We start from the raw sequence: 56,039 nt of genomic DNA, 5'->3' as shown, positions 1-56,039 counted from the left end.
TTCCCGAACCCCGCCGGCGTGGCGGTGCGCGGCCCGTGGCCGAATTGCTGCCCGACATCGGCGGCGCGGCGTTCCGCAAATTCGGTTTCGTGCAGTCGGCGGTGGTCAGCCGCTGGGGCGAGATCGTCGGCGAACGCTTTGCCCGCGTATCCGCCCCCGAATCGATCCGCTTTCCGCCGGGCAAGCGCGCCGACGGGACGCTGACGCTGATCGTGTCGGGCGCGCATGGCACGATGATGCAGCATATCGCGCCGGAAATCGTCGAGCGGGTGAACCGTTTCTTCGGTTATGCCGCGGTCGCCCGGCTGCAGTTCCGGCATGGCGAGGTGCGGCCCCGGCGCGCGGTGCCGCCGCGCCGCGAACCGCCGCCGATCCCGGTCGAGATGCACGAAAGCCTGCGCGATATCGCCGACCCGGAACTGCGCGAGGTTCTCGCCGCGCTCGCCGGGGCGGTCGCCGCGCCGCCGCCCCCCGCCATTCCGATCCTTGGCAAGGTCCGCTGATGCGTATCCTGATTCTCCTCTGCTCGTTCCTGTTCGCGCTGTTCGGGATGCCCCCGGCCAAGGCGCAGGCCCCCGCCGGTGCCGCGACGGCGCGCAACTGGACCAACAGCGTCACGATGCTGCCGACCGGCGGCGTCGCGGTCGGCAATCCGATGGCGCGGGTGCAGCTGGTCGAATGGGCCAGCTATACCTGTTCGCACTGCGCCGCCTTTGCCCGCGATGCGAAGCCCGAACTGACCGCCCTGATCCGGTCGGGTCGGGTGCGGGTCGAATATCGCACGCTGCCGCGCGATGCGCTGGACCTCGCCGCCGCCGTCCTGGCACGCTGCGGCGGGGCGAACCGGTTCGTGGCGGCGCATGATGCGATCTTTGCACAGCAGGCGGCGATGCTGGACAAGGCCGAAGCCTTTGCCGCGACGCCGGCGGCGCAGCAGCCGACGGCGACGATCGGCAAGCGGCTGGAACAGCTCGCCGGCGTCACCGGCCTGCGCACCCTGCTGCGCGGCCACGGGCTGGACGATGCGAGGATCACCGCCTGCCTGAACGACGAAGCCGCCCAGAAGCGGGTGATCGCCATCGCCGAGGCGGCCCAGGCGGCCAATATCGAGGGCACGCCCAGTTTCGAGGTCAACGGCAAGAAGGTCAAGGCCCATGACTGGGCCACGCTCAAGCCGTTCCTGACCGCCTCCTGATCCCTATAAAGAGAGTTGATGCCATGCGTTTCGTACTCCCCCTGATCGCGCTCGGCCTGTTGTCGGCCTGTGGCGGCGGCGATTCGGCCACCGGCGCCAACGGCACCGCCGCCGCGCCCGTCGCCAATGTCGCCGCCCCTGCGGGCAAGAAGTGGACCGACATGGTCGCGGTCACGCCCGAGGGCGGCTATCGCATCGGCAATCCCGATGCGGCGGTGAAGCTGGTCGAATATGGTTCGCGCACCTGTCCGACCTGCGGCGCGTTCGGGCGGGAGGCCAACGAACCGCTGATCAACAACTATGTCTCGACCGGCAAGGTGAGCTTCGAGTTCCGCGACTTCGCGGTCCATGGCGCGCCCGATCTGGCCGCCGCCGTGCTGGGCCGCTGCAACGGCACCGCCACCTTCTTCCCGCTGCTCGAGGCGATGTATCAGGATCAGGCGGCGACGCTCGACCGGATGCAGGCGATCCCGCAGGCCGAACAGGCTCGGTTGCAGTCGATCCCGCCGCTGCAGGCGGTCACCGGCTGGGCCGATGCCGCCGGCTTCGTCGATTTCGTCAAGCAGCGCGGCGTGCCCGAGGCGAAGGCCCGCCAGTGCCTCGCCGACCAGACATTGTTGCAGCAGGTCGTCAAGATCACCGAGGATGGCGGCGCGGTCGTCACCGGCACCCCGACCTTCATGATCAACGGCGAAAAGGTCGAGAATGCCGTGACCTGGCAGCAGATCGAGCAGGCGCTGAAGGGCGCTGGCGCCTGACCCCATGGCCGCGGGGAATGACGCGGCCACACCGCCCACGCCGGGGCTGACGCTCCGGCGGCTGCGGCTGAGCGGGTTCAAGAGCTTCGTCGACCCCGCCGATCTGGTGATCGAGGCCGGGCTGACCGGGGTGGTCGGCCCCAATGGCTGCGGCAAGTCGAACCTGCTCGAAGCGCTGCGCTGGACCATGGGCGAGAACAGCGCGAAGTCGCTGCGCGGCGCGGGCATGGACGACGTGATCTTCGCCGGCACCGAAACCCGCCCGCAGCGCGACTTTGCCGAGGTCGCGATCCTTGCCGAAGATGCGGCGGGCGACGAGGTGGAGATCGTCCGCCGGATCGAACGCGGTGCCGGTTCCGCCTATCGCATCAATGGCCGCGACGTGCGGGCGAAGGACGTGTCGCTGCTGTTCGCCGATGCCGCGACCGGCGCGCATTCGCCGGCACTGGTCAGCCAGAACCGGATCGGGGCGGTCATCGCCGCCCGCCCCGCCGAACGCCGCACCATGCTGGAGGATGCGGCGGGTATTTCCGGCCTGCACGTCCGCCGCCGCGACGCCGAATCGAAACTGCGCGCGACCGAGGCCAATCTCGACCGGCTGGGTGAGATGGCGCAGGAACAGGACGCGCGCGCCGCCATATTGCGGCGGCAGGCCAGGGTCGCCGCGCGCTACCGGGAACTGACCGACGCGATCCGCATTGCGGAGGCGCGCGCCATCTATGCTCGCTGGCGCGATGCCGCCACCGCTGCCGATACGGCGAAGGCCGAGGCGACGGCCGCCGAGGCGCTGGTCGCCGACCACGGGAGCGCGCAGGCGGCAACCATCGCCGAACAGGCCGCAGCGACCGAAGCGCTGGCCACCGCCCGCGCCGCGGCGCAGGATCTGCGTCAGCGCGCTACCGACGCCGCCCATGCCCGCGAACGGTTGCAGGCGCAGGCCCATGCCGCGACCCGGCGGCTGGCCGATCTGGCGGCGCAGGCTGCGCGCCTGACCGAGGATCGGGCGAGGGAAGGCGCGCTGGCGGGGGATGCGGCGAATGCGGCCGCCCGCCTGACCGACGAAGTTGTCGCGCTCGACCACGCGATCGCCGACGCCACGGCGCTGCTGCCCCAGCTCGACGCCGCGCTGACGCAAGCGGCGGCAGCGGCCGCGCTCGCTGACGCCGTGCATGGCGAGGCATTGGCAGCACAGGCGACCGAACTGGCCGAGGCACGGGTCGCCGCCGCCGCACAGGAGGCCGCGCGTACCCGGCTGGACCGCGCCCGCCGCGACGAGGCGCGTGCGCTGACCGAACAGGTCGCGCTGCCCGCGCTGGCGCCGCTGACCGCCGAACGCGCGGCGGCGGGAGAGCAACGGGCAAGTGCGCTGGCGACCGCCGACACCGCCCGCGCCGCGATCGTCCACGCCGATGCCGCCGAACGATCGGCGCAGGAGGCGCGCGGACGGGCGCAGGCCGACCGGGCGACCGCCGCCGCCGAACTGGCCGCGCTGGACGGTGAAATCACCGCGCTGGAACGGGCGCTCCGGCGTAGCGGCCGCGCGCGGATCATCGATTCGGTGGTCGTCGAACCGGGGTTCGAGACGGCGCTGGCGGCGGCACTGGGCGACGATCTCGACGCCGGGACCGATCCCGGCGACGACCGCTATTGGGACGCCGACGCCGCGCCCATCGAAGGTCCGGCGGTTCCGCACGGCATCGGACGGCTGGCGACACAGGTCACTGCGCCCGCCCTCGCCCGGCGGCTGGCGCAGGTGCTGGTGGTCGAGCGTGACGAGGGCACCGAACTGGCGGTGGGGCAGCGGCTGGTGACGCTCGACGGGGCGATGCGCCGGTGGGACGGCCTTTGCAGTCGGGCCGGATCGGGCGCGGCGGCGGCCGAGCGCCTTGCCCGCACCAACCGGTTGCGGTCGCTGGGGCAGGAACGCCCGGCGCTGGTCGCGCGGCGCGATGCCGCCGATGGGGCGCTGGCCGCCGCCGATACCGCGATCGGCGATGCCCGCGGCGCGCTGGCCACCGCCCGCCGCACGCTCGAACAGGCCGAGGCACAGGCACGCGAGGCGCTGCGGACCGAGGACCGCGCCGCCGCCGCGATCGAACGGGCGCAGGCGCGCGCCGATGACGTTGCCGCCCGGCTGGAGCGGATTCACCGCGACCTGATCGAGGCGCAGGACGATGCCGACCGCGCCGAGGCCGCGATCCGGCACCTGCCCGATCGCAGCGCCACCGCAGGGCGGGTCACCACGCTGGCGATGGCGGCGGGGATGGCACGGACGCAGGTCGCCGATGCCCGCTCGGCCCGATCCGCGCGGGACGCGGCGCTGACCCGCGATCGCGATCGCTTGGCCATGGCGACGGCAGAGATCGCCGCATGGCAATCGCGCGCCGCCGATGCCGACCGCCGCATGGCCGAGGTCGATGCGCGGATCGCCACCGTCGCCGCCGACCGCGCCGGCCTACGCGATCGACCGGCGGCACTGGCGGCGGAACTGGCCGGGGTGGACGACGCGCTAGGCACCCTCCGCCATGCAGTGACCGACGCGGCCGCGCTGGAGACGGCTGCCGAAACACGGTTGCGCGCCGCCGAGCGCGCCGCCGCCGGCATCGCCGAATCGCTTGCCGCCGCGCGTGAACGCCGTGCCGGGGCGGGTGCGCGGGCAGAGGCGCAGGAGCAACGACGGCTGGAGATGGGGCGGCTGTCGGGCGAGCGCTTCCAATGCCCCCCGCCGCTGTTGCCGCGCATCGGTTTTATCGGCGCGGAGGTGGGCGATGCGCCGGGCGAGAGCGCGGCGTACGACCGGCTGCTGGCCGACCGCGACCGGATCGGCCCGGTCAACCTGATCGCCGATACCGAACTGGCCGAGCTGGAGGCGGCGCAGGGCGAGACGGCGGCGGAACGCGCCGAACTGGCCGAGGCCGTGCAGCGGCTGCGCGGATCGATCGGCACGCTCAACCGCGAGGGACGCGCGCGGCTGCTGGCCGCATTCGCAGCGGTCGACGGCCATTTCCGCCGGCTGTTCGGTGCGCTGTTCGACGGCGGGCAGGCGCAGCTAGAACTGGTGGATTCGGACGATCCGCTGGAGGCGGGCCTCGAAATCCTGGCGCAACCGCCGGGCAAAAGGCTGCAATCGCTGACCCTGTTGTCGGGCGGCGAACAGGCGCTGACCGCCATCGCGCTGATCTTCGCGCTGTTCCTGACCAACCCGTCGCCGATCTGCGTGCTGGACGAGGTCGACGCGCCGCTGGACGACGCCAATATCGACCGGTTCTGCGACTTGCTCGACCGGATGGCCGCCGATACCGATACCCGCTACCTGATCGTCACCCACAATGCCGCGACAATGAGCCGGATGCACCGGCTGTTCGGCGTGACGATGGTCGAACGCGGCGTCAGCCGGCTGGTATCGGTCGATCTGGGCGGCGCGACAGGGTTGCTGGCGGCGGAGTAGAGGACGACATCCTGCCAGAAACGCCATCCCAGCGCAGGCGGGGATCTCCCGTCAATAGAGCGCGCTCCTCGCCGCTGGATACCCCGGCCTGCGCCGGGGTGACGTAGAGGCCCCCTACTGCCCCGCTTTCACGATCGCGCGAAACTCTTCCCGCGTGATCTTGCCGTCCTTGTTCTGGTCCATCAGCGCGAACGCGGTGGCGAGGCCGGCGGCTGCCTGCCCCTTTTGCGACGGGTCCTGCTTCGCGGCCTCGGCATCGATCTTCGCGCTCATCGCGTCGAATTCGGCCTTGCTGATCGTGCCGTCCTTGTCGGTGTCGAACAGCGCGAAGAATTCGGTTTCGTCCTCGGCCGCGGGTTCGACCACCGGCGCGGGCGGAGTCGTCGCCGGGGGTGCCGTGGGAGTGGTCTGCAGCGCGAGGGCGAGGACGGCGAACAGCATCGGGTCGGTTTCTTTCCGAAAAGAGAAAAGCCACGTCACGATCGCACCGCCCGGCCCCGCGTGCAAGCACGTGTCCTTGCGTCGCGGGCGTGGGTCGCCTAACCGCGCGCCCAACCTTTCCATGCTTAGGAGCCTGCCCATGGCCGAGTCCATCAACCGCGTCGTGCTTGCCTATTCGGGCGGTCTCGACACCAGCGTCATCCTGAAATGGCTGCAGCAGGAATATAATTGCGAGGTGGTGACCTTCACCGCCGACCTGGGCCAGGGCGAAGAACTGGAGCCGGCGCGCAAGAAGGCCGAGCTGATGGGCATCAAGCCCGAGCATATCTTCATCGACGACCTGCGCGAGGAATTCGTCCGCGACTTCGTCTTCCCGATGATGCGCTCGAACGCACTGTACGAGGGGCTGTACCTGCTCGGCACCTCGATCGCGCGGCCACTGATCGCCAAGCGGCAGATCGAGATCGCGAAGGCAGTGAATGCCGATGCGGTCAGCCATGGTGCGACCGGCAAGGGCAACGACCAGGTCCGCTTCGAACTCGGCTATTACGCGCTGCAGCCCGATATCAAGGTCATCGCGCCGTGGCGCGAATGGGACCTGACCAGCCGCACCGCGCTGATCGCGTTCGCCGAACAGCACCAGATCCCGGTGCCCAAGGACAAGCGCGGCGAATCGCCGTTTTCGACCGACGCGAACCTGCTGCACACCTCGTCCGAGGGGAAGGTGCTGGAGGACCCGTGGGAGGAAGTGCCCGATTACGTGTTCTCGCGGACCGTCAATCCGGAGGATGCGCCCGACGCGCCGCAGATCGTCACCGTCGCGTTCGAACGCGGCGATGCCGTGGCGGTCGATGGCGAAGGAATGTCGCCGGCCACGCTGCTCGCCAAGCTGAACGAGCTGGGCCGCGCACACGGCATCGGCCGGCTCGACCTGGTGGAAAACCGCTTCGTCGGCATGAAGTCGCGGGGCATGTACGAGACGCCGGGCGGCACGATCCTGCACGCCGCGCATCGCGCGATCGAACAGATCACGCTGGACCGCGGTGCCGCGCATCTGAAGGACGAACTGGCCCCGCGCTATGCCGAGCTGGTCTATAACGGCTTCTGGTTCAGCCCCGAACGCGAGATGCTGCAGGCCGCGATCGACCACAGCCAGCACAAGGTGTCGGGCGAAGTGCGGCTGAAGCTGTACAAGGGTGGCGTCCATGTCATCGGCCGCCGCTCGCCCAATTCGCTCTACAGCGAAAAGGTCGTGACGTTCGAGGACGATCAGGGCGCGTACGACCAGCGCGACGCGGCGGGCTTTATCAAGCTGAACGCGCTGCGCCTGCGCCTGCTCGGCCGGCGCGACCGGTAACGCCGATCCGATACCGCTCGATCAGACCGCGTGGCGCAGGCCCTGCGGCTGGTCGAGCAGCGCGGCGAAGAACGACGTCGCGCCGATCTGTACGCCGAGGCAGCCGAGCAGCATCGACGGGATCGTCAGCCGCATCAGCTCGCCCGGCAGCAGCGCGCCGAACCCGGCCTGTGCCCAGAGCCAGGTCGAGGCGACGCCACCGGCCAGCCCGGCCAAGAGCGCCAGACCGCCGGCGATGCAGCCGCGCTCCACAGTGAACCAGCCGTGCAACCGGCGCATGGCCGCGCTTTCGGGCCACATCCCGCTGCGGATACCGAACAGCCGCGCCAGCACCGCCAGGCAGACCATCTGCGCGCCGATCAGTGCCGCCATCGTCGCAAAGATCATGGTATGGGGGCCGAACTCGACCGCGCCGATGCTGACATCGCCGGTCGCCAGCACCCCGGTCACCCCCGCACCCGCCAGCAGCAGCGCCATGCCGGGATAGAAGAACAGGAAGCGCGGCGCATAGAGCAGCAGGAAGCGCAGGTGCCGCCACCCGTCGCGCCACGTACGCAGGTGCGGCGGGCGCGAGCGGCCATCGGGCGCCAGCGTCGTCGGCACCTCGGCGATCGACAGCCGGGCGATCGACGCCTTCACCACCATCTCGCTGGCGAACTCCATGCCCGGCGAGGTCAGCCCCAGCGCCAGTGCCCGGTCGCGACGAAAGGCGCGCAGCCCGCAATGGAAATCGCCGACCGGCACATCGAAAAAGGCGCGGCCGAGCAGGCTGAGCACCGGATTGCCGAGGAACCGGTGCAGCACCGGCATGGCGCCGGGCGCGATGCCGCCCTGGAAACGATTGCCCATCACCAGGTCGGCACCATCCCGCAACCGTTCGACGAACGGCATCAGGCCACCGAAATCATAGCTGTCATCGGCATCGCCCATCGCGACGAATCGCCCGCGTGCCGCCGCGATGCCGCCGGCCAGCGCCGCGCCATAGCCCCGCACCGGAATCGCCACGATCCGGGCACCCATCGCATTGGCGATCTGTTGCGACCCGTCGGTCGACCCGTTGTCGGCGATCACGACCTCGCCCGCGATGCCATGCGTGTCGAGGAACGCCATCGCCTTCTTGATACACACCGCCAGCGTTTCCGCCTCGTTCAGGCAGGGCATGACGATCGACAGCTCGATCTCGGCGGGGGGAGCGACGGCTTCGCTGGAAATCGGCAGGCGGACGGCGGACATCGGTTGCTCCAGCGGCGGGATCGTCCGGCGATGGTGCGGGCAAAACGACGAAGACTCGGTTAACGCTATACCCGAAATTAAGCATGTTGCGGCGACATGCCGTCCCATGACCGCTGATCCTGCCCCGGCACCTGCCACCCCGACGCACCGCCGCTTCTGGCCTGTCGCGCTGCTTGCGCTGGGTCTCGTGCTGCTGCTGACCGCCGCGTGGACGATCAAGGAATGGGCGGCGCTGCGCCATCTGCGCCTGCCCGACAATGACGACATGATGCGCCTGGCGGAGATTCGCGACTGGATCGGGGGGCAGGCGTTCAACGACCTGATGCAGCATCGGCTGGGGCCGCCGGGCGGCGCGTCGATGCACTGGTCGCGACTGGCCGATGCGGTGCCCGCCGCGATGATCCTGGCGCTGACGCCGCTGATCGGCACGCACGGTGCCGAGGTCGCGATGGTGATCGCGTGGCCGGCGCTGCTGTTCTTCTGCTATCTGCTGATCGCCGCGCGCATCGCCGGCCAGCTGCATGGCCCCGCCGCCCGACCGGTCGCGGTGATCCTTGCCGCGCTCGCCTTTCCGACGATCAGCCTGTTCATCCCCGGTCGGATCGACCACCATGCGCTGCAGATCGTGCTGATGCTAGCGCTGGTCGACGGCCTGTTGCGCGCACCGTCGCGTGCGGCCGGCGCGGCGATGGGGCTGATCGTTGCCGCCAGCCTTGCCATCGGCCTCGAAGCGGCACCCGAACTGGTCGCGGTGATGGCGGCGCTCGGCTGGCTGTGGCTGACCGGCGACGGGCGCGAGGATGGCCGCGCGCTCAGCTTCGGTATCGCGCTGGCGGGGACGACCGGCCTGATGCTGGCGTTCATGCATCCCTATGTCTGGCCGCGCGAATGGTGCGACGGCTTCACCCCCGCCTCGACCAGCGCGACGCTGGCGCTGGCCGCCGGGTGGGGGGTGCTGGGGCTGGCCGGGCCGCGCCTGCGCGGCGTGGTGCCGCGCCTTGCCGTCGCAGCCGGGGTCGGATGCGTCGTCGCATGGTCGGTATCGCGGACGTCGATGGTGTGCTTGGCCGGCCCCTATGACGCGCTCACCCCGTTCCTGAAGCAGGTGTGGATGAGCAATGTCAGCGAGGCACGCGGGCTGTTCGTCGGGCAGGATACGCTGGGCACCGTCGTCGCCTATGGCAGCCTGTCGCTGATCGGCAGCGCGCTGGCCGTGGTGCAGGCGATCCGCGGCGGATGGCGGGCGCGCGCGGCCATCGCCTTTGCGATCGTGCTGGCGATCAGCGCGGTCGCCGCGATCCTGCAGATCCGCGTGACCTATATCCTGGCGGGACTCGCCGCGATCCCGTTCGCTATCGCGATCGCCGCGACGCGCGGCGCGGCGGACAAGATGCCGCGCCGTCTGCTGTTGTGGCTGCTGGGCGCGGGCGTCACCTATCTCGCCGTGTCGAAACAGATGGATGCGGTGCTGGCGCAGCCGGTGATGGTCGTGCGGGCGAATGTCGGGCGCTGCACCACCGCCGACCAGTTCGTCGCGATCGCCCGGCAGCCGCGCGGGCTGGTGGTCGCGCCGATCGATCTCGGCTCCTACCTGATCGGCATGACGCCGCACCGCGTATGGGCGGCGGGCTATCACCGCAACAATCGCGGCAACATGGCCGCCTATCGCTTCTTCCTCGCCCCGCCCGAGCGCGCCGCCGCGTTCGCCCGCCGGTCGGGCGTCGACTATGTCGCGCTATGCCCCGATATCATGCACGAAACCGAACTCGCGCCCTATCGCCCCGGCAGCCTAGTGGAGGCGTTGCAAGCCGGCCGCGTGCCGGCATGGCTGGAACCGATTCCGCTGCCCGGATCGATGCTGTTCTTCAAAGTGCGCGGACGCTTGCCGGAACCCCCTTCGCGCCTCTAAAAGCGCCCGATGCAGGGGGACAGGCTCAATTGGTGGCAGACGCGATGGTTCGTCGCGCTGATGGCGGTGCTGGCGGCGGTGCCGCTGCTATGGCCCGACATTCCGCCGATGGTCGACCTGCCGGGGCATATGGGCCGATACCGGGTCCAGCAATTGTGGGACACCGGACAGGCGCCATGGTTCCATGACTGGTATAATTTCGACTGGAGCCTGATCGGCAACCTCGGCGTCGACCTGCTCGTATGGCTGCTCGAACCGCTGATCGGCCTCGAACCGGCGGTCAAGCTCATCATCCTGGCGATCCCGCCGCTGACCGCCATCGGATTGCTGTGGATCGCGCGCGAGGTGCATGGCCGCATTCCCGCGACCGCGCTGTTCGCGCTGCCGATCGTCTACAGCTTTCCGTTCCATTTCGGTTTCGCCAATTTCGCGCTGTCGATGGCGCTGGCGCTCAACGCCTTTGCGTTGTGGCTGCGGCTGGGGCGGCAGGGGCGGCTGGTGCTGCGCGGCGTCGTGTTCGTGCCGATCGGCGGGCTGATCTGGCTGACGCATACCTTTGGCTGGGGGACGCTGGGCGTGCTTGCCGCCTCGGCCGAACTGATTCGCGAACATGACAAGCGCCGCAACTGGTTCGCCGCCGCCTTCCATGCCGGCCTCCATTGCCTCGTCCTCGCGCCGCCTGCCCTGCTGATGCTGTTGTGGCGATCGGGCGGCCATGTCGGCGGACAGACCGCCGACTGGTTCAACTGGCGCGCGAAGATGCAGTGGATGACGATGACGCTGCGCGACCGCTGGCAGCTTTACGACCTCGCCTCGGTCGCGGTCTTCTACCTCGTGCTGTTCAAGGGGTTGCGCGATCCCAACATCGGCTATTCGCGCAACCTGGGCCTGTCGGCGCTGTTCCTGATCGCGGTCTATGTCCTGCTGCCGCGTATCGTGTTCGGGTCGGCCTATGCCGATATGCGGCTGGTGCCGTATCTGTTCGGGATCTGTCTGATCGCGCTTCGGCCCAAGCCCGGCCTGTCGATCCGCCATGCCGGCGTGCTGGCGGCGATCGGGCTGGCGATCTTCGTCGGGCGGATGGGCGCGACGACGGCCAGCTTCTGGTTGTACGACCGCGATTACGACCGCGAGCTGGCGGCGCTGGACCATGTGCCGGTCGGCGCGCGGCTGGTCACCTTCGTCGGGGAAACCTGCTACAACGAATGGCGCATGACCCGGCTGCAGCATCTGCCCGGCATGGCGCTGGCCCGGCGGCTGGCCTATGCCAACGATCAATGGTCGATGGCCGGCGGACAGATGCTGACGGTCAGGTACCAGCAAGCGCGCGGGTTTTCGCACGATCCGTCCGAACTGGTCACCGACGTCAAATGCCCGCGCGAATATTGGCGGCCGATCGCCGGTGCGCTGTACAAATTCCCGCGCGATGCGTTCGATTACGTATGGCTGATCCGGCCGCCCAACTATGACCGGCGGCTGGAACAGGGGCTGGTGCCGGTGTGGCGGAACGGGCGCAGCGCGCTGTTCCGGATCGACCATAATGTGCCGCCGCCCGTGCTGACATGGAGCGATCTGGGCAATCGTCCGTTCGCCAAACCCCGCCGCCGCCCGTCGCGACAGATGGCGGCCAACGAACCGTTGAGGAAAAACTGATGGACCTGCTGAACAACGCCCTGAAGCTGGCCGGCCAATTTGACCTGCCCGCCATTGCCGACAAGGCGGGAATTTCGCAGGAGCAGGTGCAGACTGTCCTTGGCCTGCTGGCAAAATTTGCCGGCCATGCCGATCCGGCACAGGAGGCCGCCGACCATAGCGGCGTATCGCGCCACCAGATCGAGGCGATCCTGTCCGAAGTCGGCGGCCCCGACGCGCTCGGCCAGTTCGCGCAGATGCTGGGCCTCGATGTCAATCCGGGTGCGCTGGGCGGGATCGGCGACATGCTGCCCGGCGGCCTCGGCGGACTGATGGGCAAGAAGTAGGGCGGGTCGCACCGGGCGTCGTATCCGCCGGGGGCGCCCCCGCTGTCTGGGTCGATCGGACCCTATGCCCGCTTGAACGGCGTCAGGTCGTTCAGGAACGCCTGTTCCTGCCCCACCGCCGCGCGCTCCCGTTCCAGAAACTCGGCGACCGCCGCGCGGAACCCCGGATCGGGCAGGAAATGCGCCGACCAGGTGGTAACCGGCACATAGCCCCGCGCCAGCTTGTGTTCGCCCTGTGCCCCCGCCTCGACCCGCTGCAGCCGCCGCGCGATGGCGGCGTCGATCGCCTGGTAATAGCATAGTTCGAAATGGAGGAACGGCACCTCCTCCACCGCGCCCCAATAGCGCCCGTAGAGCGCATCGCTTCCGATCAGATTGAGCGCCCCCGCGATCGGCCGCCCATCGCGTTCGGCGAGGATCAGCAACACGTCGTCGCCCATCCGTTCAGACAACAACGAGAAGAAGCGGCGGGTGAGGTAGGGGCGGCCCCATTTGCGGCTGCCGGTGTCCTGATAGAATGCCCAGAAGGCGTCCCAATGCGCCTCGGTAAGGTCGCAACCGCTCAGGTGCCGGACGGTCAGCCCCTCGATCGCGGCGGCGCGTTCCTTGCGGATCGCCTTGCGCTTGCGGCTGGCAAGGTCGGCGAGGAAGTCGTCGAAGCTGCCATAGCCGCGATTGGCCCAGTGGAACTGCGTGCCTGCCCGCATCAGCCAGCCCGCCGCCTCGAACGCGGGCAACTGCGCCTCATCGACAAAGGTCGCATGGGCCGACGACAGGCCATTCTGCCGCACCACCGCCTCCACAGCGCCGATCAGCGCGCTGGGGTCGGCACCTTCGCGCAGCAACAGTCGCGGGCCGGGCACGGGGGTGAAGGGCACCGCGATCTGCAGCTTGGGATAATAGTCGCCCCCGGCCCGCTCCCATGCGTCGGCCCAGGCATGGTCGAACACATATTCACCCTGGCTGTGCCCCTTGGCATAGGCCGGCGCGATCGCCTGCGGCACGCCATCGGCATCGCCGACGATGATCGGCAGCGGCTGCCACCCCGATCCGGGGCCGACGCTGCCCGATTCTTCCAGCGCCGACAGGAAGGCGTGCGACAGGAACGGATTGCCCTTGCCCGCGCAGGCGTCCCACTGGTCGGCGGGTACGGCGCGGACGCCCTCGGCGATACGGGCGGTGATGGCTGTCACGGGTGGCAAGATAGGAGGTGAAGCCCCGGTCGGGTAGTCCCCGACCTCATCCCGGCACAGGCCGGAAGGACGAGCGGTTCAGTCCTTCCTCACCGTCAACCCGTCGCGGAACATCACCTCCCGCCGGGGCACCGGAATCTTGATGTCATGCTCGGCGAACAGGTCCCATAACCGGTTGAGGACGTCCGACCGGACATTCCCCACCCCCTGTTCGGGATCGCTGATCCACGCCAGGATTTCATGTTCGACGGCATATTCGCCGTAGGAGAGCAGCCAGACATTGGGCGCCGGGCTGCGCAGCACCCGCGCGCTTTCGGTCGCGGCCTGCAGCATCAGCTTCTGCGCCAGCCTGAGGTCGGTTTCATAGCCGACCCCGACGGGAATGCGCACCCGGACGTTACGATCGGAAAAGGACCAGTTCTCCACCTCCTGCGTCATCAGGTTTTCGTTGGGGATCAGGTGTTCCTTGCCGTCGCGGGTGATGACTGACACCGCGCGCACCCCGATCTTGTTCACCCAGCCGAAGCTGTCGCCGACGACGATCACGTCGCCCGGCTTGATCGACCGGTCCATCAACAGGATGATGCCGGCGATCAGGTTGCCGACCGTCTTCTGCAACCCGAAGCCGACCGCAAGGCCGAGCCCGCCCGAAAAGATCGCAAAGGTGGTCAGGTCGATGCCGAGCAGGTCGATCCCGAAGAAGAAGGCGGTGATGATGACCGCGATCGACGCCAGCTTCTGCGCCAGCAGTTTCTGTGCGGGGTCGAAGCTCCTGGCCTGCCCGACCGCATGGCCGATCAGCTTGTTGGTGACACGCACGGCAGCATAGAGGACGACCGCCGTCAGCAGCGCGCTGACCAGTGCCAGCAGCGACAGGCGGCGGCGGCCGACCGAAAAACCAATCGCGTCGAGCGTGGTGGTGATCGGCTCCAACCCGCCGACCGATCCGGCCAGCACCGCGACGAACAGGATCGACGACACCGCCCAGGCCAGCCAGCGCGCCAGATTGACGCCGCGCAGCAACTGCATGGCAAGGCGGCCGACCGCCGCGCCCAGCGCAACACCGACGACGATGTCCGCCAGCGCGCCCCAGTCGCGGACCTGCGCCACCAGGGCGAGCGCGATCACCGCCACCAGGTGCCGGACGATGTCGCACATCCGCTCGGCAAGGCCGACGACGTGATCCCCGACCCGCTGCCGCCACAAATCGGTCAGGCGCGGCCCCGCCCAGCGCCCGGCCAGCCAGCCGAGCAGCAGCGACAACAGTACCAGCCCCAGCACCACACCGGCCTCGGCCAGTTCGCGCCCATCGGCCACCGGCAAACCCTGTCCGGCCAGCCCGGCGGCCAGATCGTTCACGCCGCTGCCCGAAACCGCGCAAGGCCGGCGGCAAGGTCGGCGATCAGGTCGTCGACATTCTCCAGCCCGATCTGCAACCGGATCATCGGCCCCTCGGCCTCCGCCCGCGTGACGCTGCGATAGCGATGCGGGTCGATCGGCAAGGCGAGGCTTTCGAACCCGCCCCAGCTATAACCGATGCCGAACAGCTTCAGCCCGTCGATCAACGCCACCCGCCCGGCATCGCTGCCCCCGTTCAGGACGAAGGCGAACAGCCCGGCGCTGCCCCGGAAATCGCGGGCGAAGATGCCGTGCCCCGGACAGCCGGGCAGGGCGGGATGCAGTACGCGTGCGACCTCGGGTTGCTCGGCCAGCCACTGCGCGATGCGGATCGACGAGTCGCCATGCTGTTTCAGCCGCACCGCCATGGTCCGCAGCCCGCGTGCGCCCAGCGCGGCATCGTCCGGCCCGACATGCTGCCCCAGCTGATAGGTCGCGTCGCGCAACGCTTGCCAATGCGAGGCGACGGCGGTGGCCGATCCCAGCATCGCATCGGAATGGCCGACGACATATTTGGTGCAGGCCATGATCGTCACGTCCACACCATGCGCCATCGCCGGGAACAGCAGCGGCGTGGCCCAGGTATTGTCTAGGATCGTGGTGATGCCCCGTTCCCGCGCGATGGCCGTCATCGCCGGCACGTCCTGCACTTCGAAGGTGAGGCTGCCGGGGCTTTCGAGGAACAACACCCTTGTCGCCGGGGTCATCAGATCGGCGATCCCGGCCCCGATCGTCGGGTCGTAGAGGGTGGTAGTGACCCCGATCGTCTTCAGGATACCCTGGGCAAAGGCGCGGGTCGGGTCATAGGCGCTGTCGGGCAGCAGCAGGTGATCGCCCGGCTTGAGAAACGCCAGCAGCGCGGTGGTGATCGCCGCGACGCCGGAGGGATAGAGCAACGTGCCCTCGGCACCCGGCTCCAGCTCGGTCAGTGCCTCGGCCAGCGACCATTGCGTCGGCGTGCCGCGCCGGCCGTAATAGAGCCGATGATGCGTATGCGCGCCTGCAGCCGCGCGCAGGTCGGCGACATCGTCGTACAGGATCGTCGAGGCGCGCCAGACCGGCACGTTGACCACGCCACCGGTCCATTCGTCGCGACGGCCACCGGTGACGACCTGCGTCTCAGGCGCGTGGGATGGATCGGCGGCGCTCATGCGGTCACCTTCGGCGTCTGTGGATCGGCGGCCCATTCGGTCCAGCTGCCATCGTACAGCGCCGCATCGCGGCCCAGCAGGTGCAGTGCAAACGCTGGGATCGCGGCGGTAACCCCCGACCCGCAGGTCGTCGTCACCGGGCGGTCGAGATCGATTCCGGCATCGGCGAACAGGGCGGCAAGTTCCTGCGGCGACCGCCACGTTCCATCGTCGTGGAAGAAGCGGGCGTAATGCAGGTTGGTGCTGCCGGGAATATGGCCGGAGGGCAGGCCACGCGGATCGGCCTCGCTCCCGTCGAAACGTGCGGGCGAACGCGCATCGACCAGCTGCGTCGCATCCTTGTCGAGCGACGCCAGCACCATCGCCTTGGTCCGCACCGGGGCCAGGTCGGGATCGGCGGCGAAGCGGGTCGGCGTCGGCTGATCCATGCCGGCTTCGACCGCGCGCCCTTCGGCCCGCCATTTCGCCAGCCCGCCATCGAGAATTGCGACCGGCAGCGCGCGGGCAAAGCGCCGCAGCAACCACCAGCCCCGCGCCGCCGTGTGGTGCGGCGAATTGTCATACAGCACGACCTGCACATCGTCGTTCAGCCCCAGCGCCCCCAGCCGCGCCGCCAGCTTCTCTGCCGCGGGCAACGAGGTCGCCTGGCCCGTCGACAGCGCGCGCAGGTCGAGGAAGCGCGCGCCCGGAATATGCGCCGCGGCAAATTCGGCGGCTTCGTCGCGGGGGGGATCGGGCTGGACGGCCACGAAGGTCGCGTCGAGGACGACGAGGCCGGGGGTGCCGAGCCGGTCGGCAAGCCATGCGGTGGAGACGAGCGGTTGCATGAGGGAAGGCTTAGGCGTGCGGAGCGATGGGTCAAGCGCCGGGATGCGCCTCGCTGCCTGACAGCACGTATCGTTCGTCATTCCCGCCTTCGCGGGAATGACGAAAGAAGGAGGACGCTACCCCTCGTACTTCGGCAACTTGTCGAGCTTCGCCAGAAACCCCTTCGCCTGCCCGCGCAGCTCGCGCTGCGTCTCCTCGGTCATCTTGTCCCAGGTCCGGTACGGCATCGCCATGCGCGGATTGCGGCCGAGCTTTTCCCGGTTGCGGGCGATGAAGTCCCAGTAGAGGGCGTTGAACGGACAGGCGTCGGGGCCGTTGCGTTGTTTCACGTCATAACGGCACGACCGGCAATAATCCGACATCCGGTCGATATAGGCGCCCGACGACGCATAGGGTTTCGACCCCAGCAGCCCGCCATCGCCGAACTGGCTCATCCCCAGCGTATTGGGCAGCTCGACCCATTCATAGGCATCGGCATAGACTTCCAGATACCAGCGATGCACCTGGCTGGGGTCGACGCCGATCAGCAGCGCGAAATTGCCGGTGATCATCAACCGCTGAATGTGGTGCGCATAGGCCTTGTCCAGCGTCTGGCCGATCGCCTGGGACAGGCAGTGCATGTCGGTCTCGCCGGTCCAGTAGAAGGCCGGCAGGTCGCGGGTCGCGCCGAGGAAGTTGCGCTCCACATAGTCCGGCCCCTCGCGCCAATAGATGCCGCGCACGAATTCGCGCCAGCCGATGATCTGGCGGATAAAGCCCTCCGCCGCATTGATCGGCACCTTGCCCGCCGCAAACTCCTTTTCGACCGCCTTGCATAGATCGAGCGGGTCGAGCAGCCCGGCGTTGATATAGGGCGATAGGACCGCGTGCCACAGATAGGGTTCGCCGGTCAGCATCGCGTCCTGGTTGTCGCCGAAGCCGGGCAGCGCGTGGGTCAGGAACGCGCGTTGCTGGCGCAGGGCGTCTTTGCGGGTGACCGCGAAGTCGAACCCGTCGAGCGTCCCGGCATGATCGCCGAACCGGTCGGCAACCAGCGCCAGCACCTCCTGCGTCATGGCGTCGGGCTGGAACGACAGCGGACGGGGGATCAGCAGGTCGCGCTTGGCCGGCTTGCGATTGTCGTGGTCGAAATTCCATTTGCCGCCGACCGGCTTGGCACCGTCCATCAACAGTCCGGTTTCGCGTCGCATCTCGCGATAGAAGAATTCCATGCGCAATTCGCGCCGGTCGTCGGCCCATGCCTTGAAGCGGTCGTGCGAACATACGAAGCGCGTGTCGGGACGGATCGATACGGGGATGCCGAAGATCGTCTCCCACGCCTCCAGCATCGCCTGCACCCGCCATTCGCCGGCTTCGGTGACGATGATCCGGGTCGGGTCGTGGCGCTCGACCGCGCGCGCGATCTCTCCGGTGAAGCTGCCGGCATTGTCGGGATCGTCCAGCCGGACGTAATCGACGCTCCAGCCCTTCTCTGCCAGCGCGGCGGCATGGTGGCGCATCGCGGCGAACAGGAAGGCTATCTTCTTGGGGTGGTGGCGGACATAGGTCGCTTCCTCGACCACCTCCATCATCAGGATCGTGGCGGTGTCGGGGTCGGCGTCGTCCAGGGACGACAGCGCAAACGACAATTGATCGCCCAGTATCGGGATCAGCACCCGTTCCATTCGTGCGCCGTCCCTTCTACATATGCGGGCATGGACCCGAAATTCCTTGGCCAGGCCAGCCCGCTTCCGACGACTCCGGAAGCCGCCGAACTCGATTATGTTCCCAACCCGCGCAGCACGCCGTATCTGGTGCGCTTCACCGCGCCCGAATTCACGTCGCTGTGCCCGGTGACCGGCCAGCCCGATTTCGCGCATCTGGTCATCGATTATGTGCCCGGCGCGACGATCGTGGAATCCAAATCGCTGAAGCTGTTCCTGGGATCGTTCCGCAACCACGCCGCCTTCCACGAGGATTGCACGGTCGGCATCGCCGAGCGTCTGGTGGCGGAGATGCAGCCGGTGTGGCTGCGCATCGGTGGCTACTGGTATCCGCGCGGCGGCATCCCGATCGACGTCTTCTGGCAGTTGGGGGAACCTCCGAAGGCGGTATGGATTCCGGATCAGGATGTCCCCGGATATCGCGGACGCGGGTGATCGTCGCGGTGGGGACACCGTTCGGCACGAAATCGTGTCGCAGCGCACAATTGTTGCAACCATTCAGCATGTCGAAATGTTTCTGTTTGCGGACACCGCCCGGCTCGGCGCGGATATTGCAACGCAAAGAGGAACGCAGATGGACCAGAGGGTCGCCCTGGATTCGCTCGATCGCATCGCGCTGATCGGTAATTTCCTGCCGCGCAAATGCGGGCTCGCGACCTTCACCACGGATACGTTCAATGCGCTCCGCGATCGCTATCCCGACATGGCCGTCGACGTCTATGCGATGGACGATCGCCCCGGCGCCTATGCCTATCCGCCGGAAGTAACCCATGCGATCGCGCAGAACGACCGCATCGCCTATCTCGACGCGGCGCGCCGGATCGAGGCGAGCGGCGCACAGGCGGTATGGGTCCAGCATGAATATGGCATCTATGGCGGTTCGGCGGGCGAACATATCGTGGCGCTGCTCGACCGGGTGAACGTGCCGGTCGCGATCACGCTGCACACCATCCTCGAAAACCCGAACGCCGACGAACGTCGCGTGCTGGAAGCGCTGTTGCGTCGTGCGGCAAAGATCATCGTCATGGCCGACAAGGGCCGCGAAATCCTGATGCGGGTCCATGGCACAGATCCGCGCAAGATCGTGACGATACCGCACGGTGTCCACGACCGCCCGTTCGTGCAGCCCGATGCGATGAAGGCGCGTTTCGGCTGGACCGGCCGCCCCGTCATCCTGACCTTCGGCCTGCTCGCCCCGAACAAGGGGATCGAGACGATGATCGAGGCGATGCCGACCGTCGCCGCATCGCACCCCGACGCGCTGTATGTCGTATTGGGCGCAACCCATCCGCACCTGGTCGCGCACGAAGGCGAAGCGTATCGCGACCGGTTGAAGGCACAGGCGGCGCGCCTGGGCGTGGCCGACAATGTGTGTTTCCTCGACGGGTTCGTCGAACAGGACGAACTGCTCGATTACCTGCAGGCGGCGGACCTGTACGTCACGCCGTACAGCAACCCGGCACAGATCACGTCGGGCACGCTGTCCTATGCCGTTGGCGTCGGCAAGGTCGTGGTCTCCACCCCCTATGTCCATGCGACCGAGATTCTGGCGGACGATCATGGCGTGATCGTCGATTTCGGCGATGCGCCAGCGTTCGCGCGCGAGATCGTCGACCTGCTGGGCAATGATGCCCGCCGCGACACGCTGGCCAGCCGCGCCTATGCCCGCGGCCGCACGATGCTGTTCCCCTGCCTCGCGGAAGCGGCGATGGTCGAGATCGGTCGCGCGGTCGCGTCGCGCCCCTTGCGGGTGCGGCCCAGCACCGACCTGACCGCGCTCAAGCCCGATTTCGCTGCGGTCGAACGGATGAGCGATGCGACCGGCATGTTGCAGCATTCGATCTATTCGGTGCCCGACCGTCGCCATGGCTATTGCATCGACGACAACGCCCGTGCGCTGATCCTGATGTCGCAGATCGAGGATCTCGATCCGGTCGTTCGCGACAAGTGGACCACGATCTACGCCTCGTTCCTGCAATATGCGTGGAATCCGGATCGCCGCCGCTTCCGCAACTTCATGAACTTCGACCGGACCTGGTGCGAGGATGAAGGGTCGGAGGATTCGAACGGTCGCACGCTGTGGGCGCTGGCGATCACCGCGCGCGATGCGCAGTCGCGCAAGCATCGCGACTGGGCGATGTCGCTGTACGAACAGACCGCATCCATCGCGCTCGACCTGGGCAGTCCGCGCGCGCGCGCCTTCGCCATGCTGGGCGCGGTGGCGATGCTGGAAATCAATCCGGGCCATGCATTGTCGACCGAGATCGCGACCCGCTTCGGTGCCGAACTGGTCACGTTGCTCGACGCCGCGCGCCGGCCCGAATGGCGCTGGTTCGAAATCGTGCTGGCCTATGACAATGCCCGCCTGCCCGAAGCGATGATCCGCGCCGGCCATGCCCTGAAGCGCGACGATTTCCTGAAGGTCGGGCTGGACACGCTCGACTGGATCGTCGCGCAGCAGACCTCGCCCGAAGGCCGGTTCCGCGCGATCGGGACCGAGAGCTTCAGCCGCCCCTATGCCGATCCGCTGCCGTTCGACCAGCAGCCGCTGGAGGCGCAGGCGACGGTCGAGGCCTGTGTCGCGGCATGGGACGCGACGCGCGACACGCGCTGGGTCGACGAAGCCACCAAGGCCTATAACTGGTATCTGGGCGCCAACGACCTCGACCTGCCGCTGGCGACGGTCACCGATGGCGGCTGTTTCGACGGGCTGATGCCCACCGGATTGAACCGGAACCAGGGGGCGGAGTCGATTCTGGCGCTGCAATTGGCGTCCTGTGCGATTTCCGCCCTTTCAAAGGGTCGCGCTTCCGTGGCAGACCCGCGCCGCGCCGTGGCCTGATCCGGCCACGGCTTCGGCCGGGATTATTGGACGCGCGAATGCTGGATATCTACAACCACCCCTTGCGGCTGTACGCCGATCCTTCGCGCGTGGTGGTGCGCCCCTTTCATATCGCGTGGCAGCGCAACGGTTCGGCCCCCAGCCGGACCGAACGGCTGGTCGGCGAGGTGCTGGCCATGTCGCCGGCCGAGGCGCGCGCGCAACTAGAAACCGTGCTTAAGGATTTCGAGGCACGCCATTGGCAAACACGCCGCGTGTTCATGACCCGTTATGACGAGATCGAGACCGTCCTCGGCCTCGACGGCAGCGCGATCAGCGACGAGAAGCGTCAGCTGATCGGGGCCTATTTCTGCCACGAATACAGCTATGCCGCCGCTGCGCTGATGAACCCCAGTGCCGTACCGCATTTCGACCAGTCGGGGATGCCCGCGGGATCGCTGCGCATCCTGATGTCGCTGCGCGCGGTGGGGGAAGGCCATATCTCGTCGGTGGCGTTCCGCGAAGGCATCATCACCGACGAGAACGAACTGGTACTGGCGCCCGAACCGCCCTTCGCCACCGCCGCCGATGCGGTGGGTGAGGAGGACGAAGCGCCCGAAGGTGAAGTCACCGTCTATCGCCACCGCGACTCCACGCTGTCGGGCACGGTGATCTTCCCGATCACCGAAGCGCAGTCGAAGGGGCTGGAGGACATGCGCCTCGTCCACTTCACCCATGACGATGGCTCGGTCGAATGGCTCGGCACCTACACCGCCTATAACGGGTCGATGATCCAGTCGGAGCTGCTGCGCACCCGCGATTTCCGCGCGTTCGACCTCGTGCCAATGACCGGCAGCGCCGCGCGCAACAAGGGCATGGGCCTGTTCCCGCGCAAGGTGAACGGGCAATATATGATGATCGGGCGGCAGGACGGGGAAAACCTGTTCCTGATCAAGTCCGACACGCTGACGCACTGGGACGAGGGACAGCTACTGCTGAAACCCGTCTATCCGTGGGAGCTGGTGCAGATCGGCAATTGCGGCCCGCCGATCGAGATCGATCAGGGCTGGCTGTTGCTGACCCACGGCGTCGGCGCGATGCGCAAATACGCGATCGGCGCGGTGCTGCTGGACAAGGACGATCCATCGAAGGTGATCGGCCGCACCCGCGAACCGATCCTCGCGGCGGCGAACGAGGATCGCGAGGGCTATGTACCCAACGTCGTCTATTCGTGCGGCGCGCTGCGCCATGGCGACCGGATTTTCATCCCGTACGGCGTGGCCGACAGTTCGGTCGCGTTCGCGTTCGTGACGATCGATGAACTGATCGCCGCGATGTGATGGCTGGCGGGAAAGGCGGACAACCGCGTTTCCCGTACCTATCCGCGCCATCCCGGCAAAGGCTGGCATGACGTTCGTGGAGCGCGGGAAAACCCCTCCCCTATAACCGGTGCAGCGCCTGCGTCGCGCTGCCCAATACCGCCGCCCGTGCGCGCAGGCTCGCGACCAGAAACTCGGTCTGCGCGTGCAGGAACCGGCGGGGTGTAGTACCCAGCACCGCATGGGCATCGCGCAGGAAATGCGATGCGCTGACATAGCCCGGATCGATCCGCGAATAATCCAGTTCGCCCTTCGATTCGATCAGCGGCACCAGCGACCGCAGGAACCGGGCACGGATCAGCAGCGTCTTGGGCACGAAGCCGAAATGCCGCCGGCACAGCCGTCGCAGGCGTTCGGGCGACATGCCCCATGCCGCCGCCGTTTCCGCCACCGCATTGGGCAGGTCGTCGGTCACCATCCGCGCGATGCTGCGAATCTGCTCTTCATCCGCAACCTTCGGCCCGATTTCTGCCAGCAGGAACCGGTCCAGTGCCGGCTTCACGCCATGTTCGTCGGTCACCGACGACAGCAGCGCCACCAGCCTTTCGGCAAAGCCCGGCCGCGCCGCCGCGTCCAGCGGCTCGATCCGGTCGGCATAGCGATCCGCCCCACCGTCGAAGAAGCGGCACCAGCCCAGCGCGCTGATACCGAACCCGATCATCACCCCGCCATTGGTGACGGTGTGGATCGCATGGCTGGTCGGCCCGAACAGGCTGGCCTGGGGCAGCGGATCGCTGCGGAACCGGCCGATCGATACCGCGATCGGCCCGGCATCGAGGGTGACGCGAACATTGGCGGTGCCGGGCAGGAACCAGTTTTCCAGCCCCACAGCTGCCGGTCCGCTGGCGGCATAGAGGTGATAGCCGGTGATATAGTCGGCAAGGCGCGCATCGGGCTGGTCGTAGCGGATCGCCATGCCTGGTCGCATCGCGAACAGCGACGGGGGGATGCCGGGCGTCTCCGTCCCGCCGGAAATATTGTCGAGTGCCATGGGGTTATCCGCGGAACAGCCCGCCCAGGACCCCGCGCAGCAGCCCCCCGACCAGCCCGCCACTTTTGGCCCGGCCGCCGCGCGTGGTGCCGAACACCTGCTTGCCGATTTCGTTGACGACGATGCGGCCGACCGCCGACCCGGCCGAGCGCGTCGCCGATTGGGTGGCACGCGCCCAGGGGTTGTTCGCCGCCTCGCGCTCGGCGGCACGCGCCGCCTTTTCCGCCTCGCGCGCCTCACGGTCGGCGACGCGCTGCTCCGCGATCCGCTGGCGCTCGGCTTCCTTGGCGAGGCGGGCGTCCTCCTTCGCCGTAAGCGCCGCTTCCTTGTCGGCGGTGGCCTGTGCCTTGCTCGCGGCGGCGGCAGCGGCGGCTTCATCGGCCTTCGCGCCCAGCAGTTCGGCGGCCGATTCGCGATCGATCGCCGTGTCGTAGCGGTCGCCGACCGCGTCGGTCTGCATCAGCACGCCGCGTTCGACCGGCGTGACCGGCCCGACCCGCGACCGGGGCGGGCGGATCAGCGTGCGCTCGACCGGGCTGGGCGAGCCATCGGCCTGCAATACCGATACCAGCGCCTCGCCGGTCTTCAGCTCGGTGATCGCCTGCGCGACGTCGAGCTTGGGGTTCGGACGAAAGGTTTCGGCCGCCGCCTTGATCGCGCGCGCTTCCTTCGGGGTGAAGGCGCGCAGCGCGTGCTGCACCCGGTTGCCCAGCTGCCCGGCAATCGCATCGGGAATGTCGATCGGGTTCTGCGTCACGAAATAGATGCCGACGCCCTTCGACCGGATCAGCCGGACGACCTGCTCCACCTTGTCGACCAGCGCGTCGGGCGCATCGTCGAACAGCAGATGCGCCTCGTCGAAGAAGAACACGAGCTTCGGCTTGTCGGGGTCGCCCACCTCGGGCAGCGTTTCGAACAGTTCGGACAACAACCACAACAGGAAGGTGGCGTAGAGCCGGGGCGAGGCCATCAGCTTGTCGGCGGCCAGCACCGACACGATGCCGCGCCCGTCATCGGCAACCCGCATGAAATCGGCCAGATCGAGCGCGGGTTCGCCGAAGAAACGGTCGCCGCCTTGCCCCCGCAGCTGCAACAATGCACGCTGGATCGCACCGACCGACTGCTTGCTGACATTCCCGTAGCGGGTGGTCAGTTCGTCCGCCCGTTCGGCGACATGCGCCAGCATCGCCTGAAGATCGTTGAGGTCGAGCAGCAGCAGCCCTTCCGCGTCGGCGACATGGAAGGCGATGGTCAGCACCCCGTCCTGCACATCGTTCAGGTTCAGCATCCGCCCCAGCAGCACGGGTCCCATCTCGGAAACCGTTGCGCGGATCGGGTGGCCGCTCTCGCCGAACAGGTCCCAGAACACGACCGGCGTGTCGCGATACCGCCAGTCGCTGTCCCCGATTGCGGCGGCGCGTTCGGCAAAGGCGGCATGGGGCTTGGCGGTCGCGCTGCCCGCCATGGCGATGCCCGACAGATCGCCCTTCACATCGGCGACGAACACCGGCACCCCGGCGGCGGAGAAATTCTCGGCGAGGCCCTGCAGCGTCACCGTCTTGCCGGTACCGGTCGCACCCGCGATCAGCCCGTGGCGATTGGCGCGCTTCAATACCAGCGACTGGCGAATGCCGTCTGCGGTCGCGCCGAGGAAGAGTTCGGTGTCGGTCATGGCCAGCCCTTGAGGTTCCGGCAATATCTACCGCGTTTCGGGCGTGGGTCCATCATCCATGGCGGACAAAGAGAAAGGGCGGCGGGATGTCCCGCCGCCCTTTGTGCGATCGTTACTTGGCGGCTTCGATACCGACCGGCACGAATGCGGCCATCGGCGATCCGGGAGCCTGGGCATATAGCAGCACCTGCTTCGCACCGGACGCACGCGCCTGCTGGATCACGCGGATCAGTTCGGCCTCGGTCGTCACCGGCTGGCGATTGACGCTCTGGATCACCACGCCGCGGCGCAGTCCCTTGGTCGCGGCATCGCTGTTCGGATCGACGTCGGCGACAACCACGCCCTTGATGGTCGCATCGAGCCGCAACTGCCGGGCGATTGCCGGGGTCAGCGGCTGGACCACCAGCCCGGCCGTCGCCGCCAGGTTGGTGCTGGCGCGCGGGGTGGTCGGTGCGCTGTCGGGATCGAACTGCTGGTTCTGCGCCGCCAATTGGTCGTTCGTAGGACGGGTGCCGAGCGTCACCGGAATCTGCTGCCGTTTGCCATCGCGCAGTACGTCCAGCGTGACGCGGCTGCCCGGCGCCTCGTTGCCGACCAGATAGGTCAGCGACTGTTGCGGCGTGATCTCCTTCCCGTTAACCGCAAGAACGACGTCACCCGGACGGATACCGGCACGCGCTGCCGGTTCGCCGGGGGTGACTCCGGCAACGAGAGCGCCGCGATCCTTGGTGATGTTCAGCGCGGTAGCGATGTCCGCACTGATATCCTGCGGCATGAGCCCCAGATAGCCGCGCGAGACCGACTGGCCCTTCATCAGCTTGTCCACGATCGGCTTGGCCTGTTCGGCGGGGATCGCAAAGCCGATGCCGATGCTGCCGCCGGTCGGCGACAGGATCTGCGAATTGATGCCGATGACATTGCCCTGCATGTCGAACATCGGGCCGCCCGAATTGCCACGGTTGATCGCGGCGTCGGTCTGGATGAAGCGATCATACGGCCCCTGGCCCACCCGGTTCAGTGCCGAGATGATGCCGGCGGTGACCGTGCCCGACTGGCCCAGCGGATTGCCGATGGTCAGCACCCAATCGCCGACCCGCGCCTGGCGCGAATCACCGAAGCGGACGAACGGGAATGTCGCCCCGTCGATCTTCAGCACCGCGAGGTCGGACAGTTCGTCGCGCCCGACCAGCTTCGCCTTATATTCCTTCTGATCGGCCAGCGTCACGGTGATCGATTCGACCGTGGCGCCTTCCGCCCCCGCCGACACGACATGGTTGTTCGTGACGATGTAGCCGTCGCTGGAGATCAGGAACCCCGAGCCAAGCGACTGCGCCTCCTGCGTCCGGGGCGCCGCCCCGCCGCCGCGCCCGCCGAAGAACTGTTCGAACGGCGTGCCGGAGAACGGGTTCGCCTGCTGCTGCGTCGTGATGCGCTGCGTCGTCGAGATGTTGACGACCGCCGGCGACAGGCGCGTCACCATGTCGGCAAAGCTCATCGGCGCGCCCGCGCGCGGGGCGGAGACGGCGTTGATCGCGCCCGGCTCGTTCTGCGCGGTCTGTGCGTCCGACGGGTTGAGGGTCAGGGTAGCGGCAGCGCCACCCAGCAAGAGTGCGGAAGTAATGGCGTAGGCGTAACGCACGGTTGGATGGTCCTCTCAGAATTGGCTCGCAACCCCTTCGGGCGCGAACCTGCCACTACGTTGCTGAACGCGGTTTGAATGTCCGGGCACGCCTCAGCGTTCCCGGCCACCGAATTCGCGGAGATAACCGTTGTCGGGCGACAGGATGATCGACGTCGATCCGCTCTGGCCCGGCGCGCCGGCAAAGGTCGCACGATAGGACTGCATCGCCCGCCAGAAGGCGTAGAAATCGGCGTCCTTGCCGAAGCTGGCGGCATAGATGCGTGCCGCTTCCGCTTCGGCATTGGCGCGTACGACCTGCGCGTCGCGCTGCCCCTGTGCCTGGATCGTCGCCGCTTCCTGTTCGCGGGCGGAGCGCATCCGTGCCAGCGCCGATTGCAGCGGGCTGCCATCGGGCAGGTCGGCGTGCTTGATCCGCACATCGACGATTTCCGCACCATATTGGCGGGCGGTCCGCTGCAGCGCGTTCTGGATATTGTCCATCACCGCGCCGCGTTCGGGCGTCAGCAGCGACGCGAAGGTGCGCCGGCCGAGTTCGGCACGCAACGCCGACGACAGCAGCGGTTCGAGCTGGTTGGCGACGCGTTCCTCGGTGTTGGCGGTCGACCCGGTGGAAATCACCGCCTGCAACGGGTCGACGATCCGGAACCGGGCAAAGGCATCGACCTCCAGCCGCAGCTGATCGGTCGACAGCACCGGCTGGTTGTTCAGTTCGATGTCCAGCACCCGCTTGTCGATCCACACCACGCGGTCGAAGAACGGGATCTTCGCGACCAGCCCGGCACCCGTGCGCCCGAACGGCTGATCGGCGCGGTAGGGATTGAGGATACCGACCGGCTGCTGGAAGCGCAGGATCACCGCCTGCCGCGTTTCGGGCACGATCACGATCGTGCTGAACAACAGGATGACGAGGACCAGCAGGGCGATCCCGACGCCCATCGGGTTACGCAGCGCGCGGTTCATCGGGTCGCTCCCGTGGTCTGCGTGGGCTGCGCCTGCGGGGCGGGAGCGGGCGCTTCCGGTTCGGGCGTCGCCTGCTGCTGCCGACGTACTTCGGGCAGGGGCAGATAGGCCTGGACGCCGGGCTGCACGATCGTCTTGTCGGCGCGGTTCAACACCTGCTCCATGGTTTCGTAATAGAGCCGCCGGCGGGTCACGTCGGGGGCCATGCGATATTGCTCGTAGATCTTGTCGAACTCGGTCGCGTCGCCCTGCGCACGGGCAATCACCTGCTGCGCATAGGCGCGCGAGCGGTTGAGGTTCGATTGCGCCTCCTGCTGCGCCGCGGTCACCGCCTTGAACGCGTCGTCCACCTCGGCCGGGGCCTGCGCCTTCTGGATGCTGACGCCCAGCACGCGCACCCCCGACTGATATTCGTCGAGCAGCGTCTGCATCCGGGTCTGCACGTCCGCCTCGATCTCGCCGCGGCCCGAACCGATCGCCTGGGTCAGGTTCTTGCTCGCCACGGCCGCGCGCATCGCGCTTTCGGCGACCGCGCGCACGGTTTCCTGCGGGTTCTTGATCTCGAAGACGTAATCCTCCGGCGACTTGATGTTCCAGCGCACCGAATAGGCGAGGTCGACGATATTCTGGTCGCCGGTCAGCATCAGGTTCGCCTGATTGCCGCCCGCCGGGAAACTCTCGGTCCGGGTGTTCTGCACATCCTCCACCTGCACCCGCATGATCGGGGCGGGCAGCGTGAACTGGATGCCGGAATTGAGCGTGCCGGTATATTTGCCGAACATCGTCACGACGCCGCGTTCCTGCGGCCCGATCGAATGGAAGCTGGTGAAGGCGATCCACACGAGGATTAGCGCCGCGACCGCCGCCAGCCACAGCCGACCGGCATTGGCCGGCAGCGACGGCCCGCCGCCCGGCCCGCCGCTGCGGGCGCGTTTCAGGAAATCGTCGAGCGAGGTCGATCCGCCGACCTGGCCGCGCTTGCCCGCCGGGGGCATCGACCACGGGTTGCGCGGGCCGTCATCACCGCCACCGCCGCCGCCCGATCCGTTACCGGAATCACCGCCGCCGCCCCATGGGCCCTTGTCGCTCATTCCGCAGCACCTTGCGCGCGTGCGCGCCGCCCCATGATCCATCGCATCCATCCTTTATAGGGGGCCTCCCTGCGTTTTACAGTGGTAACGCGCCGTTCGGACGCTACATCGCGGCCATGGCTTCCGCTTCGAACCCCGCCGCCGCGCTCGATGCGCTGCTTGGTCCCATCGCGGCCGGACGCGCCACGGTCCGCGTGACCGGCGATTCGGCCAGCATCATCCTCAACGTGACGGGCCTGCCCCCCGCGGCGTGCGACGCGCTGGAGGCCGATGTGAAGGCCACTGCCCTGACCGCGCCCGGTATCGCCAGCGTGCGCGTGGCGCAGACCAGCGAGCGGGTGCAGCAGCGCATTATCGCGGTCGCCAGCGGCAAGGGCGGCGTCGGCAAATCGACGCTCTCGGCCAATCTGGCCATCGCGCTGGCCCGTTCGGGGCGCAAGGTCGGGATGATCGACGCCGACATCTATGGCCCCTCACAGCCGCGCCTGCTGGGCGTGGAGGGGATCAAGGCCGAGGCGCACGACAAGAAACTGGTGCCCGTCGCCACCCCGCACGGCGTCCCGCTGCTGTCGATGGGACAGCTGGTTCCGGGGGGGCAGGCGATCGCGTGGCGCGGGCCGATGGCGGCGGGCGCGCTGACCCAGCTGGTCGATGCGCATTGGCAGATGGTCGATACGCTGGTCGTCGACATGCCGCCGGGCACCGGCGACGTGCAGCTGACCATGATGCAGAAGCACAGGCCCGCCGGCGCGGTGATCGTCTCGACGCCGCAGGATTTGGCCCTGATCGACGCGACGCGGGCGATCGACCTGTTCACCAAGGCCGGGGTGCCGATCATCGGGCTGGTCGAAAACATGGCCGGCTATTGCTGTCCGCATTGCGGTGGGCTGTCCGATCCGTTCGGCACGGGCGGGGCGGAGGCGAAGGCGCAGGCACTGGGCATCCCGTTCCTCGGCCGCATTCCGCTGACGATCGATATCCGCACCGCGTCGGATGCCGGCACGCCTCCCGCCGCCGGGAACGGCGCGGAGGCCGAGCCGTTCCAGACCATTGCCGCCAAGGTCGGCGACTGGTTGCTAAGGAACTGACATGCTCGACGACGATGGCATCCGCACCCTTTTGACCGAGGCGCGGACCATCGCGCTGGTCGGCGCATCGGACCGCCCCGACCGGGCCTCCTATGGTGTGATGGCCTATCTCCAGCAGCGCGGATACCGGGTGATTCCGGTCAATCCGCAGATCACCGGCGAGCATCTGCATGGCGAGTTCGTGTTCCGCGACCTCGACCAGATCGGGGAGCCGATCGACATCGTCGACATCTTCCGCAACCCGGCCGCTGCCGGCGAGGCGGTCGATGCGGCGATCGCGGCGGGCGCGAAGGCGGTGTGGATGCAGCTGGGGGTGGTGAACGAAGCCGCCGCCGCCCGCGCGGAAGCAGCCGGGTTGCAGGTGGTGATGGACCGTTGTCCGAAGATCGAGATTCCGCGACTGGGCGTGGCGGCGGTCGGGTAGGGCCTGTTCACTCCTGCCAGCCCCCCGTTCGGTTCGAGCAGCTTCGAGCCTGTCGAGAAGCGTCCGTCGAGAACTCCCCGTTTGGGGCAACCCCTTCTCGACTACGGTTCTCGGCAGGCTCGAACCTGCGCTCGAAGCAAACGGAAGGGGGCAAAGAGGCGGGTGCCGCAGCCTCCCCTCAAACCCGCCCGCCCAACACCCGCGCGAACAACGCCAGCATCCACCCGGTCGCCGCCACGAACAGCGCCGGATCATAGCGCGGCCCTTCGTCGCGCAGGAACGCGTGCTGGGCATTCACCTCGTGCCATTCGTACCGCGTGCCTGCCGCTTCCAGCGCGTCGCGGATCGCCTGCCGCCCGGCATAGGGCACATGCGGGTCCTGCCGCCCCCACACGAACAGCATCTCCGCGGTGATCTCCCCGCTCCGCGACAGGCTGTCGTCGCAGCGCCCCTCGCCCAGCGTCCCCGAATGAATATCGGTCGGATAGAAGCACGCCGCCGCCTGCACGCGCGGGTCGAACGCGGCGCGATAGGCGAGGTGCCCACCCAGGCATACGCCCGCCACCCCGATGCGGCCCGAACAGGCGGGATGTTGCGCGAGATAATCGATCACCAGCGTCGCATCGGCGTCGAACCCGGCAACGGGCTTGAGGAACTTCAGGTCGTTGCCGCGATCGGTGCCCGGCTTGTCATAGGCCAGCACCGTGCCGGGCGCTTCATATTCATGATACACCTCCGGCACCGCCACGACATAGCCGTGCCCGGCGATGAACGCCGCCAGCCGCCGGATCGGCGCGGTCACCTGATAGATTTCGGAATAGAGCACGACACCGGGAAACCGCCCCTCGCCCGCCGGACGGAAGACATGGGTGCGCATCACGCCACCGTCGGCGGTGGGCAGGTCGGCAAATTCGTCGTTGAGCAGGATCATGGCCGTGCCGTGCCGCCGGCGGGATCGGCTGGCAAGGGGGGAATCGGATCGGTCGGTGAGGCCGTGACCAGTTCGAGCTTTTGCGGTACGGTACCCATCTCGATCCCCTCCGCGCGGAACCGGGTGAGCAGGTCGAGCAGGATGTTGCTGCGCGCGCGATAGGCGGCACGCGGCGATTCGACATGCGCAAAACAGTTGAACGCGATGCGGTCGTTGACGATCGCGTCGATGAACGCATTGGGCGCCGGATCGGCCAGCACCGCCGTTTCGCGGGCGAAAGCTTCCATCACCAGCTGCTGGACCGCCGCCGCATCGACGCTGATCGGGACCGAGAACTGGATCTGGATGCGACCAAGCGGGCTGGCCAGCGTCTTGTTCAGCACCGTCTTGGTGATGAGTTCGGAATTGGGCACGATCAGCGTCGAATGGTCGGCCAGCGTGATCTCGGTCGATCGCACGCTGATCCGCTTCACATCGCCTTCATCGGTGCCGACGCGGATCAGGTCGCCGATCTTGATCGGACGCTCGGCCAGCAGGATAAGGCCGGACACGAAATTCTGCGTGATCGCCTGCAACCCGAACCCGATGCCGACCGACAGGGCGGACAGCAGCAACGCGATACGCTCCACCCCGATGCCGAGCGAGGCGAGCGCCCAGATCACCGCCAGCGCGATCCCGACATAGCGCGCGACGAGGCTGACCGAATTGCGCCCGCTGCCATCGAGGTCGGTGGCCGGCAGATACCGCCCCTCCAGCCAGCGCATGAAGGCACGTACCAGCGTCAGCCCGATGACCAGCACGACGACGCTGCGCAGGATCGCGCCGGGCGAGATGGTGACGCCGCCGATCTGCACCCCGCGCGCAAGGTCTCCCAGGCGGGAAAGCGCGTCGGACACGCCGCTGCTGCCGAACGGCAACAGCCACAGCGCGAACGCGATCACCGCGATCAGCACGCGCAACACGCCCGACAACAGCACGCCGAACTGGTCGATCGTGCCGCCGCGCAGGCCGAGGCCACGGGTCAGCGCGATCCCCAGCCGGCTGCCGCGTTCGAACACCGATGTCGCGACATCGTCGGTCGCGGCGAGGATCAGATAGACCGCGGCGCCCAGCACCAGCGTCCATGCCGCCATCTGCCCGACGAACAGGCTGAACCCGACATAGCCCGCCACCAGCGCCAGTGCCGCGATCCCGGCGACACCCCACGCGAACAGCGCCATCGCCGCCAGCCCGGTATTGGCCGGTGCTTCGATCGCGTCGTCCGCCGGTGCGTTCGCCTCCGCCCGCATCCGGCCGAGCGCGAACAGGGTAGCCGCGATCAACAGGATATGCGCCAGCGCCAGCAACGAATGCGTCGCGATGCGGATCGCCGTGCTGGTCCCGATCGCGCTGTCGGCCGCGTCCAGCGCGATCGCACAGCCGGCCAGCCCCGCCAGCAGGAACGAATAGGGCCGGAACCGTGCCGCCACCGCATCGCTGACCGGTGCGATCCGCCAGCTCGGGCTGCGACGCATCAGCATCGCGCCGAGTACCGCGCTGGAAAAGGCGGCAAAGCCGATCGCGACCAGCCACTGGTCGAGCATGGGGTCCCAGCGCGGTGCGACCAGCCCGGCCCAGCGCGCACCGGTCAGCAGCACGCTCGCCGCCAACAGCGGGGCCAGCGTCCCGACCAGGATGCGACCGAGCGCATTGGCCGAGCGCCGCACCCGCCGCCCCGGCGCACCCTCGATCAGCAATCGCTGTCCGACCCGCGCCGCCGCCAGCCGCGCCGGCCCCAGCAACAGGATCGCGATGGCAAGGCCGAGCAGCGCGGGCCAGCCTTGTGCCAGTGCGGCGCCGCGCACGGCGTCGACCTCCGCCGCGGCGAAGCGTTCGATCCGGTGCAGGTCGCGCGGCACGGCCCGCAGGATCGCACTCCAGAAGGCCGGGGTCAGCGGCGAGGCGCTACGCCCGAACAGCTTCTGGTTCAGCTCGGCAGCCTGCCCCTCCTGAATCTCGTCGATCAGCTGCTGCGCCTCGACCGACAGCAGCTTGGCGCGCTTCGTCGCCGAATCGATCGTCGTGCGTTGCCTGGCCAACGCGGTGCGTTCGGCACCGATCGCCGCATCCTCGCCCGATGCCGTCGGCCCCAGCTGCGCCAGCCGCGCGTCGATCCGTGCCATGTCGCTGGCCAGTTGCTGCGCGGTGTCGAGCGTCGTCGCCCGCACCGCCTGCGCCCGACCGCGCAGGTCGCCGCGGTCGCTGGGTTCCAGCCGGGTGTCGAGCGCACCATCAACCTTGCCCAGTTCGTCGGCAGCACGGTCGAGCAGCGTCCCATAGTCGGGGGCGACGCCCGTCTGGGCGATCGCGGAGACGGCGCTGACGACCAGCAACAGCGACAACAGGCAGCGGAGCAGCGATCCGATCATGCTCCCCCGCCTATCGCGATCGACGCGTGCGGACAATCGCGACCATGGCGATGTGCCGGCTCTCGCGCTACATGGCCCGATGCTCCGCATCACTGAACTGAAACTGCCGCTCAACCATCCCGAAGAGGCGCTGGCCGCCGCGATTCGCGAACGGTTGCGGATCACCCCGCGCGACCTGATCCGCTATACCATCGCCCGCCGCGCGCACGATGCACGCGACAAGGACGATATCCAGCTCGTCTATTCGGTCGATGTGACGGTTAGGAACGAGGGGCAGGCGCTGCACCGCGCCAAGCGCGATCGCCATGTCGGGCCGACGCCCGATACCGGCTATCGCTTCGTCACGAAGATGCCGGCCGACTATGCCGGACCGCGCCCGATCGTCGTGGGTACTGGGCCGTGCGGCCTGTTCGCCGGGCTGATCCTCGCGCAGATGGGGTTCCGCCCGATCATCCTCGACCGTGGCAAGGTGGTGCGGGAGCGCACGCAGGACACCTGGGGACTGTGGCGACGCAGCAAGCTGAACCCCGAATCGAACGTGCAGTTCGGCGAAGGCGGCGCAGGCACCTTTTCCGACGGCAAATTGTGGAGCCAGATCAAGGACCCACGGCACCTTGGCCGCAAGGTGCTGACCGAATTCGTGAAGGCCGGCGCGCCGGAGGAGATCCTGACCGAGGCGCATCCGCATATCGGTACCTTCCGCCTAGTCACCATGGTCGAATCGATGCGCGCCACCGTCGAGGCACTGGGTGGCGAATACCGCTTCTCGCACCGCGTCGATGACATCGACCTGGAGACGCAGGGCGATGGCAGCCGGCGGCTGATCGGATTGAAGCTGTCGACCGGCGAAACGCTGGCGGCGGACGCTCCGGTGGTGCTGGCGCTGGGGCATAGCGCACGCGACACGTTCCATATGCTGCACGATCGCGGCGTCTTCCTCGAAGCCAAGCCGTTTTCGATCGGGGTCCGGATCGAACATCCGCAAAGCTGGATCGACCATGCCCGTTTCGGGGCCTGTGCCGGGCATCCGGATCTGGGCGCGGCCGCCTATACCCTGTCGCACCACTGCACCAACCAGCGCACCGTCTACAGCTTCTGCATGTGTCCGGGCGGCACGGTCGTCGCCGCGACGTCCGAACCGGGCCGTGTCGCGACCAACGGCATGAGCCAATATTCGCGCAACGAACGCAACGCCAATTCCGGCATCGTCGTCGGCATCGATCCGGCGCGCGACTATCCGGGGCATCCGCTGGCCGGCATCGCGTTCCAGCGTCAGCTGGAAGAACGCGCCTATGCCGCGGGCGGCGGCGATTATCGCGCTCCGGCGCAGCTGATCGGCGATTTCCTGGCCGGGCGGCCCTCAACAGCGCTGCGCAGCGTGCTGCCGTCCTATCGCCCCGGCGTCACGCTGACCGACCTTACCGAATGCCTGCCCGATTTCGCGATTACGGCAATGCGCGAGGCGCTGGTCGCGTTCGGACGGACGATCCCCGGATACGACCATCCCGATGCGGTGATGACCGGCGTCGAAACCCGGACGTCATCGCCGGTACGGATCACCCGTGGCGACGATTTCCAGAGCGTCAACACTGCCAACCTGTTTCCGGCGGGCGAAGGGGCGGGATATGCCGGCGGCATCCTCTCGGCCGCAGTCGACGGAATCAAGGTCGCGGAGGCGGTAGCCCGCACCATGATCGCCGGACGCTGAACGTCCGGATAACCGGCACGGCGATCGCCGGGGGTAGCGCCCCCGGCCGTTGCCGATGCCTATCCGCGCGGTGTTCGCGGCTTGACCGACAGTCCGGTAACATTCGCCGCCGGTCCGCCCGTTGCGCCGACCGACCGGTTCCGCCCGAGGCGTTTGGCGGCGTACAGCAGCGCATCGACCCGTTCGATCGCCGCCATCAGGCTCTCGCCCGGCGCCATCGTCACCAGTCCGGCCGACAGGGTGATACCCTCGACCAGCGTACCGCTCTCACGCAGGCGGTAGCGACGTTCGCCGACGGCGATCCGCGCGCGTTCCAGCAACGCATGGGCGGCATCGCCTTCGATCCCGGCGATCAGCACGGCGAATTCCTCCCCGCCATAGCGCGCGACCAGATGGCCGGGACATTCGCGGACCAGCGTCGATCCGATCGCACGCAGCACCCGGTCGCCGACCGGATGGCCATGAAGGTCGTTGATCGCCTTGAAATGATCGACGTCGCACATGGCGATATGCCGCGGCCCCGGATCGGCGGCACCGACCGCTTCCTCGAACGCGCGGCGATTGGGCAGGTCGGTCAGCGGGTCGCGGCGGGCATCGTCATGCGCCGCGGCCAGCTGTTCGCGCAGCTCGCTCGCCTCACGCGTCGCCTGTTCCAGCCGCGCTTCGGCGATCTCCACCCGCGCACGCATCGCGGCGGTGATCCGGGCCAGTTCGGCAAGCGCGGTGTCGGCGGAAGCGATCGGCCTCGATCGCTGCAACGCATCGGCACTGGCGGCCAGGTCGCGACCGAAATCGCGGGTTTCGGTGCGCATTTCCGACACCATCGTCGCAAAGCCGGCGATCTGGCGCAGCGTCTCCTCCGCCAGCGCTTCGGCGGCGGCGACGTCGGGGTCGATCACGGCGGCCACAACCGGTCGCGGCGCTGCCGACGGCGCATCGCCCACCGGCGGCGAACCAATCACCTCCGCCACCAGCCCGTCGATCACATTGCCCAGCTGTTCGACCTCGCCGCTGGTCAGGCGGATTCCGCCATCGGTCCGCCGCGCGACTTCCAGCGCCAATGCGCCCGCAGGTTCGCTGACGACGCGATAGGCGAAGGTATAGTTGAGCGGTGTCGGGTCGAGCCGCTGATCTTCCAGAAAGGCGAGGACCGCGTGGATCAGGCCGTTGCCGGCCGATGCTGCGCCGTCTCCGATTTTTTCCAGATACACGCCCCGTCCCTCTGCCAACGGCCTGCCCCCACCGGACAGGACCGTACGGAACGGACATAGGACGCGTTTGCTAAGATCGGGTTTCGCGGAAATTTACCCTATGTCCACGAATGCGGCACGGCGGCGGCGGGCGATCAGCTCCGCTTGGCCAGCGCGCGCACCGCCTCCAGGGTCGTGCGAACATGGTCGGCCGGGTTCATGTCGGAATGGACGAAGGCGATCTTGCCATCGCGGCCAATGACATAGCTGGTGCGGGTGGTCATGGTACGCGCCGTGCCGTCGGCGCCGGCCGGACGGTTGAGCGCCACGTCGAATCCCTGGATCACGCGCGGACCGGCACTCGCCACCGCGAACCGGCCGGCGCAATGCGCCTTGGAAAATTCCTGCAATTTACCGATGTCGTCGGCCGACATGCCGATCACGGTCGCCCCGGCCGCCTTGAAATCGTCGACCGCGTCGGCAAACGCCTTCGCCTCCGCATTGCAGCCGCCGGTGAACGCCGCCGGGAAGAAATACAGGACGACCGGCCCCTTGCGCAGCTGCGAGCGCAGGTTGAGCGTGAACGCCTTCCCCGCGATCGCCGCCTGGGTGGTGAAGTCGGGCGCCCGCGCGCCGGGTGCCAGCGCGGCGGACAGCGGTGCGGCGAACGGCAGGGTCAGGGCAGCGGCGATCAGGGCAAGACGCATGGAAAATTCCTCGAGCGAAGTTGCCCCCATCCTAACAGCTTGCGCGCACCGCGCCAGCGGCTGCGCTTACCGGGTAAACGACACGCCCAGCCGCGCGCTGGAGGTGCGCAGCGCATAGTCGTCGATCGCCTCGCCATAGCCGGCAAAGGCCTGTCCGAAGAGGTAGATGCCGGTGCGTGCCAGCGGATAGGACACATACAGCTCGCCCGCGCGGTGGCTGCCCAGCGGATTGCGGAGCGACGCGGCGATGCGCAGCCCGTCGACCTGCCCGATCGCCCCGCCCAGCGACATATTGCCCCAATAGCGGTCGAGGTCGCGATAGCCGGTACCGACATAGGTCCACAGCTTCGGCGTCGCTTCGATCCGCCAGTCGTTCCCGATCGGCACGACATAGCTGGCCGAGGCGAAGAGGCGGTTCACATCAATCGACCCGGCATCGCGCCCGTTCGAATCATGCGTATAGCCGGCCGCTGCGACGATGCGGTCGTCCACCTGCCGCTGATAATAGACTTCGGGGCTGTAATTGGTGGATCGGAACGGCCCGGAGGACCGGTCGATCGCCCAGAACATCGTCTGCGTCCAGGCAAGCCGCACCCCGTCCAGCGCGCCCGCGCCGTCGAACGGACGAAAGGCGAGGCTGACCTGCAGCTTGGCCCCGTCCGATCCCAGCCCGAACGCGCCATAGATCGGTTCGTGCGGTTCGAACCGGTCGAGCAGGCCCGACGCCTGACCGCGCGCAGTCCCGACGACCGTTTCGCCCTTCGGTGCGGCCGGTGTCGAAGACGCGGCGACCGCGACCGGAGCGATACGATACCGGACCGCGCGGAAGCCGCCCGGCGCGACGCGCGCGGCGGCGGCGTCGACCGGCACGATCCTGAGCGGGACCTGATCGGCGGTGACGACCTCCATCGGAGCCGGCGTCGCCTCCGCCTCGCTCGTCCCTTCGTTCAGGACGAACACCGTCACCCCGGCCTCCGCCGCCGCAACCGAGGCGGGCGGTTCGGCGACGATGCGGAGTTGCGGTTGGCCGGCGGCGGCGAGCAGGGCGAGCGCGATCATAGCCCCTGTCTGACAGCCATTTGCGACAACCGCGAGCAGCGTTTGCGCTTTGCACGCTCCCCCGCCTATCTGGAGCCTGTTTTCGGACGGTGCCGGCCCGGTCCCGCTCCCGGCCACCCATCGAGGATATCATGTGGGTGGCCGGGAGCGGGAACGGGCCGGCACCGTCCATCCGCGCAAGCGAATCAAACAGCCCAACATAAAGGCCCGCCATGCCCGTCACCGCTGCCGACCTGACCCTTGCCGCCCAACTGGCCGATGCCGCCGGCGCCGCCATCCGCCCGCGTTTCCGCAGCCATTACGGGCTGGAGATCAAGGATGACGCCTCGCCCGTCACGCTGGCCGATCGCGAGGCGGAGGCAGCGATGCGTGCGATCATCGAGCGCGAACGCCCGTCCGACGGCATCCAGGGTGAGGAATATGGCGTGGCGGAGGGGAGCAGCGGTCGCGTCTGGGTGCTCGATCCGATCGACGGCACCCGTTCGTTCATCGCCGGGCGGCCGATCTTCGGCACGCTGATTGCGCTGGTCGAGGATGGCTGGCCGGTGCTGGGCGTGATCGACCAGCCGATCATCGCCGAACGCTGGATCGGCGCGGTCGGGCGCGGCACCACCTTCAACGGGCAAGTAGCGCAGACCCGCCGCTGCCGCGACCTCGCCGATGCGCTGCTGGCAACGACCAGCCCGGCGCTGTTCGATGACGGACAGTTGCATGGGTTCGAACATGTCGAGGCGAAGGTGCGATCGACGGTGCTGGGCGGCGACTGCTATTCCTATGGCACGCTGGCATCGGGCCATATCGACCTGGTGGTCGAGGCCGGACTGAAGCTGCACGACTTTGCGGCGCTGGTACCTATCGTGGAGGGCGCGGGCGGCACGATGAGCGACTGGTCGGGCGACCCGCTGCACGCCGGAAGTATCGGGGAGGTCATCGCACTCGGCGACGCTGCCCGGCTGGAGGATGTCGTCGACCTGCTCGCCTGTCGCGGCCAATGACCATTTTCTTCGCAACCGAGGGCGGGCCGCATCGTTAGGGATGGACCTCCCCGGTTAGCGAAGGAACGACCCATGGGACTGTTTTCAAAGGATATTGCGACGCTCGACGATCTGTTCGTCCACCAGTTGCAGGACATCTACTACGCCGAGAACCAGATTCTGAAGGCGCTGCCCAAGATGGTGGCCAAGGCGACCGACCCCGAACTGAAGGCCGGATTCGAGAAGCATCTTAGCGAAACCGAAGGCCAAATCCGCCGGCTGGAACAGGTGTTCGCCCTGCACGGCGCGACGAAAAAGGCAGTCACCTGCCCCGCGATCGACGGCATCATCAAGGAAGCGAACGAGGTCGCGGGCGAGATCGCCGACAAGAAGGTGCTGGACGCCGCACTGATCGCCTCGGCGCAGGCGGTCGAGCATTATGAGATCACGCGCTACGGCACGCTGATCGCATGGGCGCGGCAGCTGGGTCGCGAGGACTGCGCCGCGCTCCTCGCCGAAACGCTGGCCGAAGAACGCGCCACCGACGAAAAGCTGACAACGATGGCCGAACACAAGGTCAATGCGCAGGCCGAACTGGCCGACGTCTGAGACGGGGCGCGGGGCGGTATCCCGCCCCGCGCTATTGCTGGCGACTGGTCAGGATCGGTCGCCCGTTGCTGGGGCAAACGGGCATTCCCATCAGTCCGCAGCGCGGCGTTCCCTGCTGCAATCCATCCGCCTTGCGATCGAAGAGGGGGGTGTCGTCGTCGAGTCGATAGCGGTCGTTCTTTCGTTCGGGACACCCCAGTGCGCGGGGCGTTACGACGCAGTTGACCGGATCGGCGATGCCGAGCTTTACCGGCGCCGGCGCCGCCTGTGCCATGAGCAGGACCAACCATAGCGACATCGGCGCATTCCCCCTGAAAGATCGTTCGTTCCGAACGCCTTGTGGCGCCTTTGGTTGCTATCGCGCCAAAGGGCGCGCCCGGCCGATGGTGCCGCCCTTGCGCGTCGATGCCGTCACCCCGACAAAGCCGCAGCCTTGCAGGAACGCGGCTGTGCCGCACGCCGGTTGCGGTACCGCCAGCAGCCGTTCCCGCTCACCCAGCGCATCGATCGCCTTCGGATCGCCCTCCGCCGGTGGAGTTACCAGCGGCACGCGGAACCGGTCGGCGTGCCGCGCGGCGCATACTACGATCTCGTCCGGCTCAGCATCGGTGCGGCACGGCTGGACGACCTGTGTCAGCGAGCGTGCGCGATCGATCATCGCCGATGCCGCGCTGCCATCCTGCGCCATCGCCGCCAACACCATCCATGCCGTCATGCCCGTGCCTTTCGCAACCGAACCGCAGGGTTATCCACAACATGGCTTGCCCGGCAAGGGCAGGTCGCCTATCGCGCGTTTAATCCGTTTAACGGCCAGGAGCTTCGTCCAATGCAGCCTGACAGCAACACCCTAGATCGCGTCCTCGTCCTCGAAATGGTGCGGGTCACCGAAGCGGCGGCGATCGCCGCGTCGACGCTGGTCGGGCGGGGCGACGAAAAGGCCGCCGATGCCGCCGCCGTGGAAGCGATGCGCGCCGCATTGAACGAACTCTATATGGACGGCACCGTCGTCATCGGCGAGGGTGAACGCGACGAGGCACCGATGCTGTTCATCGGCGAGAAGGTGGGCCTGGGCAAGGGTCCCGAGATCGACATCGCGCTCGACCCGCTGGAGGGCACGACGATCTGCGCCACCGCCGGCCCGAACAGCCTCGCGGTGCTGGCGATCGCCGAAAAGGGCGGCCTGCTGAACGCGCCCGACGTCTATATGGACAAGATCGCGTGCGGTCCGGGCTATCCGGCCGGGATCATCGACCTCGACAAGTCGCCGACCGAGAATGTGAAGGCGGTGGCCAAGGCCAAGGGCGTCGATCCGCACGACATCATCGTCTGCGTCCTCAACCGTCCCCGCCACGAAGCGATGATCGCCGAGCTGCGCGCGGTCGGGTGCGGCGTGATGCTGATCGGCGACGGCGACGTGGCCGGCGTCATCGCGACCAGCGATCCCGACACCACCATCGACCTGTATATGGGCCAGGGCGGCGCGCCGGAGGGCGTGCTGGCCGCCGCCGCGCTGCGCTGCACCGGCGGGCAGTTCAAGGGGCGGCTGGTCTTCCGCAACGACGACGAACGCGCCCGCGCCGCGAAATGGGGCGTGACCGACCTCGACAAGCAATATGACCTGACCGAACTGGCGCGCGGCGACTGCATCTTTGCCGCGACCGGGGTTACCGACGGGTCGCTGCTGGCCGGCGTGAAGCGGATGCCGGGCAAGATGACCACCGAAAGCGTCGTGATGCGCGCCAGCTCGGGCACGGTACGCTGGGTAAAGGGCGAGCATCGGCTGTAAGGGGCGATCGCTACTCGCCCATTTCGTACCCCCGCGCAGGCGGGGGTCCAGGGTTCCATACGCAGCGGTGCGTTATCGGCTCTGGACCCCCGCCTGCGCGGGGGTACGCGCATCGGTGCTGTCTGGTCGGCGCAACCCATGGGTTCACGCCGCGTTCAATGCGCCGATCCTACCCGTGCCCCATGATCTGGAGAACTCCCATTCGCCCGCTTGCGCTCGCGTTCGCCCTTGCCGCCCCCGTCGCCCTGTACGCACAGGCACCGCAGAACGACCTCGCGTCGGTCCAGCGGCATCTGGCGGCGACACAGACCATGACCGCGAACTTCACGCAGACCGACCGCAACGGGCGGGTGCTGACCGGGCAATTGACGCTGAAGAAGCCGGGCAAGATTCGGTTCCAATATGAAAAGGGCGTGCCGATCCTGCTCGTGTCGGATGGCAAGTCGCTCTACTTCCTCGACTATCAGGTCGGTCAGAAGCAGCGCTGGCCGATTGGCAACTCGCCGCTCGGCATCCTGCTCAACCCTGATCGCGACGCGTCGAAATTCACCAAGGTCGTGCCGTCGAGCGATCCGCGGATCGTCAGCGTCGAGGCCTATGATCCCAAACGGCCCGAATATGGCCGGATCACCATGATCTTTGCACGACAGGCATCGGCGCCGGCCGGGCTGATGCTGCAGGGTTGGGTCGCACTCGATGCGCAGGCGAATCGCACGACGGTCCGGCTGACCAACCAGCAGTTCAATGTGCCGGTCGCCGACAACGCCTTCCGCTTCAACGAACCGCGGCGCGTGCGGCGCTGACGCGATTCACTGGTGGGCAATATGGGCAAATTCCAAAAAATACGCATGACGTTCATCTTGGCGACAGGTTTCTGATCCTATGCATGTCCTTGCGGCGTTGGGGCGCGTCCGGGATTTTCCCCCCTGTTGCCCGGGTCTCCAACGCCCGCCTGCGTGACCAACGCTAGGTCGGCCCTCGCTCCATGCCCCCGGAGCGGGGGCCTTTCCGTTTTGGAGCCAGCGACCATCTGGCGCGACTGGATTTGCGGCGATACAGGCGTTGGCCATGGACACGCTTTCGGTCGCTTCGTGGAACATCAATTCCGTCCGCTTCCGCATGGACATCGTCGAGAAATTCCTGCGCGAGGCGCAACCCGATGTCCTGTGCCTGCAGGAAACGAAGGTCGTGAACCAGGATTTCCCGCACGATCCGCTCCGCCGACTGGGCTATACCCATATCGCGATCAACGGCCAGCGGATGCACCACGGGGTGGCGGTCGTGTCGAAGCTGCCGCTGGCCGAGGATGACCGGCTAGACTGGCAGGCCAATGGCGAGGCGCGGCATATCGGTGTGCGGCTGGCCAATGGCCTGCGCATCGAGAACGTGTATATCCCGGCGGGCGGTGACGTGCCCGACCGTGAGGTGAACCCGAAATTCGGTCAGAAGCTGGATTTCATCGAACGGATGACCCAGTGGTCCGCCGGGCTGTCGGGCATTCCCACATTGCTGGTCGGCGACTTCAACATCGCGCCGCTGGAAAGCGATGTGTGGAGCCACAAGCAGCTGCTCGATGTCGTTAGCCATACGCCGGTCGAGGTCGAGGCGCTTGGGCGGCTGAAGGCGGCGAACGACTGGGTCGATCTGGGTCGGCAGTTCGTGCCGGCGCCTGCGCGGCTGTTCACCTGGTGGAGCTACCGCGCAAAGGACTGGGCGGCATCCGATCGCGGACGGCGGCTCGACCATATGTGGTCCAGCCGCGACGTGGCGGCCAGGGCGACGGCGCATCGCGTGCATGAGGACGCGCGCAGCTGGCTGAAGCCCAGCGACCATATCCCGATCGTGACCGAGTTCGCGTTTTGAGCGAGACCCGCGATGTCGCCCGCGCGATCGACGCGCTGCGGCGCGGCTGGGCGATCGCGATCCATGCGCCGGGTGAGCCGCCGCTGACGCTGTTGCCGATCGAAACGGCGGACGCCGAACGGCTGGAGGCGTTCGATCCGGCGGGTACGGCGCATATCCTGTTGTCGTTCGGGCGGGCGGAGACGCTGCGCATCGTCAACCAGAGCGCGGCGGCCGAACCCGACCAGCCGGTGTCGATCCGGCGCGAGGCGTGGACCGACTTCGCCGCCGCGACCGCGCTCGCCGATCCGCAGCTCGACTTGGCCACGCCGATGAAGGGGCCGTTTCGCGGGTTCGGGTCGCCCGCACCCGTCGCCGCCGCCGCTGCACTGCGCCTCGCCCGGATCGCCGGGCTGCTGCCGGCCTTTTTCGCCGGGGGCGTCGGCGCGGAGGTGACGATCACCCCGGCGGCGATCGACGCGCATGAGGATGCGAACCGGCTGGCGATCGTCGCACGCGCGAAACTGCCGGTGGCGGGAGCCGAACAGAGTGAGATCGTCGCGTTCCGCACGCCCGATGCGGCGGGCGAGCATGTCGCGCTGATCATCGGTCAGCCCGATGGCCGGCCGCCATTGGTCCGGCTGCACAGCGAATGCCTGACCGGTGATGTACTGGGCAGCCTGAAATGCGATTGCGGGCCGCAGCTGCACGCCGCGATCCACGCCATATCGCACGCGAGCTGGGGCATCCTGCTGTACCTGCGACAGGAAGGGCGCGGGATCGGCCTGGTCAACAAGCTGCGCGCCTATGCGTTGCAGGATCAGGGGTTCGACACGGTCGATGCCAATACGCGGCTGGGCTTCGCCATCGATGCGCGCGATTTCGGGGTGGCCGGGCGGATGCTAAGCCTGCTCGGCCAGCGGCAGGTACGGTTGCTGACCAACAACCCGGCCAAGGTCGCCGGGCTGGAGGCGACCGGGATCGGTGTGATCGAACGGGTCGCCCACCAGTTGCCGGCCAATCCGCACAACGAACGCTATCTCGCGACCAAGCGCGACCGGACGGGGCATCAGTTATAGGGTCTTCCCCCTGGCGGGAGGGGGCGGGCGCGCCCTAACGGCCTTCCGATTGTAGATAGGCGATCAGGTCGGCCCGCTCCATCGGATCGCGCACTCCGGCGAATGCCATGCGCGTGCCCGGCACGACCTGCATCGGCGCGGCCAGCCACGCATCCATCCGCGCGGCGTCCCACCGTCCGCCATGGTCGATCAGCGCCTGGGTATAGCCGAAGCGGGGGTTGCTCGCGACCCTGCGCCCCATCACGCCATGCAGGTTCGGTCCGGCCAGCGACTGCCCGCCCGTGCCGATGGTGTGGCACGCGGCGCATTGGCCGAAGGCACGCCGCCCGGCATCGACATCGGCGACACGCAACAAGGTGGCTAAATCGGGATTCGGCCCGGCGCGATGCAGACGCCCGGCCCGGTCGGCATCCCCGCCGCCACAGCCGGCCAGCAGCAACAGCACGCCCGGTAGCAGCCGCCGCATCAGCGGTTCCGGCGCAGCGTTTCCCATGCGATCCGCTGGAGCGCGGTCGCCTGCTGCCCCGTCAGGCCGAGATCGGCGGCCGACCGTTCCTTCGCGCCCAGGCGGCGGACGTCATAGCCGGTCACCCGGCCGAAAATGGTCAGCGCTTCCAGATAATAGCCCGCGCTGCTGCCGTGATACTGGTCGTCGGCCCACAGGCCCAGCTTGCCCGGATCGATCCCGTCATACGGGTTCGCATCGGCGACCCCGGTCGCGATCGCGCGGTTCCATGCCGATCCGACCGGAATCGTGCCCGATATGCCGCGCGTGGTCCGCGCGACGCGGCGGTTCGCGGCGGCGAGGTCCTGCGCCATCGCCGCAATCGGCTTGCCCGACCAGCGGCTGCCGGGGCGATAGGTCAGGTCGGCGCGCGACCAGGTTTCGACCAGCTTCACCGACGCCTGCGGATTGCGCGCATGGACCAGCGCAGCCAACTGCCCCGCGGCAATGCCGTGCCGCGTCGGATCGCCGGGGTTCTGCGCATCCAGCGTGGAATAGCCCTGCAGGATCACCACGTCCCAGCGGCGATCGATCGCCGCGCGCTTGTTCGCGTAATGGAACGCCAGATCCTTGCCCGGCGAGGTTTCGAGCGAGACGGTCCAGTCCAGCCCGGCCTGCTCGGCAAAGCTGCGAAACAACGCGGGCACGCCGCCAATGCCTTCGTGGTTGAGGTCGGTCACGCTGTCCGGGCGATAGCGTTCGACCGGCGACCCCGCGCCGAAGGTGAAGCTGTTGCCGACGAACAGGATGTCGCGGGCCGTGGCGGGTGCCGCGAACAGGAGCAGCGCGGCGATGCCGGAGAGAAAGCGAACCATGATGTCGCCATACCGGATCGGGGCCGGATCGCCCACCCCGCGATCAGGCGGCGGCGGCGGCGAATTCGCTGCGCAGATCCTCGATCGTCGCGGTCAGGTGCCGGGTCAGCATGGTGTGGACCGCATCGGCATCGCGCGCCAGCCACGCTTCCAGCAAGGCGCGATGTTCGTCCTGCGCCCGGCTGCCGCGACCGGCCGGCCGCAGATGGGCGACGACATAGCGTTCGGCGAGGACCGACAGGCGCTGTACCAAGTCGATGGTCAGGTCGCGGCCTGCCGCCGCGACCAGCGCGGCGTGGAACGCCCGGTTGCGCGCCGCCGCATCGAGCAGATCGCCCTCCACCCGTTCGGGCAGCCGGTCGAACGCCTCGATCGCTGCCGCGCGATAATGATCGTCGGCATGGCGCGCGGCATAGGCGGCGGCACTCGGTTCGACCGCGATGCGCAGTTCGTAGATTTCCTCGGCCTGCAACGCCGACATCGGCCGCACGGTATAGCCGCGATTGGCCTGTCCCGCGACCAGCCCTTCCTGTTCCAGCCGGGCCAGCGCCTCGCGCAGCGGAATCTTGCTGACGCCCAGTTCGCTGGCCAGCGCATCCTGCCGGATCGGCACGGTTTCGGGCAGCGCGCCGCTGACGATACGTTCCCGGACGATTTCGAACACACGATCGGACAGGGTTCGAACGACGATGGTCACGCTGCATTCCTTGTGCGAGCCGGTCCGTTGCCGGATCACGGGGAGGTGTCGCCCGTCACCGGGTCATTCGAAAGTAGTACATATTCAAAAAATACTAGTGCAAGCAATCCCTTCGTGACAGCGGTTACCCAAAAGGGCTGTTCGCATCGATTGCACGACTGGACGCACGACGCCTTGTGACCGGCCGGGCGGCGTGGAACGGTGGCGATCGATGGTTGCGTTCCCCCGGTCGGTCCTGTTGTCGTTGCTGCTGCTGTCCGCCTGTCTCGGGGGCGAACGCCGCGACGCGCCGCCGCCGCCCCGCCCCGTCGCACCGCGTCCGTCCGGTGCGGCGACGCTGCCGGGGCAGACGCCGCGCGATACACAGCAATGTTTCGCCGATCTGTCGAAGGCCGATGTGCGGTTCAGCCCGCTGCCCGATCGAGATTACGGGTCGGGCTGCGTCGTGCTGGGCGCGGTGCAACTGCTCGATATCGGCGTGCCCGTCGCGGGGCTGAAGGCGATTCGCTGCCCCGCCGCCCGCGCGCTGGTCGGCTGGGTCCGGTACGGCGTACGCCCGGCGGCGCGACAGATATTGGGCAGCGAGGTCGTGAAGATCGACAGCTATGGCACCTATGTCTGTCGCGGCATCATCGGCGGCGGGCCGCGATCGGCCGGGCGGGTGTCGGAACACGGCCTTGCCAATGCCGTCGACATCGGCGGCTTCACGCTGGCCGACGGGCGGCGGATCGTGCTGGAGCGCGACTGGAACAGCGACGACCCACAGGTGCGCGAATTCCTGCGCATCGTGCATCGTTCGGCCTGCAAGCGCTTCGTCACCACGCTTGGCCCCGACTATAACGCCGCGCACCGCAATCACTTCCATTTCGACATGGGCGGGCGGCCATTGTGCCGCTGACAGACGCCGATGCATCCCGCTTGCCGCGTCCGGCAGGTCTGCTTACAACCCTGTCACCTATGACCGATACAAAAGTACCGTCCCGCGTGTTCCGCGGGGCCAAGCAGGAAGCCGAAGCCGCCCGCACGCAGCTGTCGACCCCCCAGACCGAACATCCCGCCTATCGACTGGCGTTCCAGGACATGGAATTCCTGCTGCGCGAGGATTTGCGGCCGGTGCGGTTCCAGCTGGAGCTGCTCAAGCCCTCTCTGCTGCTCGACGAGGCGAACATCGCCTCGACCTTCGTCATCTATGGCTCGGCGCGGATTCCCGAACCCGAAAAGGCCGAGATGCTGCTCGACCTGGCGCAGGACGACAAGTCGCGCGCGATCGCCGAGCGGATCGTCGCGAAGTCGCATTATTACGATGTGGCGCGCGAACTGGCCTTCAACGCCAGCCAGTTCCCCGATGACGTCAACGGCAAGCGCCACTTCGTCGTCTGTTCGGGCGGCGGCCCGTCGATCATGGAAGCCGCCAATCGCGGTGCCAACGAAGCGGGCGCCGAATCGATCGGCCTGAACATCGTCCTGCCGCACGAACAGGCGCCGAACCCCTATGTCACCCCGGCGCTGTCGATGCAGTTCCATTATTTCGCGCTGCGCAAGATGCACTTCCTGTTGCGCGCGCGCGCGGTGGCGGTGTTTCCCGGCGGTTTCGGCACGTTCGACGAAAGCTTCGAACTGCTGACCCTGATCCAGACCGGAAAGATCGAACCGATCCCGGTGCTGTTCTATGGCCGCGAATTCTGGGAACGGGTCGTGAACTGGGACGCGCTGGTCGAGGAAGGCGTCATTTCCGAACGCGACCTCGACCTCATCACCTTCGTCGAAACGGCGGAGGAAGGGTGGAACGTGGTCAAGGCGTTCTACGAGAACCGCAAATAGGGGTATTCCCCTGCCGCTGCGGAGAACTACGGCGGCGACCAATGGAAAACGGCGCGGTGGATAGCCACCGCGCCGTTTCCCTGTCCGGGGCCGACCACCCGATCGGGCGGTCCGCCGGCTTACTTCTTTTCCTGGCCCGAGGCGCCCGACACCGCCGAACCGGCCGAGCGCAGGTCCTTGCCCGCACCGTTCACGGTGTTGCAGGCGCCGAGCGATACAGAGGCGGCCAGAACGAGGCCGAGGGCGATCTTCTTCGTCATGTCGTTTCTCCCATCCGAAAAAATGCGGTGGGCCCGATACGCCGGCCCGCCGCGTACACTCAGCGTAACCGACGACGGGTCGCCGCGGTTGCACCGAAACCTGCAGCAGCCGCACCGATCAACAGCGCGATGACCAGGACGAACGACGTACCCGCTGCGGCACCGGCGGCCTTGTCGGTGGCCGACTTGGCGGTGGCGATTGTCTCGTTCTTGGTCTGAACGAACTGCGCCTTGGCGCGAGTCACCTGAGCCTGTGCCTCAGGGCGGCTGATCTTGCGCTGGGCGGCGACGACATCGACGATGCGGCTTTCGGCCTGCTGGCCTTCGGCACCGCCACGGGCGAGCGCGGGCAGCTGCTTCGCGATTTCCGCCTGCGCCTGTTCCGGGGTCATCTGCGCCGGATCATTGGGCGCGTCCGACAGATAGGCGGCGGCTTCGCTGCGCACGTCGCGCGCGGCTTCCTTCACGTCCTGCCCGTCGACCCCGGCGGCCGATGCGGCGACCGGTGCGACCGAGGCTGCGGCGCCGACCGCGCTGCCCGCCGTGCCCGCGACCGCGCCCACCGTGCGGAACGCACCGCCGATGATGCCGCCGACCGCCGAGGTCAGCAGGTACAGCGTCAGGATCAGCGTGACGCCCCACACGACCAGCCCGTGGACCAGCGCGTCGAAGCGTTCCTGCACGCCCGCGACGCGCGCGGCGGCATAGCCCCCCGCGCCCAGCGCGATGACGGTGGTGATCAGCCAGTAGATTCCTGCGCCGATGCCGAACCCGGCCGCGCCCGGCGTGGTACCCTCCACCGGATCAACCATCGTCAGCCCGATCCCGGCGCCGAGGATGCCAAGCACCAGCTGCACCGCGATCGCGATGACGACGCCGGCAAGGACCGCCCCCCATGACAGCCGCGTCGCGGTCTTGCCCACGCGCGTCTCATCGATCGGCGCAAGGCCGTTGGTAACATTGATAGCCATGATATCTCCTGTTGAATTCCTGCGGGTCGGGGCGCCGGATCAGCGCTCTCCCTTCCCATCCTCTGCTGCGTCCGGCTTCGTGGCGTCCGGCGACTGTTTCTGTTTGGCCCCGTCGCGGCGGGCGGCGTCGTCGCCAATCAGCGTACCGATCGCCTCCAGCACCGATGCCTTTGTCTTCGCGGTGGCCTTCGCCTTTTCGTCGGGCGATCGATCGTCCTGTCCGGTCATGGTGCGACCTCCTGATCCGTTGGCCGGTCCAGCGTATCGCCGTCGAAGCCCCGCGCCCGTGCCCAGGCGACGGCGGCAATGCGGCGGTTGACGCCGATTTTGGCGTAGATGCGCGCGACATGGTTGCGCACGGTATTGCTCGCGACATCCAGCGTCCGCGCGATCGTCTTGTCGTCATACCCGCGGCAGATCAGCGCCAGCACCTCGCGTTCGCGCGGGGTCAGGTCGTCGAGACCGGGGCCGTCATTCGCCGCCTGCGGCGTGCGCAGTCTCGCCAGCTTTTCCATGATCGACCGGCTGAACCAGCTGGTGTCCTTCATCACCGCCTCGATCGCCTCGACTAGTTCCAGCTCGGTCGCCTTGCGCTGGGTGATGTCTTGGAACGCCCACAGCACACAGGCATCGTCGCCGAGGCGGATCGCCTCGGTCGCGATCAGGCAGTCGATCATCGCGCCGTCCCTGGCGTGAATCCGCGCTTCATAGCCGCGCAGGTCGTGACCATTGTCGATCGACCGTTCGATCACGCTGCGGATCTCGCTGCTTTCCCACAGCTCGACCTCACCCAGCGGCCGGCCGATGATCTCGGACGCCGCATAGCCGGTCATCGCGGTGAAGCTGGCATTCACCTCGCACAGCAGATGCCCGTCGCGCGCGCCGATCGCCATCGGCACCGGTGCCAGCTGGAACATCCGGGTGAAACGGTCCTCGCTATGGTGCAGCGCCGCCTGTGCGGTGCGGCGCGGTTCGAGGTCGGCGAAGGTGAACAACATGCAGGGCTGCTCGCCCATGTCGATCGGCTGCCCCGCGACGATGACCAGCCGGGTCCCGCCACCCGGCAGCTCCAGTTCGGCTTCCATCTGCGGGATGGTGCGCCCTTCGCCAAGCCGCTCCTTCGCCAGATCGCGCCGGTCCGCATCGCGCAGCACGTCGATGTCGTACACCGTCTTCGACAGCACCTGGTCGCGGTCGAACCCGGTCATGTCGAGAAACCCCTGATTGACCTTCACGAATTTCAGGTCGCTCAGGCGGCAGATGACGGCCGGCGCAGGGTTGGCATTGAACGATTGTTCGAACCGGTCCTCCGCCGCATAGCGTTCCGACACGTCCTGCACGATCAGCACCAGACAGGCGGGTTCGCCATCGTCGCTGTCGTTCAGCACGAGGTTGCGTACCTGATGGACCCAACGCGGTTCGTCCTCGCCCGCGACGGTCACCTCGACCACCACTTCGGAGAATTTGTCGCCCGCCACCACCCGCTCCAGCGGATAATCGTCCGCTTCGAGCCGGTGGTTGTTGCGATAGCGCAGCTGGAACCGCGATCGGTATTCCTCGACCGTCGCGCCCAGTTCGGCGATGTCGCCGACCCCGTGCATCGCCAGCGCGGCATCATTCGCCCACAGCAGGCTCTGATCGGGGTCGATCAGGATCACCCCCTCGTCGAGGCCCGCGACGATCTGGCGCAGGTGGCGCAGATCGGCGGTCTCACGCAGGGTCTTGAACGCAGCCTCGTCCATCGCGCGATCAGCCGCGACGCCCGTGCAGCAGCCATGCGAGGCCATAGCCGATGATCGCCGCGCCGGCCGCCCACAGCAGCGGGCTGTCTTCGACGGTACGCTGCGCGGCCTTGCCGCCCTTCTGCGCCTGGTCGGCGACCTGACGGCCGGCGGTCTTCAGCTTGGCACGGGCTTCGTCGGCCAGCGCGGGGGCGCTGTCGATCGCATCCTCGATGATCGCACGGACGCGGCCATAGCTGTGCTGCGCGCCGCCCGCGACCTGATCGACGACGCCGTCGGTCTGCAGGCCGCGATGATCGACGACATCGCCGACGGTCTTTTCGACCTTGCCGGTGGCATAGCGGACGCCGCCTTCGAATTCATCCTTGTTCATCATGCTGTCCTTTCGAATCGAGTGGGGATCAGGGCAGGACGTTGCAGCCCGCAGCAGCCTTGCCGACCGCCAGCGCGATCGCCGGGTCCTTGATCTCGCCCGCCACGCGCACGAGGTCGCCGACCGTCAGCGTGGCCGGATTGGGATCGTCCTTCTTGTAAGCGGCGGCGGCACGGCCGAGCTGTTGCAGCTGGCCGAGCGACAGGTCGCCCTGCAGGCGCGTACCGACGCAATCGGCACGGGCATTGTCCAGCCCATAGCGCTGGAGCCCGGTCGAGATACGCGTCGCGGGCGCAGCACAGGCGCCGAGCGCCAGCGTGCCGAGCAGGGTAAGCGCAACTGCCTTCATGGACCGGTCTCCCACGACACGGCCGCAGGGGCGCGACCGGTCAGGGCGCATCAACCGACCGGTAGGACTAACGTTCCTGGTATCTTTGCGGGATCGCCTAGTCCGAAAGTACCATGACGATCAGCGCAGCCTGTTCGGCGTATAGCCGCGACATGCGCAAATGAATCGCACGTATTTCTATTTCGGTGGTATTTTCAGCTAGTTGCCGATGTACTTCCGCCCGACCGAGCAGATACGCACGTTCTTCGGTGGCGGACAGGAGCGGGTCTGCTTGGCGGGCGATGTGGGACATGGCGTGATCGTATCGGTCCGGCACCGTTCCGGCCATGATGCAGAAGTACCGGTCACTATGGTTGTTCGGCACCTGCTTTGCGCCCGCTTCGTCACTCCGCGAAGGCGAGAGGCCATACCCACCAACGTCCAGCCTCTTTCCGAAACGCCAGCGGCAAAGGATCCGCGCCTGCGCGGGAATGACGACGTAAGGGCGAGCCGGCCACCCCAACCACGACGTCACCCCGGACTTGATCCGAGGTGACGGACAGGCACCAAAATCAGCGACCCCATCAATTCCGCAGCGGCTTTCCCGTCTGCAGCACATGGGTCACGCGGTCCTGCGTCCGCGTATCGCGCATCGCGTCGAGGAACACGCGTCGCTCCAGCGTCAGCAGTTCCTCCTCGGTCACGACATCGATGATGTCGGTATCGCCGCCGGTCAGCACCTCGGCGACGCGGCCCGACACCACCTCGTCATAGGGCGTCGCTAGCCCCTTCGCCCGGAAGCCGCGCACGACGTCGGCGATGGCGATCCGGCCGCTCTCGCCCGGCAGGCGATAGACCGGCGGCTCGGGCGGCGCATAACCGTCGACCAGCGCCAGCGCCCTGGCCTTGGCATCGGCCAGCAACCGGTCGCGGTTCATGGTGATGCCGTCGCTGGCGCGCAGGAAATGCAGCTCTCGCGCCTCGGCCGCCGACTTGGACACCTTGGCGGTCGAGATCGTCTCGAACGCGACGCCCACCGCCGGCATCGGCCCGCGCGGGGTGCCCTTGGCCTTCGCGATCCGGTCGAGCAATTCGCCATGCCCGCCCCATCCGGGCACCAGTCCCGCGCCGGCCTCGACCAGACCCATATAGGTCTCGGCATGGGCCTGGATCGCATCGGCGTGGAGCGAAATCTCGCATCCACCGCCCAGCGCCATGCCGGCCGGCGCCGCGACGACCGGGAAGGGGGCGTATTTCAACGCCTTGAACGTCGCCTGCCCGCCCGCGATCATCTGCTCGATCTGCTCCCACGCGCCGGACTTCACCGCCCATAGCGCGAGGAACAGGTTCGCCCCGACCGAGAAATTTGCCGCGTCGGTGTAGATCACCAGCGCCTTGAACCGCTCGCGGACGAGCGCGATCGTCTCGTTCAGCAGCGCGACCACCTTGTCGTCGAGCGCGTTGCTCTTGCCGGTGAATTCGAAGCAGACGACCCCGTCGCCGACATCCCACAGCGCCGCCGATTCGTTGCGTAGCACCGGTTCGGAGCGCAGCTTGACGTCCTCCAGCAGCAGCACACCGTCGCCCCGCACCACATCGGCATAGGCGCCATCAACCGTCAGATACTGTCGCTTGCCGCCCTCGACCCGGTAGAAGCTGCGCTCGCCCACCGTGTCGAGGATCGCCGGAACGTCACGTCCCTCGGCGCGCGACCGCGCGGCCAGCTTGGCGGCACCGATCCGGTCGATCAGTTCGAACGGCCCGTATTTCCAGTTATAGCCGAGCTTCATAGCGTCATCGATCGCGACGATATCGTCGGCCGCTTCCCCGACCAGCATCGCGGCATAGGGCAGCACCGCGCCGAGGATCGCCCAGGCATAGTCGCCGGTCGGGCCATCGAGTTCGATCAGCTTGCCGAGGTCCTTGGCCGCGTCGGCGGGCAGGTCGGCAGGCGTCTGCTGTTCGCGATATTCCCCGGTGGCGAGGTCGATAGCATATTTGGTCCGCGTCGCCTTGTCGAAACGGTAGAAACCGCCCTTGCCCTTGCGGCCGGTGAACCCCTCGGCGATTAGCTTGTCGACCAGCGGCATCGGCCGCACCGTGTCGAAATAGGGATCGCCCTTGGGCAGCGTCGCCGACAGGCTCTTGGACAACAATGGCATCAGGTCGATGCCGACCAGATCGACCAGCCCGAAGATGCCGGTCTTGGGCACGCCCATCGGCCGCCCGCCGATCTGGTCGGCCTGCTCGACCGTGAGGCCCAGGTCCATCGCCGCGTTGATCGCGACCGCCAGCCAATAGGTGCCGATACGGTTGGCGATGAAGCCCGGCGTGTCCTTGGCGCGGACGATGCGCTTGCCCATGCGGTGGTCGACGAACTGCTCGACCTTGGCCGCGACACCGGCGTCGGTGTGCACCGAGGTCACGATCTCGATCAACCGCATATAGCGCGGGGGGTTGAAGAAATGGGTGATGAGGAAGTCGTTTTTGAACTGCTCCGACCGCCCCTCGACCAGATGGCCGAGCGGAATGGTCGAGGTGTTGGACGACACCGCCGTGCCGGGACGCTTCAGCGTCTCCAGCTTGGCATAGAGTGCCTGCTTGATGTCCAGCCGCTCGACCACCGCCTCGACGATCCAATCGCACTCGGCGACCTTATCGAGGTGATCCTCGATATTGCCGGTTTCCACCAGCTTGGCGGCGGCGGGGGACATGAAGGGCGCAGGCTCGGTCTTGAGCATCTTGGCAACCGCCCCCTTGGCCACCGCATCGCGGTCACCGCCGTCCTTGGGCACGATATCGAGCAGCAGGACGGGCACACCGGCATTGGCGACCTGCGCCGCAATGCCAGCCCCCATCACGCCTGCACCGATCACGCAGACCTTGTTGATCGTGTCAGCCATCATGCACGCTCCAGAACCGTAGCGATCCCCTGCCCGCCGCCGATGCACTGGGTGGCGAGCGCGTACTGACCACCGTCACGCGCCAGCAGAGCCGCCGCCTTGCCGACGATGCGCGCGCCGGTCGCGCCCAGCGGATGGCCGATCGCGATCGCGCCGCCGTCCTTGTTGATCGTCTCGTCCTTCAGGCCGAGGTCGCGGATGCAGGCGATCGCCTGGCTGGCAAAGGCTTCGTTGATCTCGACCACGTCGAGGTCGCTGGCAGAGATACCCGCGCGCTCCAGCGCCTTCTTCGACGAACCGATCGGGCCGAGACCCATCGTCTCCGGCTCGCAGCCCGAAATGCCGACCGACTTGATGCGGGCGAGAATCTTCAGACCGTGCTTCTTTGCAAACTCTTCCGAAGTGACCAGCACGGCGGCCGCGCCATCCGTCAGCGGCGAAGCGGTGCCCGCGGTGACCGTGCCATCCTTGTCGAAGGCGGGCTTCAAGCCCGACAGGACTTCCTCGGTGGTGTCGGGGCGGATCAGCCCGTCCTCGGTGACATCGCCCGCCTTGGTGTGGATCGGCACGATCTCGTCGGCCAGACGCCCGGCGGTGCGCGCCTCGGCGGCCTTCTTCTGGCTGGCGACCGCGAACTTCTCCTGCTCGGCGCGGGTGATCTGGTACTTCT

The 56,039-nt window shown here is 67.7% G+C and carries 53 protein-coding genes (1 of these 53 running past the window's edge); 22 read left to right on the top strand and 31 right to left on the bottom strand.

Annotated features, from left to right (window positions below; genetic code table 11):
- The 4 genes in view from QZ755_RS13245 to QZ755_RS13230 are tightly spaced (at most 46 nt apart) and all read left to right on the top strand, a layout consistent with a single transcriptional unit that may run on beyond the window.
- Window positions 1–503: the 3' portion of a DUF721 domain-containing protein gene (locus QZ755_RS13245; protein ID WP_294323665.1), read on the top strand. It extends 31 nt beyond the left edge of the window; only the last 503 of its 534 coding nucleotides appear in the window; its start codon lies off the left edge, out of view; it ends in the stop codon at window positions 501–503.
- Window positions 503–1,195: a thioredoxin domain-containing protein gene (locus QZ755_RS13240; protein WP_294323664.1), complete on the top strand. Its 693-nt coding sequence runs from the start codon at window positions 503–505 to the stop codon at window positions 1,193–1,195. Before QZ755_RS13245 ends, QZ755_RS13240 begins: the two co-directional genes overlap by 1 nt.
- A gap of 23 nt (window positions 1,196–1,218) precedes the next feature.
- Window positions 1,219–1,953 carry a thioredoxin domain-containing protein gene (locus QZ755_RS13235; protein WP_294323661.1) on the top strand — a complete coding sequence of 245 codons (735 nt, stop codon included), beginning with the start codon at window positions 1,219–1,221 and terminating at the stop codon, window positions 1,951–1,953.
- A gap of 46 nt (window positions 1,954–1,999) precedes the next feature.
- Complete coding sequence (locus QZ755_RS13230; protein WP_294323736.1) at window positions 2,000–5,401, top strand: AAA family ATPase; 3,402 nt, start codon at window positions 2,000–2,002, stop codon at window positions 5,399–5,401.
- A 114-nt stretch (window positions 5,402–5,515) separates the two neighbouring features.
- Here the strand turns inward: QZ755_RS13230 and QZ755_RS13225 are convergent, their stop codons facing one another.
- The gene (locus tag QZ755_RS13225) at window positions 5,516–5,842 is read right to left on the bottom strand and encodes an EF-hand domain-containing protein (protein ID WP_294323655.1); all 327 of its coding nucleotides are present in this window, start codon (window positions 5,840–5,842) and stop codon (window positions 5,516–5,518) included.
- Window positions 5,843–5,981: 139 nt separating this feature from the next.
- Between QZ755_RS13225 and QZ755_RS13220 the strand changes: the two genes are divergently transcribed.
- Window positions 5,982–7,199, top strand: coding sequence for an argininosuccinate synthase (locus tag QZ755_RS13220; RefSeq protein ID WP_294323652.1), 1,218 nt, complete (start codon window positions 5,982–5,984; stop codon window positions 7,197–7,199).
- A gap of 21 nt (window positions 7,200–7,220) precedes the next feature.
- On the opposite strand, the gene QZ755_RS13215 is transcribed toward QZ755_RS13220, so the two are convergent.
- Window positions 7,221–8,432, bottom strand: a complete 1,212-nt coding sequence (locus tag QZ755_RS13215; RefSeq protein ID WP_294323650.1) for a glycosyltransferase family 2 protein — start codon at window positions 8,430–8,432, stop codon at window positions 7,221–7,223.
- 106 nt (window positions 8,433–8,538) lie between these two features.
- Between QZ755_RS13215 and QZ755_RS13210 the strand changes: the two genes are divergently transcribed.
- From QZ755_RS13210 to QZ755_RS13200, 3 genes are read left to right on the top strand one after another with little or no spacing between them, the layout of a single operon-like run.
- The gene (locus tag QZ755_RS13210) at window positions 8,539–10,341 is read left to right on the top strand and encodes a hypothetical protein (RefSeq protein ID WP_294323647.1); all 1,803 of its coding nucleotides are present in this window, start codon (window positions 8,539–8,541) and stop codon (window positions 10,339–10,341) included.
- Between the two features lie 9 nt (window positions 10,342–10,350).
- On the top strand, window positions 10,351–11,994 hold the full coding sequence (locus QZ755_RS13205) for a hypothetical protein (protein ID WP_294323644.1): 1,644 nt from the start codon (window positions 10,351–10,353) through the stop codon (window positions 11,992–11,994).
- A complete protein-coding gene (locus QZ755_RS13200) occupies window positions 11,994–12,320 on the top strand; it encodes a hypothetical protein (RefSeq protein ID WP_242414813.1) in 327 nt (108 codons plus the stop codon). The genes QZ755_RS13205 and QZ755_RS13200 overlap by 1 nt, the downstream gene beginning before the upstream one ends.
- Window positions 12,321–12,382: 62 nt before the next feature.
- Here QZ755_RS13200 and QZ755_RS13195 read toward each other — a convergent pair whose 3' ends face one another.
- From QZ755_RS13195 to QZ755_RS13175, 5 genes are all read right to left on the bottom strand, one after another.
- The gene (locus tag QZ755_RS13195; protein ID WP_294323640.1) at window positions 12,383–13,513 is read right to left on the bottom strand and encodes a GNAT family N-acetyltransferase; all 1,131 of its coding nucleotides are present in this window, start codon (window positions 13,511–13,513) and stop codon (window positions 12,383–12,385) included.
- 78 nt (window positions 13,514–13,591) lie between these two features.
- Entirely contained in the window at window positions 13,592–14,872 is a 1,281-nt protein-coding gene (locus tag QZ755_RS13190) for a mechanosensitive ion channel domain-containing protein (RefSeq protein ID WP_294323638.1), read from the bottom strand.
- Complete coding sequence (gene metC, locus QZ755_RS13185; protein ID WP_294323635.1) at window positions 14,869–16,062, bottom strand: cystathionine beta-lyase; 1,194 nt, start codon at window positions 16,060–16,062, stop codon at window positions 14,869–14,871. Before metC ends, QZ755_RS13190 begins: the two co-directional genes overlap by 4 nt.
- On the bottom strand, window positions 16,059–16,889 hold the full coding sequence (locus QZ755_RS13180; protein WP_294323612.1) for a sulfurtransferase: 831 nt from the start codon (window positions 16,887–16,889) through the stop codon (window positions 16,059–16,061). Before QZ755_RS13180 ends, metC begins: the two co-directional genes overlap by 4 nt.
- Window positions 16,890–17,006: 117 nt before the next feature.
- Entirely contained in the window at window positions 17,007–18,554 is a 1,548-nt protein-coding gene (locus QZ755_RS13175) for a cryptochrome/photolyase family protein (RefSeq protein ID WP_294323609.1), read from the bottom strand.
- A gap of 30 nt (window positions 18,555–18,584) precedes the next feature.
- On the opposite strand from QZ755_RS13175, the gene queF reads away from it, so the two are divergent.
- From queF to QZ755_RS13160, 3 genes are all read left to right on the top strand, one after another.
- On the top strand, window positions 18,585–19,028 hold the full coding sequence (gene queF / locus QZ755_RS13170) for a preQ(1) synthase (RefSeq protein ID WP_294323604.1): 444 nt from the start codon (window positions 18,585–18,587) through the stop codon (window positions 19,026–19,028).
- A gap of 139 nt (window positions 19,029–19,167) precedes the next feature.
- Window positions 19,168–21,435 (top strand): glycosyltransferase family 4 protein, encoded by a 2,268-nt coding sequence (locus QZ755_RS13165; RefSeq protein ID WP_294323601.1) that lies wholly within the window; start codon window positions 19,168–19,170, stop codon window positions 21,433–21,435.
- Between the two features lie 38 nt (window positions 21,436–21,473).
- Window positions 21,474–22,754: a glycoside hydrolase family 130 protein gene (locus tag QZ755_RS13160; protein WP_294323598.1), complete on the top strand. Its 1,281-nt coding sequence runs from the start codon at window positions 21,474–21,476 to the stop codon at window positions 22,752–22,754.
- 100 nt (window positions 22,755–22,854) lie between these two features.
- Here the strand turns inward: QZ755_RS13160 and QZ755_RS13155 are convergent, their stop codons facing one another.
- From QZ755_RS13155 to QZ755_RS13135, 5 genes are all read right to left on the bottom strand, one after another.
- Window positions 22,855–23,784, bottom strand: a complete 930-nt coding sequence (locus QZ755_RS13155) for a helix-turn-helix domain-containing protein (RefSeq protein ID WP_294323595.1) — start codon at window positions 23,782–23,784, stop codon at window positions 22,855–22,857.
- Window positions 23,785–23,788: 4 nt separating this feature from the next.
- Window positions 23,789–25,456, bottom strand: a complete 1,668-nt coding sequence (locus tag QZ755_RS13150; RefSeq protein WP_294323593.1) for a helicase HerA-like domain-containing protein — start codon at window positions 25,454–25,456, stop codon at window positions 23,789–23,791.
- A gap of 112 nt (window positions 25,457–25,568) precedes the next feature.
- Window positions 25,569–27,095 carry a Do family serine endopeptidase gene (locus QZ755_RS13145; protein WP_294323590.1) on the bottom strand — a complete coding sequence of 509 codons (1,527 nt, stop codon included), beginning with the start codon at window positions 27,093–27,095 and terminating at the stop codon, window positions 25,569–25,571.
- 93 nt (window positions 27,096–27,188) lie between these two features.
- Entirely contained in the window at window positions 27,189–28,058 is an 870-nt protein-coding gene (locus tag QZ755_RS13140; RefSeq protein WP_294323589.1) for a protease modulator HflC, read from the bottom strand.
- Window positions 28,055–29,149, bottom strand: a complete 1,095-nt coding sequence (locus QZ755_RS13135; RefSeq protein ID WP_294323586.1) for a protease modulator HflK — start codon at window positions 29,147–29,149, stop codon at window positions 28,055–28,057. Before QZ755_RS13135 ends, QZ755_RS13140 begins: the two co-directional genes overlap by 4 nt.
- A 116-nt stretch (window positions 29,150–29,265) precedes the next feature.
- Here QZ755_RS13135 and QZ755_RS13130 point away from each other — a divergent pair, with 116 nt between their 5' ends.
- Together QZ755_RS13130 and QZ755_RS13125 are read left to right on the top strand one after the other, a co-directional pair.
- Window positions 29,266–30,237 carry an Mrp/NBP35 family ATP-binding protein gene (locus QZ755_RS13130; protein WP_294323583.1) on the top strand — a complete coding sequence of 324 codons (972 nt, stop codon included), beginning with the start codon at window positions 29,266–29,268 and terminating at the stop codon, window positions 30,235–30,237.
- A 1-nt stretch (window position 30,238) separates the two neighbouring features.
- The gene (locus QZ755_RS13125; protein WP_294323581.1) at window positions 30,239–30,661 is read left to right on the top strand and encodes a CoA-binding protein; all 423 of its coding nucleotides are present in this window, start codon (window positions 30,239–30,241) and stop codon (window positions 30,659–30,661) included.
- 178 nt (window positions 30,662–30,839) lie between these two features.
- Here QZ755_RS13125 and QZ755_RS13120 read toward each other — a convergent pair whose 3' ends face one another.
- Together QZ755_RS13120 and QZ755_RS13115 are read right to left on the bottom strand one after the other, a co-directional pair.
- On the bottom strand, window positions 30,840–31,592 hold the full coding sequence (locus QZ755_RS13120) for a dienelactone hydrolase family protein (RefSeq protein ID WP_294323579.1): 753 nt from the start codon (window positions 31,590–31,592) through the stop codon (window positions 30,840–30,842).
- The gene (locus QZ755_RS13115; protein ID WP_294323575.1) at window positions 31,589–34,000 is read right to left on the bottom strand and encodes a DUF3772 domain-containing protein; all 2,412 of its coding nucleotides are present in this window, start codon (window positions 33,998–34,000) and stop codon (window positions 31,589–31,591) included. Before QZ755_RS13115 ends, QZ755_RS13120 begins: the two co-directional genes overlap by 4 nt.
- A 79-nt stretch (window positions 34,001–34,079) precedes the next feature.
- Between QZ755_RS13115 and QZ755_RS13110 the strand changes: the two genes are divergently transcribed.
- Window positions 34,080–35,708, top strand: a complete 1,629-nt coding sequence (locus QZ755_RS13110; protein ID WP_294323573.1) for an NAD(P)/FAD-dependent oxidoreductase — start codon at window positions 34,080–34,082, stop codon at window positions 35,706–35,708.
- Between the two features lie 59 nt (window positions 35,709–35,767).
- On the opposite strand, the gene QZ755_RS13105 is transcribed toward QZ755_RS13110, so the two are convergent.
- The 3 genes from QZ755_RS13105 to QZ755_RS13095 form a co-directional block, all read right to left on the bottom strand.
- Window positions 35,768–36,919 (bottom strand): GGDEF domain-containing protein, encoded by a 1,152-nt coding sequence (locus tag QZ755_RS13105; protein WP_294323568.1) that lies wholly within the window; start codon window positions 36,917–36,919, stop codon window positions 35,768–35,770.
- A 134-nt stretch (window positions 36,920–37,053) separates the two neighbouring features.
- On the bottom strand, window positions 37,054–37,605 hold the full coding sequence (locus tag QZ755_RS13100; protein ID WP_294323566.1) for a peroxiredoxin: 552 nt from the start codon (window positions 37,603–37,605) through the stop codon (window positions 37,054–37,056).
- 66 nt (window positions 37,606–37,671) lie between these two features.
- A complete protein-coding gene (locus tag QZ755_RS13095) occupies window positions 37,672–38,664 on the bottom strand; it encodes a phospholipase A (protein WP_294323563.1) in 993 nt (330 codons plus the stop codon).
- Window positions 38,665–38,876: 212 nt separating this feature from the next.
- On the opposite strand from QZ755_RS13095, the gene hisN reads away from it, so the two are divergent.
- A complete protein-coding gene (gene hisN, locus QZ755_RS13090; protein ID WP_294323560.1) occupies window positions 38,877–39,659 on the top strand; it encodes a histidinol-phosphatase in 783 nt (260 codons plus the stop codon).
- Window positions 39,660–39,731: 72 nt separating this feature from the next.
- On the top strand, window positions 39,732–40,247 hold the full coding sequence (locus QZ755_RS13085; protein ID WP_294323557.1) for a ferritin-like domain-containing protein: 516 nt from the start codon (window positions 39,732–39,734) through the stop codon (window positions 40,245–40,247).
- Between the two features lie 31 nt (window positions 40,248–40,278).
- On the opposite strand, the gene QZ755_RS13080 is transcribed toward QZ755_RS13085, so the two are convergent.
- Complete coding sequence (locus tag QZ755_RS13080) at window positions 40,279–40,545, bottom strand: hypothetical protein (RefSeq protein ID WP_294323555.1); 267 nt, start codon at window positions 40,543–40,545, stop codon at window positions 40,279–40,281.
- A gap of 57 nt (window positions 40,546–40,602) precedes the next feature.
- Window positions 40,603–40,962, bottom strand: coding sequence for a hypothetical protein (locus QZ755_RS13075; protein WP_294323553.1), 360 nt, complete (start codon window positions 40,960–40,962; stop codon window positions 40,603–40,605).
- 111 nt (window positions 40,963–41,073) lie between these two features.
- Between QZ755_RS13075 and glpX the strand changes: the two genes are divergently transcribed.
- The 4 genes from glpX (at window position 41,074) to ribA (ending at window position 44,954) form a co-directional block, all read left to right on the top strand.
- The gene (gene glpX, locus QZ755_RS13070) at window positions 41,074–42,033 is read left to right on the top strand and encodes a class II fructose-bisphosphatase (RefSeq protein WP_294323551.1); all 960 of its coding nucleotides are present in this window, start codon (window positions 41,074–41,076) and stop codon (window positions 42,031–42,033) included.
- A gap of 182 nt (window positions 42,034–42,215) precedes the next feature.
- Window positions 42,216–42,836, top strand: coding sequence for an outer membrane lipoprotein carrier protein LolA (locus QZ755_RS13065; RefSeq protein ID WP_294323549.1), 621 nt, complete (start codon window positions 42,216–42,218; stop codon window positions 42,834–42,836).
- A gap of 265 nt (window positions 42,837–43,101) precedes the next feature.
- A complete protein-coding gene (locus tag QZ755_RS13060; RefSeq protein WP_294323546.1) occupies window positions 43,102–43,896 on the top strand; it encodes an exodeoxyribonuclease III in 795 nt (264 codons plus the stop codon).
- The gene (gene ribA / locus QZ755_RS13055) at window positions 43,893–44,954 is read left to right on the top strand and encodes a GTP cyclohydrolase II (RefSeq protein WP_294323544.1); all 1,062 of its coding nucleotides are present in this window, start codon (window positions 43,893–43,895) and stop codon (window positions 44,952–44,954) included. The genes QZ755_RS13060 and ribA overlap by 4 nt, the downstream gene beginning before the upstream one ends.
- Window positions 44,955–44,988: 34 nt before the next feature.
- Here ribA and QZ755_RS13050 read toward each other — a convergent pair whose 3' ends face one another.
- Genes QZ755_RS13050 through QZ755_RS13040 form a run of 3 tightly spaced genes read right to left on the bottom strand, consistent with a single transcriptional unit; the run spans window position 44,989 to window position 46,971 of the window.
- A complete protein-coding gene (locus QZ755_RS13050; protein WP_294323542.1) occupies window positions 44,989–45,420 on the bottom strand; it encodes a cytochrome c family protein in 432 nt (143 codons plus the stop codon).
- A complete protein-coding gene (locus QZ755_RS13045; protein ID WP_294323540.1) occupies window positions 45,420–46,274 on the bottom strand; it encodes a PEP-CTERM sorting domain-containing protein in 855 nt (284 codons plus the stop codon). The genes QZ755_RS13050 and QZ755_RS13045 overlap by 1 nt, the downstream gene beginning before the upstream one ends.
- A gap of 43 nt (window positions 46,275–46,317) precedes the next feature.
- Window positions 46,318–46,971 carry a GntR family transcriptional regulator gene (locus QZ755_RS13040; protein ID WP_294323537.1) on the bottom strand — a complete coding sequence of 218 codons (654 nt, stop codon included), beginning with the start codon at window positions 46,969–46,971 and terminating at the stop codon, window positions 46,318–46,320.
- Window positions 46,972–47,182: 211 nt separating this feature from the next.
- On the opposite strand from QZ755_RS13040, the gene QZ755_RS13035 reads away from it, so the two are divergent.
- Together QZ755_RS13035 and QZ755_RS13030 are read left to right on the top strand one after the other, a co-directional pair.
- On the top strand, window positions 47,183–47,869 hold the full coding sequence (locus tag QZ755_RS13035; RefSeq protein ID WP_294323534.1) for an extensin family protein: 687 nt from the start codon (window positions 47,183–47,185) through the stop codon (window positions 47,867–47,869).
- A 59-nt stretch (window positions 47,870–47,928) separates the two neighbouring features.
- On the top strand, window positions 47,929–48,792 hold the full coding sequence (locus QZ755_RS13030) for an LOG family protein (RefSeq protein ID WP_294323529.1): 864 nt from the start codon (window positions 47,929–47,931) through the stop codon (window positions 48,790–48,792).
- A gap of 119 nt (window positions 48,793–48,911) precedes the next feature.
- Here the strand turns inward: QZ755_RS13030 and QZ755_RS13025 are convergent, their stop codons facing one another.
- The 9 genes from QZ755_RS13025 to QZ755_RS12985 all read right to left on the bottom strand — a co-directional run.
- Window positions 48,912–49,052, bottom strand: a complete 141-nt coding sequence (locus QZ755_RS13025) for an entericidin A/B family lipoprotein (RefSeq protein WP_294323524.1) — start codon at window positions 49,050–49,052, stop codon at window positions 48,912–48,914.
- A 59-nt stretch (window positions 49,053–49,111) separates the two neighbouring features.
- Entirely contained in the window at window positions 49,112–50,023 is a 912-nt protein-coding gene (locus tag QZ755_RS13020; RefSeq protein ID WP_294323522.1) for a hypothetical protein, read from the bottom strand.
- Between the two features lie 39 nt (window positions 50,024–50,062).
- Window positions 50,063–50,251: a hypothetical protein gene (locus tag QZ755_RS13015; RefSeq protein ID WP_294323519.1), complete on the bottom strand. Its 189-nt coding sequence runs from the start codon at window positions 50,249–50,251 to the stop codon at window positions 50,063–50,065.
- Entirely contained in the window at window positions 50,248–51,765 is a 1,518-nt protein-coding gene (locus QZ755_RS13010; protein ID WP_294323515.1) for a PAS domain S-box protein, read from the bottom strand. The genes QZ755_RS13015 and QZ755_RS13010 overlap by 4 nt, the downstream gene beginning before the upstream one ends.
- A gap of 7 nt (window positions 51,766–51,772) precedes the next feature.
- Entirely contained in the window at window positions 51,773–52,141 is a 369-nt protein-coding gene (locus QZ755_RS13005) for a CsbD family protein (RefSeq protein WP_294323513.1), read from the bottom strand.
- 25 nt (window positions 52,142–52,166) lie between these two features.
- Window positions 52,167–52,487 carry a hypothetical protein gene (locus QZ755_RS13000; protein WP_294323509.1) on the bottom strand — a complete coding sequence of 107 codons (321 nt, stop codon included), beginning with the start codon at window positions 52,485–52,487 and terminating at the stop codon, window positions 52,167–52,169.
- A gap of 97 nt (window positions 52,488–52,584) precedes the next feature.
- On the bottom strand, window positions 52,585–52,779 hold the full coding sequence (locus QZ755_RS12995) for a hypothetical protein (protein ID WP_294323507.1): 195 nt from the start codon (window positions 52,777–52,779) through the stop codon (window positions 52,585–52,587).
- Window positions 52,780–53,050: 271 nt separating this feature from the next.
- On the bottom strand, window positions 53,051–55,369 hold the full coding sequence (locus QZ755_RS12990) for a 3-hydroxyacyl-CoA dehydrogenase/enoyl-CoA hydratase family protein (RefSeq protein ID WP_294323735.1): 2,319 nt from the start codon (window positions 55,367–55,369) through the stop codon (window positions 53,051–53,053).
- Window positions 55,369–56,039, bottom strand: a 671-nt coding sequence (locus tag QZ755_RS12985) for a thiolase family protein (protein ID WP_294323503.1), incomplete at its 5' end; no start/stop codon positions are given. The genes QZ755_RS12985 and QZ755_RS12990, both read right to left, overlap by 1 nt.

The organism is uncultured Sphingomonas sp. (assembly GCF_913776855.1).
In the GTDB taxonomy this organism is placed as follows: Bacteria; Pseudomonadota; Alphaproteobacteria; order Sphingomonadales; family Sphingomonadaceae; genus Sphingomonas.
This window is presented reverse-complemented; position numbering and strand designations above follow the sequence as displayed.

What these genes read in the sequence shown, in the direction of transcription:
- QZ755_RS13240 (WP_294323664.1), top strand. Translation starts at nt 503, where the DNA reads ATGCGTATCCTGATTCTCCTCTGCTCGTTCCTGTTCGCGCTGTTCGGG.
- QZ755_RS13235 (WP_294323661.1), top strand. Translation starts at nt 1,219, where the DNA reads ATGCGTTTCGTACTCCCCCTGATCGCGCTCGGCCTGTTGTCGGCCTGT.
- QZ755_RS13225 (WP_294323655.1), bottom strand. Translation starts at nt 5,842, where the DNA reads ATGCTGTTCGCCGTCCTCGCCCTCGCGCTGCAGACCACTCCCACGGCA.
- QZ755_RS13220 (WP_294323652.1), top strand. Translation starts at nt 5,982, where the DNA reads ATGGCCGAGTCCATCAACCGCGTCGTGCTTGCCTATTCGGGCGGTCTC.
- QZ755_RS13215 (WP_294323650.1), bottom strand. Translation starts at nt 8,432, where the DNA reads ATGTCCGCCGTCCGCCTGCCGATTTCCAGCGAAGCCGTCGCTCCCCCC.
- QZ755_RS13210 (WP_294323647.1), top strand. Translation starts at nt 8,539, where the DNA reads ATGACCGCTGATCCTGCCCCGGCACCTGCCACCCCGACGCACCGCCGC.
- QZ755_RS13205 (WP_294323644.1), top strand. Translation starts at nt 10,351, where the DNA reads ATGCAGGGGGACAGGCTCAATTGGTGGCAGACGCGATGGTTCGTCGCG.
- QZ755_RS13200 (WP_242414813.1), top strand. Translation starts at nt 11,994, where the DNA reads ATGGACCTGCTGAACAACGCCCTGAAGCTGGCCGGCCAATTTGACCTG.
- metC (WP_294323635.1), bottom strand. Translation starts at nt 16,062, where the DNA reads ATGAGCGCCGCCGATCCATCCCACGCGCCTGAGACGCAGGTCGTCACC.
- QZ755_RS13180 (WP_294323612.1), bottom strand. Translation starts at nt 16,889, where the DNA reads ATGCAACCGCTCGTCTCCACCGCATGGCTTGCCGACCGGCTCGGCACC.
- QZ755_RS13175 (WP_294323609.1), bottom strand. Translation starts at nt 18,554, where the DNA reads ATGGAACGGGTGCTGATCCCGATACTGGGCGATCAATTGTCGTTTGCG.
- queF (WP_294323604.1), top strand. Translation starts at nt 18,585, where the DNA reads ATGGACCCGAAATTCCTTGGCCAGGCCAGCCCGCTTCCGACGACTCCG.
- QZ755_RS13165 (WP_294323601.1), top strand. Translation starts at nt 19,168, where the DNA reads ATGGACCAGAGGGTCGCCCTGGATTCGCTCGATCGCATCGCGCTGATC.
- QZ755_RS13160 (WP_294323598.1), top strand. Translation starts at nt 21,474, where the DNA reads ATGCTGGATATCTACAACCACCCCTTGCGGCTGTACGCCGATCCTTCG.
- QZ755_RS13155 (WP_294323595.1), bottom strand. Translation starts at nt 23,784, where the DNA reads ATGGCACTCGACAATATTTCCGGCGGGACGGAGACGCCCGGCATCCCC.
- QZ755_RS13150 (WP_294323593.1), bottom strand. Translation starts at nt 25,456, where the DNA reads ATGACCGACACCGAACTCTTCCTCGGCGCGACCGCAGACGGCATTCGC.
- QZ755_RS13140 (WP_294323589.1), bottom strand. Translation starts at nt 28,058, where the DNA reads ATGAACCGCGCGCTGCGTAACCCGATGGGCGTCGGGATCGCCCTGCTG.
- QZ755_RS13135 (WP_294323586.1), bottom strand. Translation starts at nt 29,149, where the DNA reads ATGAGCGACAAGGGCCCATGGGGCGGCGGCGGTGATTCCGGTAACGGA.
- QZ755_RS13130 (WP_294323583.1), top strand. Translation starts at nt 29,266, where the DNA reads ATGGCTTCCGCTTCGAACCCCGCCGCCGCGCTCGATGCGCTGCTTGGT.
- QZ755_RS13125 (WP_294323581.1), top strand. Translation starts at nt 30,239, where the DNA reads ATGCTCGACGACGATGGCATCCGCACCCTTTTGACCGAGGCGCGGACC.
- QZ755_RS13120 (WP_294323579.1), bottom strand. Translation starts at nt 31,592, where the DNA reads ATGATCCTGCTCAACGACGAATTTGCCGACCTGCCCACCGCCGACGGT.
- QZ755_RS13115 (WP_294323575.1), bottom strand. Translation starts at nt 34,000, where the DNA reads ATGATCGGATCGCTGCTCCGCTGCCTGTTGTCGCTGTTGCTGGTCGTC.
- QZ755_RS13110 (WP_294323573.1), top strand. Translation starts at nt 34,080, where the DNA reads ATGCTCCGCATCACTGAACTGAAACTGCCGCTCAACCATCCCGAAGAG.
- QZ755_RS13100 (WP_294323566.1), bottom strand. Translation starts at nt 37,605, where the DNA reads ATGCGTCTTGCCCTGATCGCCGCTGCCCTGACCCTGCCGTTCGCCGCA.
- QZ755_RS13095 (WP_294323563.1), bottom strand. Translation starts at nt 38,664, where the DNA reads ATGATCGCGCTCGCCCTGCTCGCCGCCGCCGGCCAACCGCAACTCCGC.
- hisN (WP_294323560.1), top strand. Translation starts at nt 38,877, where the DNA reads ATGCCCGTCACCGCTGCCGACCTGACCCTTGCCGCCCAACTGGCCGAT.
- QZ755_RS13085 (WP_294323557.1), top strand. Translation starts at nt 39,732, where the DNA reads ATGGGACTGTTTTCAAAGGATATTGCGACGCTCGACGATCTGTTCGTC.
- QZ755_RS13080 (WP_294323555.1), bottom strand. Translation starts at nt 40,545, where the DNA reads ATGTCGCTATGGTTGGTCCTGCTCATGGCACAGGCGGCGCCGGCGCCG.
- QZ755_RS13075 (WP_294323553.1), bottom strand. Translation starts at nt 40,962, where the DNA reads ATGACGGCATGGATGGTGTTGGCGGCGATGGCGCAGGATGGCAGCGCG.
- glpX (WP_294323551.1), top strand. Translation starts at nt 41,074, where the DNA reads ATGCAGCCTGACAGCAACACCCTAGATCGCGTCCTCGTCCTCGAAATG.
- QZ755_RS13065 (WP_294323549.1), top strand. Translation starts at nt 42,216, where the DNA reads ATGATCTGGAGAACTCCCATTCGCCCGCTTGCGCTCGCGTTCGCCCTT.
- QZ755_RS13060 (WP_294323546.1), top strand. Translation starts at nt 43,102, where the DNA reads ATGGACACGCTTTCGGTCGCTTCGTGGAACATCAATTCCGTCCGCTTC.
- QZ755_RS13050 (WP_294323542.1), bottom strand. Translation starts at nt 45,420, where the DNA reads ATGCGGCGGCTGCTACCGGGCGTGCTGTTGCTGCTGGCCGGCTGTGGC.
- QZ755_RS13045 (WP_294323540.1), bottom strand. Translation starts at nt 46,274, where the DNA reads ATGGTTCGCTTTCTCTCCGGCATCGCCGCGCTGCTCCTGTTCGCGGCA.
- QZ755_RS13035 (WP_294323534.1), top strand. Translation starts at nt 47,183, where the DNA reads ATGGTTGCGTTCCCCCGGTCGGTCCTGTTGTCGTTGCTGCTGCTGTCC.
- QZ755_RS13030 (WP_294323529.1), top strand. Translation starts at nt 47,929, where the DNA reads ATGACCGATACAAAAGTACCGTCCCGCGTGTTCCGCGGGGCCAAGCAG.
- QZ755_RS13025 (WP_294323524.1), bottom strand. Translation starts at nt 49,052, where the DNA reads ATGACGAAGAAGATCGCCCTCGGCCTCGTTCTGGCCGCCTCTGTATCG.
- QZ755_RS13020 (WP_294323522.1), bottom strand. Translation starts at nt 50,023, where the DNA reads ATGGCTATCAATGTTACCAACGGCCTTGCGCCGATCGATGAGACGCGC.
- QZ755_RS13015 (WP_294323519.1), bottom strand. Translation starts at nt 50,251, where the DNA reads ATGACCGGACAGGACGATCGATCGCCCGACGAAAAGGCGAAGGCCACC.
- QZ755_RS13010 (WP_294323515.1), bottom strand. Translation starts at nt 51,765, where the DNA reads ATGGACGAGGCTGCGTTCAAGACCCTGCGTGAGACCGCCGATCTGCGC.
- QZ755_RS13005 (WP_294323513.1), bottom strand. Translation starts at nt 52,141, where the DNA reads ATGATGAACAAGGATGAATTCGAAGGCGGCGTCCGCTATGCCACCGGC.
- QZ755_RS13000 (WP_294323509.1), bottom strand. Translation starts at nt 52,487, where the DNA reads ATGAAGGCAGTTGCGCTTACCCTGCTCGGCACGCTGGCGCTCGGCGCC.
- QZ755_RS12995 (WP_294323507.1), bottom strand. Translation starts at nt 52,779, where the DNA reads ATGTCCCACATCGCCCGCCAAGCAGACCCGCTCCTGTCCGCCACCGAA.
- QZ755_RS12990 (WP_294323735.1), bottom strand. Translation starts at nt 55,369, where the DNA reads ATGGCTGACACGATCAACAAGGTCTGCGTGATCGGTGCAGGCGTGATG.